Source organism: Allgaiera indica (genome assembly GCF_900106675.1).
GTDB classification, from domain to species: Bacteria; Pseudomonadota; Alphaproteobacteria; order Rhodobacterales; family Rhodobacteraceae; genus Acidimangrovimonas; species Acidimangrovimonas indica.
Genome location: NZ_FNOB01000017.1, coordinates 1 through 56,458 on the forward strand (window position 1 = coordinate 1; position 56,458 = coordinate 56,458).

General features: G+C 66.1%; 53 protein-coding genes and 1 pseudogene (1 of these 54 cut by a window edge). 20 read left to right on the forward strand and 34 right to left on the reverse strand.

The features are described from left to right. Window positions 1-380, reverse strand: a pseudogene (locus tag BLV97_RS14635) (IS5 family transposase); the annotation flags it as partial. Window positions 381-853: 473 nt separating this feature from the next. Here BLV97_RS14635 and BLV97_RS14640 point away from each other — a divergent pair. Next, entirely contained in the window at window positions 854-1,240 is a 387-nt protein-coding gene (locus BLV97_RS14640; RefSeq protein ID WP_035837776.1) for a DUF302 domain-containing protein, read from the forward strand. 42 nt (window positions 1,241-1,282) lie between these two features. Here the strand turns inward: BLV97_RS14640 and BLV97_RS14645 are convergent, their stop codons facing one another. Further along, window positions 1,283-2,209 (reverse strand): DMT family transporter, encoded by a 927-nt coding sequence (locus BLV97_RS14645; RefSeq protein WP_035837778.1) that lies wholly within the window; start codon window positions 2,207-2,209, stop codon window positions 1,283-1,285. 268 nt (window positions 2,210-2,477) lie between these two features. Here BLV97_RS14645 and eno point away from each other — a divergent pair, with 268 nt between their 5' ends. After that, complete coding sequence (gene eno / locus BLV97_RS14650; protein WP_035837780.1) at window positions 2,478-3,755, forward strand: phosphopyruvate hydratase; 1,278 nt, start codon at window positions 2,478-2,480, stop codon at window positions 3,753-3,755. A 222-nt stretch (window positions 3,756-3,977) separates the two neighbouring features. Further along, window positions 3,978-4,658: a haloacid dehalogenase type II gene (locus BLV97_RS14655; protein WP_035837781.1), complete on the forward strand. Its 681-nt coding sequence runs from the start codon at window positions 3,978-3,980 to the stop codon at window positions 4,656-4,658. Window positions 4,659-4,664: 6 nt separating this feature from the next. Here BLV97_RS14655 and BLV97_RS14660 read toward each other — a convergent pair whose 3' ends face one another. Further along, the gene (locus BLV97_RS14660; RefSeq protein WP_051645805.1) at window positions 4,665-5,081 is read right to left on the reverse strand and encodes a globin domain-containing protein; all 417 of its coding nucleotides are present in this window, start codon (window positions 5,079-5,081) and stop codon (window positions 4,665-4,667) included. Between the two features lie 97 nt (window positions 5,082-5,178). Between BLV97_RS14660 and BLV97_RS14665 the strand changes: the two genes are divergently transcribed. After that, a complete protein-coding gene (locus BLV97_RS14665; RefSeq protein WP_035837782.1) occupies window positions 5,179-5,604 on the forward strand; it encodes a cupin domain-containing protein in 426 nt (141 codons plus the stop codon). A gap of 50 nt (window positions 5,605-5,654) precedes the next feature. On the opposite strand, the gene BLV97_RS14670 is transcribed toward BLV97_RS14665, so the two are convergent. Then, window positions 5,655-6,758 carry an anhydro-N-acetylmuramic acid kinase gene (locus tag BLV97_RS14670; RefSeq protein ID WP_035837784.1) on the reverse strand — a complete coding sequence of 368 codons (1,104 nt, stop codon included), beginning with the start codon at window positions 6,756-6,758 and terminating at the stop codon, window positions 5,655-5,657. A 94-nt stretch (window positions 6,759-6,852) separates the two neighbouring features. On the opposite strand from BLV97_RS14670, the gene tyrS reads away from it, so the two are divergent. The 9 genes from tyrS to folD all read left to right on the forward strand — a co-directional run bounded on the left by tyrS (window position 6,853) and on the right by folD (window position 15,497). Next, window positions 6,853-8,106, forward strand: a complete 1,254-nt coding sequence (gene tyrS, locus BLV97_RS14675; RefSeq protein ID WP_035837792.1) for a tyrosine--tRNA ligase — start codon at window positions 6,853-6,855, stop codon at window positions 8,104-8,106. 295 nt (window positions 8,107-8,401) lie between these two features. Further along, the gene (locus BLV97_RS14680; protein WP_092164127.1) at window positions 8,402-9,106 is read left to right on the forward strand and encodes a CoA transferase subunit A; all 705 of its coding nucleotides are present in this window, start codon (window positions 8,402-8,404) and stop codon (window positions 9,104-9,106) included. Window positions 9,107-9,110: 4 nt separating this feature from the next. Further along, entirely contained in the window at window positions 9,111-10,133 is a 1,023-nt protein-coding gene (locus tag BLV97_RS14685) for a PAS domain-containing protein (protein WP_035837799.1), read from the forward strand. A 70-nt stretch (window positions 10,134-10,203) separates the two neighbouring features. Then, window positions 10,204-10,830, forward strand: a complete 627-nt coding sequence (locus tag BLV97_RS14690) for a CoA transferase subunit B (RefSeq protein ID WP_035837801.1) — start codon at window positions 10,204-10,206, stop codon at window positions 10,828-10,830. Window position 10,831: 1 nt separating this feature from the next. Then, entirely contained in the window at window positions 10,832-11,131 is a 300-nt protein-coding gene (locus BLV97_RS14695; protein WP_092164128.1) for a GNAT family N-acetyltransferase, read from the forward strand. Window positions 11,132-11,267: 136 nt separating this feature from the next. Beyond that, entirely contained in the window at window positions 11,268-12,044 is a 777-nt protein-coding gene (locus BLV97_RS14700) for a methyltransferase domain-containing protein (protein ID WP_035837805.1), read from the forward strand. Between the two features lie 2 nt (window positions 12,045-12,046). Continuing rightward, window positions 12,047-12,643, forward strand: coding sequence for an MOSC domain-containing protein (locus tag BLV97_RS14705; protein ID WP_035837807.1), 597 nt, complete (start codon window positions 12,047-12,049; stop codon window positions 12,641-12,643). Window positions 12,644-12,793: 150 nt separating this feature from the next. Next, a complete protein-coding gene (locus tag BLV97_RS14710; protein ID WP_035837810.1) occupies window positions 12,794-14,470 on the forward strand; it encodes a formate--tetrahydrofolate ligase in 1,677 nt (558 codons plus the stop codon). A 124-nt stretch (window positions 14,471-14,594) separates the two neighbouring features. Then, window positions 14,595-15,497 (forward strand): bifunctional methylenetetrahydrofolate dehydrogenase/methenyltetrahydrofolate cyclohydrolase FolD, encoded by a 903-nt coding sequence (folD, locus tag BLV97_RS14715; RefSeq protein ID WP_035837812.1) that lies wholly within the window; start codon window positions 14,595-14,597, stop codon window positions 15,495-15,497. 64 nt (window positions 15,498-15,561) lie between these two features. Here the strand turns inward: folD and BLV97_RS14720 are convergent, their stop codons facing one another. After that, window positions 15,562-15,990 carry a PaaI family thioesterase gene (locus BLV97_RS14720; protein WP_035837814.1) on the reverse strand — a complete coding sequence of 143 codons (429 nt, stop codon included), beginning with the start codon at window positions 15,988-15,990 and terminating at the stop codon, window positions 15,562-15,564. A 102-nt stretch (window positions 15,991-16,092) separates the two neighbouring features. Between BLV97_RS14720 and BLV97_RS14725 the strand changes: the two genes are divergently transcribed. Continuing rightward, window positions 16,093-16,860 carry a LytTR family DNA-binding domain-containing protein gene (locus BLV97_RS14725; protein ID WP_051645806.1) on the forward strand — a complete coding sequence of 256 codons (768 nt, stop codon included), beginning with the start codon at window positions 16,093-16,095 and terminating at the stop codon, window positions 16,858-16,860. On the opposite strand, the gene BLV97_RS14730 is transcribed toward BLV97_RS14725, so the two are convergent. The 12 genes from BLV97_RS14730 to BLV97_RS14785 all read right to left on the reverse strand — a co-directional run bounded on the left by BLV97_RS14730 (window position 16,850) and on the right by BLV97_RS14785 (window position 28,990). After that, on the reverse strand, window positions 16,850-18,163 hold the full coding sequence (locus BLV97_RS14730) for an ATPase (protein WP_035837885.1): 1,314 nt from the start codon (window positions 18,161-18,163) through the stop codon (window positions 16,850-16,852). The two genes, BLV97_RS14725 and BLV97_RS14730, sit on opposite strands and share 11 nt — an antisense overlap. 78 nt (window positions 18,164-18,241) lie before the next feature. After that, window positions 18,242-18,739 (reverse strand): prepilin peptidase, encoded by a 498-nt coding sequence (locus BLV97_RS14735; protein WP_035837816.1) that lies wholly within the window; start codon window positions 18,737-18,739, stop codon window positions 18,242-18,244. Window positions 18,740-18,743: 4 nt separating this feature from the next. Further along, on the reverse strand, window positions 18,744-19,598 hold the full coding sequence (locus tag BLV97_RS14740) for a tetratricopeptide repeat protein (protein WP_035837818.1): 855 nt from the start codon (window positions 19,596-19,598) through the stop codon (window positions 18,744-18,746). 11 nt (window positions 19,599-19,609) lie between these two features. Continuing rightward, on the reverse strand, window positions 19,610-20,167 hold the full coding sequence (locus BLV97_RS14745; protein WP_081824873.1) for a tetratricopeptide repeat protein: 558 nt from the start codon (window positions 20,165-20,167) through the stop codon (window positions 19,610-19,612). A gap of 88 nt (window positions 20,168-20,255) precedes the next feature. After that, on the reverse strand, window positions 20,256-21,257 hold the full coding sequence (locus BLV97_RS14750) for a type II secretion system F family protein (RefSeq protein WP_035837819.1): 1,002 nt from the start codon (window positions 21,255-21,257) through the stop codon (window positions 20,256-20,258). 10 nt (window positions 21,258-21,267) lie between these two features. Next, entirely contained in the window at window positions 21,268-22,236 is a 969-nt protein-coding gene (locus BLV97_RS14755; protein WP_035837820.1) for a type II secretion system F family protein, read from the reverse strand. Window positions 22,237-22,248: 12 nt separating this feature from the next. Beyond that, on the reverse strand, window positions 22,249-23,706 hold the full coding sequence (locus tag BLV97_RS14760; RefSeq protein ID WP_035837889.1) for a TadA family conjugal transfer-associated ATPase: 1,458 nt from the start codon (window positions 23,704-23,706) through the stop codon (window positions 22,249-22,251). 35 nt (window positions 23,707-23,741) lie between these two features. Beyond that, a complete protein-coding gene (locus tag BLV97_RS14765) occupies window positions 23,742-25,016 on the reverse strand; it encodes a CpaE/TadZ family protein (protein ID WP_035837822.1) in 1,275 nt (424 codons plus the stop codon). Window positions 25,017-25,263: 247 nt separating this feature from the next. Continuing rightward, window positions 25,264-25,923, reverse strand: a complete 660-nt coding sequence (locus tag BLV97_RS14770; RefSeq protein ID WP_035837824.1) for an OmpA family protein — start codon at window positions 25,921-25,923, stop codon at window positions 25,264-25,266. Between the two features lie 4 nt (window positions 25,924-25,927). Further along, a complete protein-coding gene (locus BLV97_RS14775) occupies window positions 25,928-27,349 on the reverse strand; it encodes a type II and III secretion system protein family protein (protein ID WP_035837825.1) in 1,422 nt (473 codons plus the stop codon). 234 nt (window positions 27,350-27,583) lie between these two features. After that, window positions 27,584-28,450, reverse strand: a complete 867-nt coding sequence (gene cpaB, locus BLV97_RS14780; RefSeq protein ID WP_035837827.1) for a Flp pilus assembly protein CpaB — start codon at window positions 28,448-28,450, stop codon at window positions 27,584-27,586. Window positions 28,451-28,765: 315 nt separating this feature from the next. Then, window positions 28,766-28,990, reverse strand: a complete 225-nt coding sequence (locus BLV97_RS14785; protein ID WP_035837829.1) for a Flp family type IVb pilin — start codon at window positions 28,988-28,990, stop codon at window positions 28,766-28,768. Between the two features lie 455 nt (window positions 28,991-29,445). On the opposite strand from BLV97_RS14785, the gene BLV97_RS14790 reads away from it, so the two are divergent. After that, complete coding sequence (locus tag BLV97_RS14790) at window positions 29,446-30,366, forward strand: lytic transglycosylase domain-containing protein (protein WP_051645811.1); 921 nt, start codon at window positions 29,446-29,448, stop codon at window positions 30,364-30,366. Window positions 30,367-30,615: 249 nt separating this feature from the next. On the opposite strand, the gene ftsH is transcribed toward BLV97_RS14790, so the two are convergent. From ftsH to BLV97_RS14860, 14 genes are all read right to left on the reverse strand, one after another. Next, a complete protein-coding gene (gene ftsH / locus BLV97_RS14795) occupies window positions 30,616-32,523 on the reverse strand; it encodes an ATP-dependent zinc metalloprotease FtsH (RefSeq protein ID WP_092164129.1) in 1,908 nt (635 codons plus the stop codon). 90 nt (window positions 32,524-32,613) lie between these two features. Then, window positions 32,614-33,855 (reverse strand): tRNA lysidine(34) synthetase TilS, encoded by a 1,242-nt coding sequence (gene tilS / locus BLV97_RS14800; protein ID WP_051645812.1) that lies wholly within the window; start codon window positions 33,853-33,855, stop codon window positions 32,614-32,616. Between the two features lie 28 nt (window positions 33,856-33,883). Beyond that, on the reverse strand, window positions 33,884-34,837 hold the full coding sequence (gene ybgF / locus BLV97_RS14805) for a tol-pal system protein YbgF (RefSeq protein WP_051645808.1): 954 nt from the start codon (window positions 34,835-34,837) through the stop codon (window positions 33,884-33,886). A 12-nt stretch (window positions 34,838-34,849) separates the two neighbouring features. Next, window positions 34,850-35,374, reverse strand: coding sequence for a peptidoglycan-associated lipoprotein Pal (gene pal, locus BLV97_RS14810; protein WP_035837833.1), 525 nt, complete (start codon window positions 35,372-35,374; stop codon window positions 34,850-34,852). A 96-nt stretch (window positions 35,375-35,470) separates the two neighbouring features. Then, window positions 35,471-36,799 carry a Tol-Pal system beta propeller repeat protein TolB gene (gene tolB, locus BLV97_RS14815; RefSeq protein WP_035837835.1) on the reverse strand — a complete coding sequence of 443 codons (1,329 nt, stop codon included), beginning with the start codon at window positions 36,797-36,799 and terminating at the stop codon, window positions 35,471-35,473. Between the two features lie 42 nt (window positions 36,800-36,841). Then, window positions 36,842-38,071, reverse strand: coding sequence for a hypothetical protein (locus BLV97_RS14820; RefSeq protein WP_035837836.1), 1,230 nt, complete (start codon window positions 38,069-38,071; stop codon window positions 36,842-36,844). Between the two features lie 10 nt (window positions 38,072-38,081). Then, entirely contained in the window at window positions 38,082-38,582 is a 501-nt protein-coding gene (gene tolR / locus BLV97_RS14825) for a protein TolR (RefSeq protein ID WP_035837838.1), read from the reverse strand. A gap of 1 nt (window position 38,583) precedes the next feature. Next, entirely contained in the window at window positions 38,584-39,285 is a 702-nt protein-coding gene (tolQ, locus tag BLV97_RS14830; protein ID WP_035837840.1) for a protein TolQ, read from the reverse strand. A 95-nt stretch (window positions 39,286-39,380) separates the two neighbouring features. Further along, a complete protein-coding gene (ybgC, locus tag BLV97_RS14835) occupies window positions 39,381-39,794 on the reverse strand; it encodes a tol-pal system-associated acyl-CoA thioesterase (protein WP_035837842.1) in 414 nt (137 codons plus the stop codon). Next, window positions 39,791-40,735: an N-acetyl-gamma-glutamyl-phosphate reductase gene (gene argC, locus BLV97_RS14840; RefSeq protein WP_035837844.1), complete on the reverse strand. Its 945-nt coding sequence runs from the start codon at window positions 40,733-40,735 to the stop codon at window positions 39,791-39,793. Before argC ends, ybgC begins: the two co-directional genes overlap by 4 nt. Window positions 40,736-40,774: 39 nt before the next feature. Further along, on the reverse strand, window positions 40,775-41,407 hold the full coding sequence (locus BLV97_RS14845) for a hypothetical protein (RefSeq protein WP_035837846.1): 633 nt from the start codon (window positions 41,405-41,407) through the stop codon (window positions 40,775-40,777). A 76-nt stretch (window positions 41,408-41,483) separates the two neighbouring features. Beyond that, the gene (ruvB, locus tag BLV97_RS14850) at window positions 41,484-42,509 is read right to left on the reverse strand and encodes a Holliday junction branch migration DNA helicase RuvB (protein WP_035837848.1); all 1,026 of its coding nucleotides are present in this window, start codon (window positions 42,507-42,509) and stop codon (window positions 41,484-41,486) included. A 275-nt stretch (window positions 42,510-42,784) separates the two neighbouring features. After that, entirely contained in the window at window positions 42,785-43,354 is a 570-nt protein-coding gene (locus tag BLV97_RS14855; RefSeq protein WP_035837850.1) for a hypothetical protein, read from the reverse strand. Between the two features lie 134 nt (window positions 43,355-43,488). Further along, window positions 43,489-45,387, reverse strand: coding sequence for an acyl-CoA synthetase (locus BLV97_RS14860; protein ID WP_035837852.1), 1,899 nt, complete (start codon window positions 45,385-45,387; stop codon window positions 43,489-43,491). Window positions 45,388-46,003: 616 nt separating this feature from the next. On the opposite strand from BLV97_RS14860, the gene BLV97_RS14865 reads away from it, so the two are divergent. Both BLV97_RS14865 and BLV97_RS14870 read left to right on the forward strand, forming a co-directional pair. Continuing rightward, window positions 46,004-46,420, forward strand: coding sequence for a VOC family protein (locus BLV97_RS14865; protein WP_035837854.1), 417 nt, complete (start codon window positions 46,004-46,006; stop codon window positions 46,418-46,420). A gap of 152 nt (window positions 46,421-46,572) precedes the next feature. Continuing rightward, the gene (locus tag BLV97_RS14870; protein WP_143037547.1) at window positions 46,573-46,974 is read left to right on the forward strand and encodes a methyltransferase family protein; all 402 of its coding nucleotides are present in this window, start codon (window positions 46,573-46,575) and stop codon (window positions 46,972-46,974) included. Between the two features lie 13 nt (window positions 46,975-46,987). Here BLV97_RS14870 and BLV97_RS14875 read toward each other — a convergent pair whose 3' ends face one another. After that, the gene (locus BLV97_RS14875) at window positions 46,988-48,781 is read right to left on the reverse strand and encodes an ABC transporter transmembrane domain-containing protein (RefSeq protein ID WP_035837856.1); all 1,794 of its coding nucleotides are present in this window, start codon (window positions 48,779-48,781) and stop codon (window positions 46,988-46,990) included. A gap of 368 nt (window positions 48,782-49,149) precedes the next feature. On the opposite strand from BLV97_RS14875, the gene ileS reads away from it, so the two are divergent. Both ileS and BLV97_RS20825 read left to right on the forward strand, forming a co-directional pair. Then, complete coding sequence (ileS, locus tag BLV97_RS14880; protein WP_035837858.1) at window positions 49,150-52,065, forward strand: isoleucine--tRNA ligase; 2,916 nt, start codon at window positions 49,150-49,152, stop codon at window positions 52,063-52,065. A gap of 360 nt (window positions 52,066-52,425) precedes the next feature. Beyond that, window positions 52,426-52,734 (forward strand): hypothetical protein, encoded by a 309-nt coding sequence (locus BLV97_RS20825; RefSeq protein WP_143037548.1) that lies wholly within the window; start codon window positions 52,426-52,428, stop codon window positions 52,732-52,734. Between the two features lie 425 nt (window positions 52,735-53,159). Here BLV97_RS20825 and BLV97_RS14890 read toward each other — a convergent pair whose 3' ends face one another. Beyond that, window positions 53,160-54,383: a DEAD/DEAH box helicase gene (locus tag BLV97_RS14890; RefSeq protein ID WP_035837861.1), complete on the reverse strand. Its 1,224-nt coding sequence runs from the start codon at window positions 54,381-54,383 to the stop codon at window positions 53,160-53,162. Window positions 54,384-54,744: 361 nt separating this feature from the next. Between BLV97_RS14890 and rnhA the strand changes: the two genes are divergently transcribed. Continuing rightward, complete coding sequence (rnhA, locus tag BLV97_RS14895; protein WP_035837863.1) at window positions 54,745-55,209, forward strand: ribonuclease HI; 465 nt, start codon at window positions 54,745-54,747, stop codon at window positions 55,207-55,209. A gap of 8 nt (window positions 55,210-55,217) precedes the next feature. Here the strand turns inward: rnhA and BLV97_RS14900 are convergent, their stop codons facing one another. Then, a protein-coding gene (locus BLV97_RS14900; protein WP_035837865.1) for an APC family permease crosses the window boundary here: on the reverse strand, window positions 55,218-56,458 show its 3' portion. The gene runs 379 nt beyond the window's last position; 1,241 of the gene's 1,620 nt are visible here — the last part of the coding sequence; its start codon lies off the right edge, out of view — the gene reads right to left on this strand; the stop codon is at window positions 55,218-55,220.

Below are 56,458 nucleotides of genomic sequence, written 5' to 3' on the forward strand. Positions count from 1 at the left end.
CTTGGTGTTCATGCCGCCCTTTGTCCGGCCAATCAGGCGTCCACGCCCCCCTTTTTCACGCCCATGCTGGTCGCTGTTCGGTGTGCCTTCAGGTAAGTGGCGTCGATCATCACAGTCTTCTTTTCGCCATGCTCGGCGGCCAGACCGGCCATCATCCGGGCGAAGATGCCCTTGTCACTCCACCGTTTCCAACGGTTGTACAGCGTCTTGTGCGGCCCATAGGCAGCAGGGGCATCGCGCCACCGTAAACCATTGCGATTGATAAAAATAATTCCACTCAACACGCGCCGATCATCAACGCGGGGTTTGCCGTGTGACTTGGGGAAGAAGGGCTCAAGACGCGCCATCTGCGCATCCGTCAGCCAGAAGAGATCAGACATGTTCACCGCTCGTTTTTCGAACTGTGAATCACGCGGCCAACCGGAAATCAATGGGTCCTGACCCTAATAGCGGGCCGACAACTGCTCCTCATCTTAATACCCGCACCTAACTCCCCCCCCTTCCCGCCCGGAGCGCGCCGCAGGCGCAGGGCGCGCGTCTGCCCGTCCCCACGGGCTGGCGCTTTGCTGCGCTCGATCCCGCCCGGGCCAAGGGAGATGCTGAACCATAAATGGCGCCGCGTGAACGCCGGGGCGCCACCCCACGGGCAGACGCGCGCCCTGCTCTGGCCCGGGGATCCGGTCTCGGCGGAACGATGCCCCCTCTCCGCCCATGCCGCAGTTGCGGCCTTGACCCGGGCCGCCACCGGCCCCAGATCAGCATGGCACATATGCGCGACCCACGATATGTTCACCGCGTCCGGCCCCGCGCCGGCCCGGCGACCAGGCCAACGCAACACGAGAGGGAGACCCCCATGTCCTATGTCCTGACCCGTCTTCTCGAAGACACCCAGATCGGCGAGGCCGAGGAACGTGCGCGCAAGGCGCTAGGCGATGCCGGCTTCGGCGTGCTGACCGAGATCGACGTCTCGGCCACCATGAAGAAAAAGATCGACAAGGACATGCCCGGCTACAAGATCCTTGGCGCCTGCAATCCGAACATGGCCTGGGAGGCCCTCCAGTTGGAGCCGAACATCGGTGCCATGTTGCCCTGCAACGTGATCCTGCGCAGCGTCGACGGCGGCACCGAGGTCAGCGCGGTGGATCCGGTCGCCTCGATGGCCGCGGTCCCGAACGACGAACTGCACGCCGTCGCGGGCCAGGTGCGCGACATGCTGTCGAAAGTGGTGCAGGCGGTCTAGGCCCGGCACCCGGGCCAGGGCGTCCTGCGCGGCGCCCGGCCCCTAGCCCTGCGCGCCCCGGCGCCTTGCCACCGGCCGGGTCCGCGCCTGGGCACGGTTGATCAGCACGATCCCCAGCGCCACCAGCGCGCCCGAGGCCACGATCTGCGGGCTGACTGGTTCCCCCAGCAAGAGCCAGCCAAAGCCGATCCCCAGAAGCGGCGTGAGGAACGAAAAACTTGCCACGATCGAAGGCGGGTATTCGGCCAGCAGCCAGAGCCAGAAGATGAAACCGAAGGAAGCGACGGCAACGATCTGGAACACCAGCCCCGCGATGTCGATCGGCGTCAGATCGCGGATGAAGGGGCCGAAGCCGAAGGCCGCCAGGATCAGCACCGGCCCCGAGACCGAGACCATCCAGAACAGCTGCATCTCGGCACGTTCCTCGCGCAGGCTGGTCCCGCGAGAGATCAGCGCGATCCCGGCCCACAGCACCGCGCCGGCCAGCGACAGCAGATCCCCCAGCAGGCTGGTCTCGCCGGTCTGGCCGCCGCGATGGGCCAGCGCCCAGGCCACACCGGCGAACGCCAGCGCCAGCCCCAGCGCCTTTGTCGGCGTGATGCGTTCGCCCGGCAGCAGGAAATGCGCGGCCAGCGCGAACCACACCGGCATCGAATAGAAGATGATCGAAGACCGCACCACCGTGGTGTGATCGAGCGCCAGGAAAAGGCACAGGAACTCGGCCGCGAAGGTCAGCCCCAGCAGCAGCCCCGCGGGCACGGTGCCAGGCCGGGGCCTCAGGCTGCGCCCACGCCACAGCACCCAGGCCAACACCACCAGCGTCGCCCCGACCGAGCGCAGCCCCGCGAAGAACACCGGCTGCAAACCGCCGTTCACCACCTTCACCACGACCTGATTGAGCCCCAGCAACAGTGACGAGCCGATCAGCCCCGCCACGCCCGCCGCATCCAGCCTGTCCTTGCGCGCCATGTTCCCCCCGCTTGCCCTTTCCTCTCGCCGCGATCGGCGGGGCGGTCAAGCCCCGCGCCGAATCTCTGGATCCGGCCGGGATCGGATCCGCTGACGCGCAGCCCCGGAAGGCACATTTGCGCCAACGCTCTTTTCCCGGCCCCGGAAACCCCATAGAACGGCGCCGAAGCCGCCGGGCACCCGCCCCCGGCCACAAGACACTTGGCCCCGAAATGTCCGGCCACCCTACGCCGCCTTGCGCGATGCCCCTGACCAGGAAGGACGACACATGAGCACCATCATCGACATCACCGCCCGCGAGATCCTCGACAGCCGCGGCAATCCGACGGTCGAGGTCGACGTCTATCTCGAGGACGGCGAGATGGGGCGCGCCGCGGTGCCCTCGGGCGCCTCGACGGGCGCGCACGAGGCGGTGGAAAAGCGCGACGGCGACGCATCGCGCTACGGCGGCAAGGGCGTGCTGGACGCGGTCGCCGCGGTGAACGGCGAGATCGCGGAAGAGATCGTGGGCTATGACGCGGACGAGCAGATCACCATCGACCGGCTGATGTGCGAACTGGACGGCACCCCCAACAAGGGCCGGCTGGGGGCCAACGCGATCCTGGGCGTCAGCCTGGCGGTCGCAAAGGCGGGCGCGCAGCTTTATGATCAGCACCTTTACCGCTATATCGGCGGCGTCGGCGCGCGGGTGCTGCCGGTGCCGATGATGAACATCATCAACGGCGGCGAACATGCCGACAACCCGATCGACATCCAGGAATTCATGATCATGCCGGTCGGCGCCGCCTCGATCCGCGAGGCCGTGCGCTGGGGCTCCGAAGTGTTTCACGCGCTGAAGAAGGAACTTTCCGCCGCCGGCATGAACACCGGGATCGGCGATGAGGGCGGTTTCGCCCCGAATCTTTCGTCGGCACGCGAAGCGCTCGATTTCATCCTGAAGTCGATCGAGAAGGCAGGCTACAAGCCGGGCGAGGACATCCACCTCGCGCTCGACTGCGCCTCGACCGAATATTTCAAGGATGGCAAGTACGTCATGGCGGGCGAGGGCAAGACCTTTACCTCGGCCGAGCACACCGAATACCTGGCCGCGTTGTGCAAGGACTATCCGATCATCTCGATCGAGGATGGCTGCGCCGAGGACGATTGGGACGGCTGGCGGCACCTGACCCAGACGCTGGGCGACAAGGTGCAACTGGTGGGCGACGATCTGTTCGTGACCAATCCGGTGCGCCTGAAGCGCGGGATCGACGCGGGCTGCGCCAATTCCCTGTTGGTGAAGGTGAACCAGATCGGCACCCTGACCGAGACGCTGGACGCCGTGCGCATGGCCGACCGCGCACGCTATACCAGCGTGATGAGCCACCGCTCCGGCGAGACCGAGGATTCGACCATCGCCGACCTCGCCGTGGCGACGAATTGCGGACAGATCAAGACCGGCAGCCTGTCGCGTTCCGACCGGCTGGCGAAATACAACCAGTTGATCCGCATCGAAGAGGCTCTTGGGCCGACCGCCGAATATGCGGGCCGCTCCGTCCTGCGGGCCTGACGCCGCCGAAAGCGCCCCTTGGTGCGCGGCCCCACGGCCGCGCCGGATAATGCCGCCGGTCGCGATGTCGTCTTTCTGGCAAAATCATCTCTCGGAGGCCCCCGGAGCGGGCGTGGCTCCGGGGGCCATGGCCCGCCGCCTCCCGTCCGCGGCCGTCCGCTTGGGCGCCGCCCCCTCGACTGCCGCCTTGCGTGCGGCCCGGTTCCCGCCCACGATCACCGGATGATCAAGGCCCTCATCTTCGATGTCTTCGGCACCTGCGTGGATTGGCGCGGCTCGGTCGCGCGGGCCGTCGCGGGCGCCCTGCCCGGGGTCGATGCCCCAGCCTTCGCCGACGCCTGGCGCGCGGAATACGACCCCGCCATGGCGCGCATCCGCGAGGGAGGGCGTGGCTATATCGCCCTCGATGATCTGCATCTGGAAAACCTTTTCCGGGTGTGCGACCGCTTTCACGCCACCTGCGCCGATCCCGAAACGCTCAACCGTGCGTGGGAGCGGCTCGATCCCTGGCCCGACGTGGCGCCGGGCCTGCGGGCATTGAAGACACACCGGATCATCGCACCCTGTTCGAATGGCTCGATCGCGCTGATGACGCGGCTTGCGCGCCATGCCGGCCTGCCCTGGGATTGCATCCTCGGCGCCGATATCGCGCGCGATTACAAGCCCAAGCCGGCGGTCTACCTGGCCTCCTGCGCGGCGCTGCGACTGCCGCCCGCCCAGGTGATGATGGTGGCCGCCCATAATGGCGACCTGCACGCGGCCCGCGCCGCCGGGCTCGGCACCGCCTTCGTGCCGCGCCCCACCGAACACGGCCCCGGACAAACCTCCGATCTGACGCAAGAGGCCGACTGGGACCTGATCGCGCCGGATTTCAACGTGCTCGCACGCCTGTTGAATGCATGACACCGGCTATCGGGCCGGTCGCGCCGCGATCATCCGTTCCACCATCTGGTCATAGGCCCGGTGCCAGGCGCCACGGGTCTCGGCATCCCACCCCCCGCCCAGATAGCCCGCCAGCACCTCGAACAGCGCCTCGCGCATCGGTTCGAAATGCGCGGGCCTCACCCCCAAGGCGGCATGGGACCGGCCCAGATCATGCAGCCGCCCGGCCGTCGCCTCGGGCGCCTCCAGGGTGTCGACGACCACCTGCAGGGTGGACATGAACTTCATCCCCTGCCCCTCCAGATCACCGCGAAACAAGCCGCGCAGATCCGGGCGTCGCCGGAACAGCGCCGCATAGAAATCGCGGGACGCGGGCTCGACCCGGTCGCGCACGGAACGGAAGCTGGCGCGGACCAGCGCGGCTTCGCGGGCGGTGAGGCTCATGGCATCCTCCTTTTCCGGTGGCAAAGGCCCAGACTTGCACCGCCCCCGGGCCCCAGCCATGATCTGCCTCAATTCGCCGCAACCCGCAGGAGGCCCCGTGGACGCCGACGACATCATCGCAAGGCTCGGCCTCGCCCCCCACCCCGAGGGCGGCTGGTACCGCCAGACCTGGGCGGCCGAGTCCGCGCCTGGCGCACGTCCGGCAGGCACCGCGATCCTGTTCCTGCTGAAAGCGGATGAGCGCAGCCACTGGCACCGCGTCGACGCCGCCGAGATCTGGCATTTCCACGCCGGCGCCCCGCTGATCCTGCGGATCGCCGCCACCGAGGCCGGCCCGGCCCGCGACCACCTTCTTGGTGCCGACCTGACGGCGGGACAGATCCCCCAGGCCATCGTGCCCGCGCACCACTGGCAGGCCGCCCGCCCCGCCGGTGGGTGGAGCCTGGTCGGCTGTACCGTCAGCCCCGGCTTCCGCTTCGAGGGGTTCGAGCTTGCCCCGCCCGGCTTCGACATCCCCGGCTGACCGCCCCTTCATCTTGGCGAAAATACTCCCGCCGGAGGCGCGCCGCCGCCTCAGCCCTCGGGGCGGCTCAGTTGCCCGCCACCCACCGCCGCTGCGACCCCGGTAGTCGTCGGGCAGGAGGTCGGCAATCCACGCAGCACCCGCACCGCCAGATGGGCGAAGGCCTGCGCCTCGATCATGTCGCCGTCGAACCCCGCCTCCTCGATCGCCACCACCGGGAAAGGCACCCGCTCGGCCAGCATCGCCATCAGCGTCATGTTGTGGCGCCCGCCGCCCGAAACCAGCATCACCTCGGGCACCAGGGGGAAATGTTCGCACCCCGCCGCCACCGCCGCCGCCGCCGCCGCGGTCAGCGTCGCGGCCGCATCCGCATCCGGCAGCGGCGCGACCGCACGCGACAGCGCCGCAAAGGCATCCCGGTCCAACGATTTCGGTGGGATCCGGTGGAAATAGGGATGCTTCAGAAAGGCATCGAGGATCGCCGCATCGGGCGTGCCCTGCGCCGCCAGCACCCCGCCCGCATCCTGCGCCGCGCCGCGTCGGGCCAGCATCAGATCGTTGATCGGCGCATTTGCCGGGCCGGTGTCGAAGGCCAGCAGCGCGCCCTCGGCCTCGGGGCGGGGTTTGCGCGGGTCGGCCCAGGTGACATTGCCCACCCCGCCAAGGTTAAGGAAAGCCACCGGCGAAGACAGCTCCATCCAGCGCGCCAGGGCGAAATGGTAGAACGGCGCCAGCGGCGCGCCCTGCCCGCCCAGTTCCACGTCGGAGCTGCGGAAATCCCACACCACGGGCAGGCCCAGAACGGCGGCCAGAACCACCCCGTCGCCCGCCTGATGCGTGCCGCGCCCGCCCGGATCATGGGCCAATGTCTGGCCGTGAAAACCCACCAGTTCCGCCTGATCCGTATAGCGCGACAGCAACTCGGCATGGGCGGTCTCGACGACCTCGGCCGCCGCCTGCACGCCGTCCTCGCCGGGCCACAGGCCGAGGCCCGCGCGCAGCGCCCCGCGCTCGGCCTCGGAATAGGGCCGGTAGCCGGTGTCGCCGAAGGCGTAGATAACTTCGCCATCGGTTTCCAGCAGCGCCGCATCCACCCCGTCCAGCGACGTGCCCGACATCGCCCCCAACGCCCAGATCGGCCCGCTCAGCGCCATTGCCCCCGCCCCGCTTCTTTGCCTTTTCCTCTGCCCCCCGCGCCGATATAGAGGGCGCCGGGCAGAGGTTGCCCGAAGCATGGACCAAAGCGCGATGACCTACCATCCGAAATCCGATTTCCTGGCCGTGATGATCGAGCGCGGCTTTCTGGCCGATTGCACCGATTACCAGGGCCTCGACGAGGCGCTGATAAAGGGCGGGATGCCGGGCTATATCGGGTTCGACGCGACGGCGGCCTCGCTGCATGTGGGCAGCCTGATCCAGATCATGATGTTGCGCTGGCTGCAAAAGACCGGCAACAAGCCGCTGGTGCTGATGGGCGGCGGCACGACGAAAGTGGGTGATCCCAGCTTTCGCGCCGATGAACGCCCGCTGCTGACGCCGGCGCAGATCGACGCCAACATCGCCGGGATCAAGCAGGTCTTCCAATCCTATGTCAGCTTCGGCGAAGGGCCGACCGACGCCTTGATGCTGAACAACGCCGAATGGCTGGACGGGCTGAAATACCTCGATTTCCTGCGCGATATCGGGCGGCATTTCAGCGTCAATCGGATGCTGTCGTTTGAATCGGTGAAGTCCCGGCTTGACCGCGAGCAATCGCTCAGCTTTCTCGAATTCAACTACATGATCCTGCAGGCCTATGATTTCCTGGAACTGAACCGCCGCTACGGCTGCCTGCTGCAGATGGGCGGATCGGATCAGTGGGGCAATATCGTCAACGGCATCGACCTGACGCGCCGGGTGCTGGATCATGAGATCTACGGGCTGACCTCGCCGCTGCTGACCACCTCGGACGGCAAGAAGATGGGCAAAAGCCAGTCGGGCGCGATCTGGCTGAACGCCGAGATGCTGAGCCCTTATGAATTCTGGCAGTTCTGGCGCAACACCACCGATGCCGATGTGGGCCGCTTCCTGAAGCTCTACACAGAATTGCCGGTGGCGGAATGCGACCGTCTGGGCGCGCTGGCGGGGTCCGAGATCAACGCGGCCAAGGTGCAGCTGGCCAATGAGGTCACCGCCCTGCTGCACGGGCCCGAGGCCGCCGCCGCGGCCGAAGCCACCGCGCGCGAAGTGTTCGAGAAGGGCGGCGTCGGTGGCGACCTGCCCACCCTGGTCCTGACCGCCGATCAGGTAGGTGAGGGCATCGCCAGCACCGCGCTGTTCGTGCAGGCGGGCCTGGCCGGGTCGGGCAAGGAGGCCAAACGGCTTTTCGCCGAGGGCGGCGCGCGGATCAACGACGAGGTCGTCACCGAGGCCCGGCTGATGTCGCGCGAAGAAATCGCCTCGGGCCTGAAGCTGACCGCCGGCAAGAAGCGCCACGCGCTGGTGCAGCTTTCCGACGGCTAGGAACGCCGGGTGGCGCCCGGCCCTGAAGGGGCGCTTTCGCAACGCCTGGCCCGGGCACGGCGCCCCCAGTCCGATGCCGCAGGTGCGCTGATCGGCATCGCCGTGCCGCCCCTGCCGGGGGGGGGGGAGGTCGGGCGCCGCCCTGCGCGGGGCGGCGGGCGACGCGCTGTCAGAGACGGCCCTGCGGCTGAAAATACCTGTTAGCGCTGACAGGTGCGCTGCGTTGCGGCATCGCCGTTGACTCTGCGCGTCGCCGGCGCGACAAATCCACGCGACGAAGACAAAGGGGGATCCCATGAAGAAGGTCTACGGCAGCGCGACCGAGGCGCTTGACGGACTTCTGTTCGACGGCATGCTGATCGCGGCGGGCGGCTTCGGCCTGTGCGGAATACCGGAACTTCTGATCGCGGCGATCCGCGACGCGGGCACCAAGGACCTGACGGTGGCCTCGAACAACGCCGGCGTCGACGGGTTCGGCCTGGGGCTGCTTCTGGAAACCAAGCAGGTGAAGAAGATGATCTCGTCCTATGTGGGCGAGAACGCGGAATTCATGCGCCAGTATCTGTCAGGAGAGCTGGAGCTGGAGTTCAACCCTCAGGGCACGCTGGCCGAGCGGATGCGGGCCGGTGGCGCGGGGATTCCCGGCTTCTACACCAAGACCGGCGTCGGCACGGTGATCGCCGAGGGCAAGGAGGTGAAGACTTTCGACGGCCATGATTACATCCTGGAACGCGGCATCGTCGCGGATCTGTCGATCGTGAAGGCCTGGAAGGCGGACGAGACCGGGAACCTGATGTTCCGCAAGACCGCGCGCAACTTCAACCCGCCGGCGGCAAGCTGCGGCAAGGTTTGCGTGGCCGAGGTCGAAGAGATCGTCCCCGCGGGCAGCCTCGATCCCGACAAGATCCACCTGCCGGGGATCTATGTGCATCGCCTGATCCAGGGCGAGCACGAGAAGCGCATCGAGCAGCGCACCACCCGCAAGCGTGAAAACGCCTAGGGTCATGGTGGAAGCGGATCCTTTCCAGGGCGGTCTGAGCGACCACGTCGCGTTGCAGTTCCTTGCCAGCGCGCCGTTCTCGCTGGTGCTGACCGACCCCTGGAAAGACGACAACCCGATCGTCTATGCCAACCGCGCGTTCCATGACACCACTGGCTATCCAAGAGAGGATGTCATCGGACGCAATTGCCGGTTTCTGCAGGGTCCGGGCACCGATCCAGCGGCGGTGGCCCGGATTCATCGCGCGCTGGAGCGCGAAGAAGAGGTGACGGTCGACATCCTGAACTACCGCAGCGACGGCACGCCTTTCTGGAACCGGTTGATGCTGGCGCCGTTGCGCGATTCCGACGGCAAGGTGCGGTTTTTCAGCGGCGTGCAGAAGATGCTGGCGCCGGAAGACGCGCCGGACCACGCCCATACCACGATCGACGAATTGCATCATCGGGTGAAGAACCACCTATCCATGGTGGTATCCTTGATGCGAATGCACAATCGTGAGGCCGCGACCAATCCGCGTGAGGTGCTGGACAAGGCAGCGCGGCGGATCGAAGGGCTGGCGATGCTCTACGAGCAGCTGACCTATACCGATGGCGAAAACAACCAAGCCGTCGTTCTGGGCGATTATCTGGGCCGGGTGGCGGACAGCGTCGGCCGGCTGGCGCCGCGCGATCAGATCAAGATCAAGCTTCGCGCCGACCGTTTCACCGTACCGGTGGAACGCGCGGTTCCAATGGGGCTCATCGTGTCGGAAGTCGTCACCAACGCCATGCAGCACGCCTTCGGCGAGGCGCCGGGAACCGTGACGATCAATATCGAAGAGGCCGATGACGGCGGCGTGCGCCTGAGCATAGACGACGACGGTCGCGGTTTTGCGGACGGGGTGGACTGGCCGCGCGAAGGATCCGTGGGCGGCAGGCTGGTGCTGCAATTGACCGCCTCGCTGGCGGGCAGCTTGTCGGTAAATTCCGGACCGCAAGGCACGCGCATCATGCTCGACGCGCCGCCCTCGGTCCGGCAGAGAAATTGACGCGGCCCGCGAAAGCGCGGCCGCAAGAGAAGCGCAGGGTGCGCCCTGCCAGAACGCAAAGGAAGATCAGATGGCTTGGGACCGCAACCAGATGGCCGCCCGCGCGGCGCAGGAATTGGAAGACGGCATGTATGTGAACCTCGGCATCGGAATCCCGACGCTGGTGGCGAATTATGTCGGCGACAAGGACATCACCCTTCAGTCGGAAAACGGGATGCTGGGCATGGGGCCGTTCCCCTATGAGGGCGAGGAAGACCCCGATCTGATCAACGCCGGCAAGCAGACGATCACCGAACTGCCGCGCACCGCCTATTTCGACAGCGCCATGTCCTTCGGCATGATCCGCGGCGGCAAGATCGCGGCGGCGATCCTGGGCGCGATGGAAGTGGCCGAGAACGGCGATCTGGCCAACTGGATGATCCCCGGAAAGCTGGTCAAGGGCATGGGCGGCGCGATGGATCTGGTGGCAGGTGTCGGCCGGGTGATCGTGGTGATGGACCACACCAACAAGCACGGCGACTCGAAGGTGTTGAAATCCTGCACCCTGCCGCTGACCGGCAAGGGCGTCGTGGACCGGATCATCACCAATCTCGGCGTGCTCGATGTGGCCGAGGGCGGGCTGCACATCGTCGAATGCGCCGAGGGCGTGACCGAGGATGAGCTGCGCGCCGCGACCGAGGCGACGATCGTTGACTGAGATGCCCGATATCCGCCTGGAACGCGGCGCGACCGAGGGCCGCTATGTGATGCCGCGCGGCGATGAGGAGGCCGAACTCACCTTCTCGATCGTCTCCCCGCAGCTAGTCAGCGCCGACCATACCCGGGTGCCCGAAAGCTTTCGCGGCATGGGCGCCGCGTTTGCCCTGGTGGAACGGCTGGTCGCGGACGCCCGCGCGCAGGGGTTCCGGATCGTGCCGAAATGTTCCTACGTCCAGGCCCAGCGCCGCAAGCATCCGGACTGGGCCGACGTGTTCGCGGACGGCGGCGATGAGGGCTGAGCAGACGTCGCAGCCGCGTCCGCTGCGCTGCCGGAGGAACAGCGCCGGTTGAATCCGCCCCGAAGCGCGGCAATGGATTGACCCATGGCGGGAATTGCGGTGCAGATGCGCCGGCGGACTCGGCAAGGAGGCGGGAATGCCCGTGAAGGATTGGAATCCGGCGCTTTACACCCGGTTCGAAGGGCTGCGGCTGCGGCCGGCGCTTGACCTGATCCAGCGGATCGGCCCCCTGCCCGGGGGTGACGTGATCGACCTGGGCTGCGGCGCGGGTTCGGTCGGCGCGGCACTGGCCAAGGCCTTTCCGGATCACCCCCTTCGCGGTGTCGATGCGTCGCCCGCGATGCTGGAAAAGGCGCGCGCAAGCGGCCATTATGCCGATCTGTCCCACGCCGATATCGCCGACTGGTCACCCAAGGCCCCGCCCGCGCTGATCTTTTCCAACGCCGCCCTGCACTGGCTGCCCGATCACGCAACGCTGCTGCCGCGCCTGGCCCGCGGGCTGGCGCCCGGCGGCACGCTGGCGGTGCAGATGCCGCGCCAGACCGGGGCGCCCTCGCACCGCTTCCTGCGCGATATCGCGATGCATCTCTTCGGCGACCGCTTCGATTTTGCCGACTGGACCCCGCCGGTCGCCCCGGCCGAGGCCTATTGGCGCATCCTCGCCCCCCTGGGACAGGTCCAGGCCTGGGAAACCGAATATATCCAGCACCTTTCCCCCTGCCCCGACGGCCATCCGGTGCGCCGCTTCACCGAAAGCACCGCCATGCGCCCCTTTCTGGAAAAGCTGACCCCGGCCGAGCGCGCCGATTTCATCGCCGCCTATGAAGAGGCCCTTTCCGTCGCCTACCCGCTGCTCGACGACGGCGGCGCGCTGTTTCCCTTCCGCCGCTGCTTCTTCGTCCTCACGCTCTAGCCATGGCCGCCCTCAGACCCACCGCCTTCACCGCCCGCATCACCTGGCTTGGCCGCGTCGCCGACCGCGCCGCGACGCTGGCCTCGCGGCCCCAAGACAGCCTGCCCCTGACCTTCGGCGGCCCCGAGGCAGAGGCCCATTCCGGTACCACGCGCCCATCCTGTTCACGGGTGCTGGATCAGCATCCGCGCGGCACCGAGATCGCCAATGTCCGGCAGTTGACGCTGATTTCGTCCGAGGAGATGGCCCAGATCGCCGCCGACATGGGGATCGCGGCGCTGCGGCCGGAATGGCTGGGCGTCTCGGCCGTGGTCGAGGGGATCGCGGATTTCTCGCAGCTGCCACCGTCATCTCGACTGCAGGGGCCCGACGGGGCGACATTGGTGATCGACATGGAGAACCGGCCCTGCAATCTGCCCGCCCGGGTAATCGAAGACGCCCTGCCCGGCGCGGGCCATACCTTCAAGACGGCGGCATGGGGGCGGCGGGGCGTGACCGCCTGGGTGGAACGCCCGGGCGTTCTGCGCCTGGGGGATGTGCTGCGCCTGCATGTCCCCGATCAGCCGGCCTGGCCGCATTTGGCTGCGGCGCGCGCCTGACCGCGATGCCGCCTTTGGGGGCGCCAAGCCCGGCGCCGGCGAATTTGTTCGGGGATCGGTCGCAATCGCGCCGCTCGCCGGGGGCCTGCTCCGCTATAGCGGGAGGCGGGCGCGCGAAACAAAGGGATAACAGCACGGGGAGAGGACCACATGGCCGTGAAGACCGATATCGAGATCGCCCGCGCCGCGCGCAAGCAGCCGATACAGGAGATCGGGCGCATGCTGGGCATACCAGAGGCGCATCTGCTGCCCTATGGCCATGACAAGGCGAAGGTTGATCAGGCCTTCATCGCCTCGCTCGGCGGGCGCAAGCGGGGCAAGCTGATCCTGGTCACGGCGATCAACCCGACGCCCGCCGGCGAGGGCAAGACCACCACCACGGTGGGTCTGGGCGACGGCCTGAACCGGATCGGCAAGCGCGCGATGATCTGCATCCGCGAGGCGAGCCTGGGCCCCAACTTCGGGATGAAGGGCGGCGCCGCCGGTGGTGGCATGGCCCAGGTCGTGCCGATGGAGGAGATGAACCTTCACTTCACCGGCGATTTCCACGCGATCACCAGCGCCCACAATCTGCTGTCGGCGATGATCGACAACCACATCTACTGGGGCAACGAGCTGGAGATCGACGAACGCCGCATCGTCTGGCGCCGGGTGATGGACATGAACGACCGGGCGCTGCGCGATATCGTGGTGGGCCTCGGCGGTGTCTCGAACGGTTTTCCGCGCCAGACCGGCTTTGACATCACCGTGGCGTCCGAGGTGATGGCGATCCTGTGCCTTGCGAACGACCTGGCGGATCTGCAGCGCCGGCTGGGCGACATCGTGGTGGCCTACCGCCGCGACAAGACACCGATCTACTGCCGAGACATCAAGGCCGACGGCGCGATGACGGTGCTTCTGAAGGACGCGATGCAGCCCAACCTGGTGCAGACGCTGGAAAACAACCCCGCCTTCGTGCATGGCGGTCCCTTCGCCAACATCGCCCACGGCTGCAATTCGGTGATCGCCACCGATACCGCGCTGCGGCTGACCGATTATGTGGTGACCGAGGCCGGCTTTGGCGCCGATCTGGGGGCCGAGAAATTCTTTGACATCAAATGCCGCAAGGCCGGGCTGAAACCCGACGCGGCGGTGATCGTGGCGACCGTGCGGGCAATGAAGATGAACGGCGGCGTGGCCAAGGCGGACCTCGGCGCCGAGAATGTCGCGGCGGTGCGCCAGGGCTGCCCCAACCTTGGCCGCCATATCGGCAATGTGCAGGGCTTCGGCGTGCCGGTGGTGGTGGCGATCAACCATTTCTCGGGCGATACCGAGGCCGAGATCCAGGCGGTGAAGGACTATGTCGCGGATCTGGGCGCCGAAGCGATCCTGTGCAAGCACTGGGCCGAGGGCAGCGCGGGCATCGTGGATCTGGCGCGGAAAGTGGCGGAACTGGCCGATAGCGGCGGCGCCGATTTCGCGCCGCTCTACCCCGATGAGATGGGTCTTTTCGACAAGATCGAAGCGGTGGCGAAGCGCATCTATCACGCCGAGGCGGTGACCGCCGACGATGCGGTGCGCGAGCAGTTGCGCGTGTGGGAAGCGGCCGGTTACGGCCACCTGCCGGTCTGCATGGCCAAGACGCCGTACAGCTTCTCGGCCGATCCGACGCTGCGCGGCGCGCCCACCGGCCACACGGTGCCGGTGCGCGAGGTGCGGCTGTCGGCGGGGGCGGGATTCATCGTCGCGATCTGCGGCGCGATCATGACCATGCCGGGCCTGCCGCGCCATCCCGCAGCCGAAGTGATCGGACTGGATGACGAAGGCTTCGTCGAGGGGTTGTTCTAGGGCCGCGGAAACGGCAAGGGGCCCTTGCGGAAAGCGGCCAGCGGGACGCGCGATGCCGCGCCGCTCCGGCCGGAGACGGAAGATGACAGACCGCGCCGCCAAGGCGCGGAAACAGGGGAGTGACATGAGCGCGGATATCATCGACGGCAAGGCCTTTGCGGCCAAGGTACGCGGCCAGATCGCGGGACAGGTGGCGCGGATGAAGGCCGATCACGGCATCACGCCCGGTCTGGCCGTGATCCTGGTGGGCGAGGATCCCGCAAGCCAGGTCTATGTGCGCAACAAGGGCACCCAGACGCTGGAAGTGGGGATGCATTCCTACGAGCACAAGCTGCCGGCCGAGACCCGGGCCGAGGATCTCTATGCCTTGATCGACCGGCTGAATGCCGATCCGGCCGTGCACGGGATCCTGTGCCAGTTTCCGGTGCCCGCCCATCTGAGCGAAACCGAGATCGTCGCGCGGATCGACCCGTCCAAGGATGTGGACGGGCTGCATGTGGTCAACGCGGGCCTTCTGGCCAGCGGGCAACGGGCGATGGTTTCATGCACGCCGCTAGGCTGCCTGATGCTGCTGCGCGACCGGCTGGGCAGCCTGTCGGGGCTGAACGCGGTGGTGGTGGGGCGCTCGAACCTGGTAGGCAAGCCGATGGCGCAACTTCTGCTGCGCGACAGCTGCACGGTGACGATCGCGCACAGCCGGACCAAGGATATCGCCGCTGTCTGCCGCGGTGCCGATATTCTGGTGGCGGCGGTGGGGCGGCCGCGGATGATCCCCGGCGACTGGATCAAGCCCGGCGCGACGGTGATTGACGTCGGCATCAACCGCGTCGACGCGCCCGAGCGTGGCCCGGGCAAGACCCGGCTGGTAGGCGATGTGGATTTCGACAGCGCGAAAGAGGTGGCCGGCGCGATCACCCCGGTGCCGGGCGGCGTCGGGCCGATGACCATCGCCTGCCTGCTGGCCAACACGCTGACCGCCTGCTGCCGCATCCACGGCCTGCCCGAACCCGACGGGCTGACCGCATGAGGCCCGCGCCGGGGGTTTCACACCCCCGGACCCCCGTGGAGTATTTTCACCAAGATGAAAAAGGTTAGGGGCCGGCTGGCACCGGGATCATGGTGCCCTGGAGCAGGGCGATCAACTTTTCAGCACCATCCGTTTCGGCAAACACTTCGGCGCGCACGACACTGAGGCGGCGGCCGGTCTTCACGGCCTCGCCGCGGGCGATCAGCCGGTCGCCGGCGGCGGGCGCCAGCAGGTTGATCTTGATCTCGGCGGTCATCACCTCATTGCCGGGCGGCAGCAGCGTCAGCGCGGCATAGCCCGCCGCCGTATCCCCCAGTGCGAAGGTCAGCGCCGCATGGCCCACCCCATGATGCTGGCGCGCGCCGGGCAGGATCGGCGCGGCGATCTCGCACCGCCCCGGCGCGACCGAGACGACCCGCGCGCCCAGGGTTTGCATCATGGTCTGACGGGCGAAACTTTCTTGCACCCGCCTGGCGAAATCGTGTGTCTGCATTCCCTGCATTCCTGCCTTGCGACGTGTTTTCCCGCCTTGTCGGCATGCGCGCCGCCGGGTAACACGAAAATCCATTCACTTTCGAGTTGCATAAGACATGCCATGCGCCTGACCCTGGGTGAACTGGTTCGACGCATTTTACCCCCGCGCCTTGTGGCGTCGTGGTTCCTGATCACCGTCGTCGTGACGGCAATCGGACCTTTCGCGACATATCAGCAATTTGGTACGCTGGGGCGGCTCGGCTATTGGGCGCTGGTCCTCGGAGTCGCGATCCTGTTCTGCGCGCTGGCATTCCGTGCCGCCTGGCGCTTGTGCGCGGCCCATCCCTTCTGGCTTCGGCTGCTGCTTGCCAGCGCATTGTTCACCGCGGTATTCCTGCCGGTCCAGTGGTTCATCATGCTGACCTTGCGCGGCCCGGCGGTGGGGCTTGAACACCTGGTGCTGGTGGTTGCCACGGCGCCGTTGGCCGTGGGGATGATGAAATACCTCTGGCTTGACCCCAACATGCCCGGGCCTCCCGAAACCGCACCGCAGCCGCGGATTCTGGATCGGGTGACGCCGGAAAAGCGCGGCACCTTGCTGCACGTTTCGGTTGACGATCACTATGTCGAGCTGCTGACCGACCGCGGAAAAAGCCAGATCCTGATGCGGTTTTCGGATGCGATGTCCGAACTGGACGGCGTCGAGGGAATGCAAGTGCATCGGTCGCACTGGGTGGCGCGGGGTGCGGTGCGAGATAGCCGCCGCCGGAACGGCAAGCTGTTTCTCATGCTGGTCGACGGGTCGGAGGTGCCGGTCAGCCGCGGCTTCCAGAAGGCCGTGACCGAGCGCGGCTACCTCCACGCGAGCCACCGCGCGCCTAATGGATGATCTCGGAAGCCTCGACGAACATGTTCGACCAGGCCCTGTCGATCAGTTCGGGGCTCATCTGATAGGGGATGCCCTCGAACTCGCAGATCGCGATCATCTGGTCGATCAGGAAGATCGGCTGATAATTGGCGTATTCGTTGCCGATCTCGGGGTATTTCACCTTCAGCAGATGCACCAGGGAGGCCTCGTCCAGCGGCATCTTGCGCTTGCGGGCGACCATGGCGAAGATCTTCAGGAAATCCTCCTGCGTGGGGCCGTCAATCTTGATCTTGAAAAAGATCCGGCGCAGCGCGGCGCGGTCGAATATCTCGTTCGGGTGAAAGTTGGTCGAGAAGATCACCAGCGTGTCGAAGGGCACCTCGAACTTCTCGCCCGATTGCAGCGCCAGGATGTCGCGATGTTCCTCAAGCGGAACGATCCAACGGTTGACCAGCTTCTGCGGCGGATCGGCCTGACGCCCAAGGTCGTCGACGATGAACACGCCGCCGGCCGATTTCAACTGCAGTGGCGCCTGATAGGTGCGCGCGGTGGGGTTGTATGTCAGATCCAGCATATCAAGCGAAAGCTCGCCCCCGGTGATCACCGTGGGACGTTCGCAATAGACATACCGGTTGTCGAAGCGGTTCCCAGTGCGCCGCAGCGAGGCCGGATCGTCCAACGCCATCTCGGCCTTGGTGTGGATGACCGGGTCGAAGACCGTGATCACCTGGCCTGAATATTCAAGGGCGCGTGGGATATAGATCTTGTCCCCCAGCGCGTCGCGGATTCCGTTCGAGATCGAGCTTTTGCCGTTGCCCGGCGGGCCGTACATCAGGATCGAGCGCCCCGAGGTGACGGCGGGCCCCAGATTGGCCAGCAGATCTGGTGGCAAGACCAGGTGCCCCATCGCCGAAGTCAGCTGTTCGCGCGAGATCTGGATGTTTCGGATCGACTGGCGTTTGACCTGTTCGTCGTAATCGGACAGCGGGATCGGCATGGCGCCGTAATATTCCGACTGGCTGAGCGCATCCAGCGCCCGGGCCTTGCCGGCCTCGGCCAGCTGATAGCCCATCTCGTTGCCGGAATTGGCGTGCAGCGTGCCGGTTGCCTCGATCAGCTTCAGGGTACGCGCCTCGTCGACCAGTTCCTGCGTCACCGGAACGGGCAGGCAGATCACCCTCGAGATTTCGCTGATGACCTCCAGATTCATCCGAAACATGGTTTTCAGCAGGATATCGCGCATCATGACCATCGACAGCCCGGTATCGGCCATCGAGCGGGGCGGTGGTGGGGCAAGTACGGAACTTGAGGTCTTCGCGTCCATCAGAATCATCCAGCGGGTGTTGTCAGGTCTCGGGCCGCGGGCAGCATCACGGCGCGAGCTTCAGGAAAGATTAAGCATCTAGATCCCATAGCAGGCTGCAAGCGCAAGATAGAAGATCAGCACCCCCGCCAGCGCAAGGCCCATGGGGAAATCGCGGCGCTGCCAGCTTTGCCAATCCGGGGTGGCGCGGCGAAACGCCGGGATCAGGCCCAGCAGCCGATGCGCGGCAAAGGCGGCCAACAAGATCGCCGCGGCCAGCGCCAGTACCAGCCGCAGATCGGCAACCGCGAAGAAAGGCGCCATCGCGGCGGCGAATTTCGCGTCCCCCGCCCCGATCGCCCGGGCCAGGTTCAGCACGAACCCCACCACCAGCACCAGCGGCAGATGCGCCAGTTGCCACAGATAACGGTCAATGGGCATCAGGAACGGGCCGAGCAGCGCGAAGACCAGCGTCAGCGCCAGCACCGCCTGGTTCGGGATCTTCATGAACTTCATGTCGCTCCAGGCGACCCAGACGCCGATCGGCACGACCGGTATCAGGAACCACATCGCGGCATGAGAGGTCAGATGCAGCATCGGCCTAACCGTTGGGGTTGTTTTCCAGCGCGTCCAGCGCGCGCTGGGCATCGGGGAAGTAGCGTGGATTGGTGTCGATCGCGTCTTTCAGCAGGCTCTTGCCGGTGGCCACGTCGCCCTGCTTCACCGCCGTCAGCGCCAGGGTGTACAACAGCTTGGCACGTTCGACCTGAGTCATGGGGATCACCGGCAGGTCGTATTTGCGCTGCGCGCCGCGGGCCAGCACCAGGTTGTTCTTGGCGGTGAACAGGTTCGGATCATAGCTGAGCGCCTTGTAGAACAGCTTCTCGGCGCCGGCGTAATCGCCGCGCGTCAGCTTGGAAAAGCCCCAGTTGTTGTATATCCCCGCAGGCTGCGTGGTCATGCCGGCGGCGGTGGCGTAGAAGCTGTCGGCCTTCTTCCACTGCTTGCGGCTGTCGGCCACCATCGCTTCCAGCCGATAGCGATCGAAGGTCTCGTAGGTCGGGTTGATCGCGTTCAGGACCTGCTCGGCTTTCTTCCACTTGTTGGCGCGGATCAGCGCGTCGGCCTGGGCCACCCGATCCTCGTTGGTGGCGCCGGGCATCGAGACGATATGCGCCCAGACCTCGGCGCCCTGCTCTGGCTCTTGCGCGCGCACCAGCGATTTCGCCAGGCCGCGCAACATCGACATGTCGTTGGGCTTGGCGGCGGCGCCCTTCTGGAAATAGGCCACTGCCTCGCGTGGATCGGCCACGGTCAGCATGATCTCGTTGAGGCTTTGCTCGTCGCTGGCCTTGACGCTTTGCACGGCTTTCTGGACGCGTGCCGTCTGGTCGGTACAGGCCGAAAGGGCGAATGCGCCCATCAGGCACAGGCCCGGTAGGAAGAAGTGGCGCATTTCGCGTCCTTTTACTGCTCTTGCCCCAGTTTTGACCCTGGTGACCCGGCCGGTTTCTCATTGGGCAACAGCTGATATTTACCGTGCCCCTGCCTGACCAGGGAATATTTGTTGTCATTCCGCGGTGGATGATACGCGGATTTTTCCGATTTTGCGATAGCCAGGCGTAGATTTTCGCGAATCTCGTTCGACTTACCCGAATCCAGTGCAAAGGCTTTGCGAAACACCAGCCGCGCTTCGGGATATTTGCCCTGGGCCATCAGCACGACACCCAGATTGTTCAGCGCCGGAATGAAGTTCGGATCCATCTTCAATGCCTGGCGCAGCACCAGCTCGGCCTGGTTCAGCCGGCCCAGCCGAATGTTGGCCGCCCCCATCGCCGACAGCAGTTCGGGCGAAAGCCCGTCTTCCGACGCGGCACGGTAATAGGCGCGCAACGCCAGGTCATACTGTCCCGCCGCCATCAGCCGCCGCCCAACCACCAGACCATCGACGGCCTTGTGCACCCGAGGCGTGCCGGCGGGCGGCTTGACGCCGCGATACAACGGCTGAAGACCGCCCTGATCCATCTGGCAGGCGGTCAACAACAGGGGCAGGCAGGCAAGAAGAAGCGCGCGTCCGGGGTGGTATGGGGGCATGATGTCCTGGGTCGAGGCGTCAATGGGTCCCGAAACCGCCGCTCAGCGCCTTCACGATGCCCAGGATCGAGGGCCCGATCAGGATCAGCATCAACGGCGGAACCGTGAACAGCATTGTGCCCAGCGTCAGCTTGGTCGGCAACTTGTTTGCCTTCTCTTCCGCCCGCATCACCCGTTTGTCACGCATCTCGGCCGAGAACACCCGCAGCGCCTCGGCGATCGAGGTACCGAAGGTCGCCGACTGGATCATCACCGTGACGAAAGAGGACACATCCGGCACGCCGGCGCGCTCGGACATGTCGCGCAGCACCGTCACCCGTTCCTTGCCGGCCTTGATCTCATGCGCGACCATCTCGAATTCCTCGGCCAGGATGGGATAGCCGGCGCGGATTTCCTTGGCGACGCGCACGATCGACTGGTCGAGCGACTGCCCCGCCTCGACGCAGACCAGCATCATGTCAAGCGCATCGGGAAAGCCATCTAGGATTTCCTGCTGCCGGGTCGCGATCCGGCGGGTGATCCAGTACTTGGGCAGCATGTAGCCTGCCGCGCCGGGGATGATGGTGTAGAGAATCTGCGCCTGGGTCGAGACCGGCGCCTGATGCGAGAGGTAGAGCGTATAGAGCAGGCCGATCACCAGAAAACCGATGCCCAGCACGAATTGCGCCGCATGAAAGGCGCGCACCGCATCGGGCGACCGGTAGCCCGCGCGCAGCATCTTCAGGCGCGCGGCGCTCATCTCTTCCGCGTCCTGCGGCTCGAGGAAATTGGCGAACTTGTCGAGCTTGTCGATCTTGCCGCTGTTGCGCAGCGCTTTGACTTCCTCGCCATTCTTGCGGCGCGAGGCCTGGGCCTCGCGGGTCGCGGCACGCAGCTTGTCCAGCGGGTCGGCCGGCTTCACCAGGATGGTCGGCAGCGTCAGCACGACCAACAGCAGCCCCAGCCCGCCGATCGCGAACAGCGGCCCCATCGGGCCCATCTTGTCGACCAGCAACTGGTTGATCGTGTTCAGAATTTCCATCGTGGCGGCCTCATACCTTGATGTTGACCATCATCTTCATGAAGATGACGTTCACGATCAGGAACACGCCGACCACAAGGCAGGCGGGAATGAAATAGGGGGTCTGCATCGCCTCGTCATAGTAATGCGGTTGCAGCACGTTGATCATGACGATCGCGGCGATCGGGAAACCGGACAGGAACATGCCCGACCATTTCGCCTCGGCGGTGATCGCGCGCACCCGGCGAAACAGCTTGAAGCGCGCGCGGATCACCTTCGACAGACCTTCCAGGATCTCGGCCAGGTTGCCGCCCGATTGCTGCTGGATCGTCACCGCCACGGCCAGGAAGCGCAGATCCTGCATATCCATCCGCTCGGCCAGTTCCTTCAGCGAATCCGAGATGTCGCGGCCATAGGCGGCCTCGTCCGAGATCATCCCCATCTCGGTGCCCAGCGGATCGGGCACCTCCTTGGCGACGATGCTGACCGCAGCGCTGAACGGATGGCCGACGCGCAGGCTGCGTACCATCAGTTCGACCGCATCGGGAAGCTGCTCTTCCAGCAGCGAGATGCGCTTCTTGGCCTTGTTCGCGACCCACAGATAGACGCCGCCGAACCCCATCGCGACCGCGACGACCGCGCGGATCGGCGTCGCGGCCGAGGTGCCGATCGTCAGGCCGACATAGGCAAAGCCCGACAACGCCACCATCAGCATGACCAACTGGCGCGGCGTGAAGGCGATATTGGCCTTTTGCGCCTTCTCGGCCAGCAGGGAATATAGCGGGATGCCCTTCACCGCCATATGCTGGCCCATCTCCTTGCGGAGTTGTTCCAGCACCTTTTCGCGGCTTTCGCCCTTCTCCATCAGCGCCAGGCGCCGGTTGACCCGGTTGTTGAGACTGATCGACTTTCCGAAGACCGTCAGATAGACGCCCTCGACCAGCAGAAGGACCGCGAAGAAGATCAGGCCGTAGATGATGGGGGCCGCAGAGATCTGCATTATTTCAGGTCCTTATGCGATGGGTTCGTAGATTTCGGCGGGCAGGTCGTAGCCCCACTGACGGAAACGTTCGGCATAGTAGGAACGCACGCCCGTGGCATTGAAGCGGCCGATGATCTTGCCGTTGGGTTCCAGCCCGAGGCGTTCGTAGCGAAACACCTCCTGCATCGAGATGACATCGCCTTCCATCCCGGTGATCTCGGTGATCGAGACCATCCGGCGGCTGCCGTCCTGCAGTCGGCTGGCCTGGACGATCAGGTTGACGGCGCTGGCGATCTGGCTGCGTACCGCCTTCAGCGGCATCTCGATCCCGGCCATGGCGATCATGTTTTCCAGTCGGCTGATCCCGTCGCGGGCAGAGTTGGCGTGGATCGTGGTCATCGAACCGTCATGGCCGGTGTTCATGGCCTGCAGCATGTCGATCACTTCCTCGCCCCGGGTTTCGCCCACGATGATCCGGTCGGGGCGCATCCGTAGCGCGTTGCGCAGACAATCGCGCTGGCTGACGGCGCCCTTGCCCTCGACGTTGGGGGGGCGGCTTTCCATCCGGCCCACGTGCGTCTGCTGCAGTTGAAGTTCGGCCGTGTCCTCGATCGTCAGGATGCGTTCGGAATTGTCGATGAAGCTGGACAGCGCGTTCAGCGTGGTCGTCTTGCCCGAGCCGGTACCGCCCGAGACGATCACATTCAGCCGGCAGGCGACCGCGGCCTGCAGATAGGCGGCCATCTCCTCGGTGAAGGCGCCGAAGCGGACCAGATCGTCGACACCCAGCTTTTCCTTCTTGAACTTGCGGATCGAAACCAGCGATCCATCCACCGCGATCGGCGGCACCATCGCGTTGAACCGCGACCCATCCGAAAGGCGCGCGTCGACATAGGGGTTCGACTCGTCGACCCGGCGCCCCACGGCAGAGACGATCTTGTCGATGATCCGCAGCAGATGACGTTCGTCCTTGAAGGTGATGTCGGTCAGTTCCAGCCGTCCATCGCGCTCGACGAAGATCTGCTGGGGGCCGTTGACCAGGATGTCATTGACGGAATCGTCCTTCAGCAGCGGCTCCAGCGGGCCAAGGCCCATCACCTCGTCATAGAGTTCCTGGTTGATGGTCGAGCGATCCTCCTTGTTGAGGACGATCGACATCTGTTCCAGCGCCTCGCCGGCGATCGCGGCGATCTCGGCGCGCAGGTTTGCCTCGGGCGCGGTTTCCAGGGCCGACAGGTTCAGGTTCTCAAGCAGCCGCTTGTGCAGCTCTACCTTGATCTCGCCCAGCCGTTCCTTGCGCTTCTTTTCCTTGTCCTGCGCGACCGCCTGGGCGGCGGGCTTGTGCTGCACGGCCTGTTTCACCCGCGGCGCGGTAACCGCGGCGCGAGTGACGGTCGGCTTGGCGGCCGGGGCCTTCAATGGCTCCGCAACGGGCGCCGTCGCGGGGCGCGGCTGGCCATCTTCGGACTTCTTGAAACGGGAAAACATCGCCATGCATCAACCTCTTACGATCTGGGCGCGCGTTACGAGCGCCCGGCTTCGGCGGATTTGTTGTGTTCGTGCAGCGATTTCGCCAGCTTCTGGATTTCCTTGCGCAGCGGATTCTTCGCAGAGCTTTCGGCCAGCGGAAGACCGTGATCGTTGGCCTGCAGGATCTGCTTGCCACCATCGGGAAGGAGAAGCTCGATATCGATATCGAGGCTTTCCGCCAGGCGTTTGACGCGGGATTTCCCGGTCAGGTCGGTGAATTTCGGCGCCCGGTTCAGCGCGAAGCGCAGCTTCTCGAACGGCAGTTCCTCGGCCTTCAGCGCGCGCAGCAGGCGCAGCGCGTTCTGCGCCGAGCGCATGTCCAGCTCCATCATCGCGAAATAGACATGGGCGTGGTGCAGGACGGTCTCTGTCCATTGCACGACCGTCTTGGGCATGTCGATCAACACGAAATCGAAATTCGTCCGCGCCATCTGCAACAGCCGGTCAATATCGTCGGAACCGACGATCTCGAGGGGCAGCATCTCGGAGGGGGCGGTGAAGACGCTGAGCTTGTCGTTGAAGGTCAGCATCGCCTGCAGGAACGCGTCGCTGTCGGTATGCGCGGTGTCCGAGAGCACGTCGAAGATCACGTCGCGGCGCGGCAGGTCGAGATAGGTCGAGACCGAGCCGCTCTGGAAATCGAGATCCATGATGCAGACGCGCGGTGCGTTCTTCTTCTCGACGGTCGCCAGTTCCCAGGCGAGGTTGGTCACGAAGGTGGTCGCGCCGCAGCCACCCGCCAGGCCATGCACCGGCAGCACCACGCCGTCGCGGTCGCCCGTCGCCTTGAAGCTGGGCGCCGAGGCCTGCGCGGCGGCGCCTTCGGCGGCATCGGGACGCGGGTGGACGGTGGCCGAAGACGGCTGGCGCACCCTTTCGATGGCCTCATGCAGGGCGCCTTCGGGCAGCGGATAGGGAACGAAATCATCCGCGCCCAGACGCAGAAGTTGATGCAGGGCGATCGGGCTGACTTCCTCGGCGATGAGGATGACCTTCAGGTCCATCTCCTTCGCCTGTTTGATCAGCGCGCTGATCTGCGTCAGGTTGTGCTCGTCCTGATTGTCCACCGCAAGCGCGACGAATTCAAGCTTGGCGGCCTCGGGTTGGCCAAGGAAAAGACTGGCATCGGCAAAACTCAGGTCGCCCCAGGTCTCTCCGAGTTCGGCTTCCATGTCCTCGATCAGCAGATCGAAATTCTGGACATCCCGCGAGATCGTGCATGCCACGATCGGGGCCGGTTCCGGCTGAAGCGCCGCCACATTCGTCATTGCCTCACGTCCTTCGGTTATCGAACTGCAGAGCCGGCGCGCAAGAGTATTCTACTGCTGGGACACCCCGATCCGCAGCCCGGGCGACTTCTCGCCGCCACAACTGCTTCCTGACCCTGAAACTGGTCGACAATCTTGGCAACATTGGGGCTAAAAAAACGTTATTATTCGGTCTTTTCAGGCCAATGCCGACCCTAGGGGCCGGCATTGTCTTTCGAATGGGGATAGTGGCTGGCGCGCGCGGCGCCTAACCGCCCGTTCCGCCAGAGGTCCCGCCCGTTGCCGCGCTGTTGGTGGTGGTCTGCAGGTTGTCCCCGGGCACGGCGCTGGCGACATATTCCCGGAAGATGACGGCGGCGTATTTGCCGTTCAGCACCAGCGGTGAATTCTGCACGAAGCCAGACACATGGGTGACCGCGCGCCGGTTGGCACGCTCGGGCGCCGGGGTATCGATCAGCGGCCGGGTTTCGCCGTAGGAAATCACCGCCTGCAGCCTGCGGCGCGAAATTCCCTGGCTGACCAGATAGTTCACCACCGCTTCGGCGCGGCGCATCCCCAGCGCCTTGTTGTAGCGCTCGCTGCCGACCTTGTCGGTGTAGCCGAAGACACGGAACCGCACCTCGGGGAACTCGCGAATCCAGCTGGCCTGGCGGCGCAGCACGGCCCTTGCGCCCTCATCCAGGGTGGCGCGGTTGAAGGCGAAGTTCACCGTGTTGGGCACCTGGGCGGCAAAGCGCTTGTCCAGCGCGACCGCATAGGGCCGCTGCCCCGACATCAGCTGGGCATTGTTCGCCGTCGCGTCGCCGAAGGTATCGTGATCGAGCGCGCCGCCGATCGTCTGGCCAGAGCAGCCGGCCAGCACCGCCAGCGCCGCGGCGGTCAAGATCCCGCGAATAGGATGCATCATCGCCTTACTCCATCACATAGCCGTAGGAGCCCGAAAAGTCCTGCCGGGCGACCTCGCCGGCGGGGCCTTTCAGCTTCCGCGTCCGCGCGGTCTTGCCGTAGAGGAAGAAATTCTTCTCGGAGGGCGGGGCAATCCGGTCAGTGGGAAGGGCGAGCGCCTGCCCCATGGTGGGGCTGACCAGATGCGGGGTGACGATGATCACCAATTCGCTTTGCTTGCGCTCGTAAGAAGCCGATCTGAACAGCGCCCCCAGCACCGGAATATCGCCAAGCCAGGGCACCTGCCCGATCAGATCGGTGAAATCGTCCTGCAACAGGCCCGCGATGGCAAAGCTCTGGCCGTCGCGCAGTTCGACCGTGGTCGAGGTGTCGCGGCGCTTGAAGCCGCTGATCGTGATGCCGCCGTTGGTGAAGCTGACGCTGGGGTCGATGCCGCTGACGGCGGCGTTGATCTTGAGGTTAATGATGTTCTGGTCCACCACCGTCGGGGTGAAGTTCAGCTCAACCCCGAAGGGCTTGTACTGGACCGACACGTTTCCGGTCTTGTCCAGTACCGGGATCGGATATTCGCCACCGGCCAGGAACTTGGCCTCCTGCCCCGACAGCGCGGTCAAGTTCGGTTCGGCCAGCGTGCGCACCATGCCCTTGCTTTCCAGCGCCTCCAGCAGCATTGCGAATTGCAGGCTGCCGGCGGAAAAACCGATGGTCACCGCGCCCTGACCGTCCGCCTTGGGCGCGAAGCTCTTGTTGGCGAAGACGCTGTTGAAGTTCGGCGTGTTCGTGACGGGGTTGTTGGACAGCATCGTGCCGGTGCCGCCCGAAACCCCAGGGCCGCTGATCGCAAGGCTCGACGACAGGTTCTTGGCGACCGAGCGCTGCATTTCCGCAAAGCGCACCTTCAGCATCACTTGCTGGGTCCCGCCCACCGTCATCAGGTTCGACACCCGCTTGGGCGCATAACGTTCGGCGAGATCAAGCGCGCGGTCCATCCGCGCGGTCGAAGACACGGTCCCCGACAGCACGATGCCATCATTGGCGGTGCGCACGTCGATCTTCTCGCCCGGCAGGATCTGTTCCAGCCGCTCCTTGAATTCCGCTATATCGGGGGTGACACGCACCTCGACATTGGTGATCAGCTTGCCGTCGGCGCCCAGCAGCGTCAGCGTGGTGCGGCCCGGCGCCTTACCCAGCACATAGATCGACTTGTCCGAAAGGGTCGAGATATCGGCGATACCCGGATTGGCGATCGACAACTCCGAAAACGGCTGATCGCTGCGGACCACGACGGCACGGTTCATCGGAACGCTTAGCGGCCGGCTGGTCGCGCCGCGCATCACATGCAGGGTTTCGGCGGGCGCGATCTGCGCCTGCCCGATAGCGAAGGCAGTCCCGATCAGAGCGGCCTGCCACAATGCTTTCAGTCTCATGTGATGCTGCCTCTCCGACACATGCCCGATACGGGGGCTTTGCGCCCCTCATTTGCCCCACCATGCGGGAAACCGTGATTTTTTGCAAGAATCAAACGTTTGGCGGGCCAAGCGGATGTGGATAACCCGCAACATCCCGCAAGAGATAGGCCCCAACGCGAAGGGGCACCCAAGATCGGGTGCCCCGCGGCGAAGCCAGAACCGAAACCTGCGCAACAAGCCTTTTCAGGCGGATCAGTTGGTGCAGGGGATCTCCACCTCGACAACATTGCTGCCATTGCGCTGCTTCACAGTGCAGACCTTCTTCTTCGCGACCGGCGCCGGCGCCGGGGCATCCTCGATACCCAGAAGGGCACTGCGGTCGACCTCGATCGGACGCGATTTGCTATCATCGCGGGTGCCAACCAGCGACAGCGCCAGACGCCCCGTCGCCTGGGCCTGGGCCAGGACGGCGACCTGTTGCTGCGTGGCCTCGACCGTCACGGTACGGGCGATGATCGCGCCTGGACCAATGTCGCCGCCCGCCTTCTGATCGACCGCGATGATCTTGACCCCGGCCTCGATCAGCCGCGTCAGATCGCCCGAACGGTTGGAGCTTTGCCCAGTCCAGTAGACATCGACCCGGTCATTGGGCCGCAGGAAGCCCGACACCCCCGAGGCCACGTCGACCTTGATCGCGAAGGCACGCATGCCCGGCGTCAGCCGAGAGGTAATCCCCGGATCCTGCCCCGGCAGGGTGATGTTGCTGTGCAGAAGCGGCTCGAACTTGCCGATCAGGCGCGAGACATAGCGCGGGCGTAGGTCGTCGGGGTTGAACAGCGCCTTACCGGGATCCTGGCCCTCAAGTTCGGTGAAGGCCTTCGGCGGCACGAAACGCGCGGGCCACTGGATCGCCACCACTTCGTCCTTGGTCAGCTTGGTGCCATAGTCGAGCTTTTCCTTGGCGACATAGACGGTCACCGTCGGCTCTGGCGGCTTGCGCGCGGCCCGCTCCCGGGCAAGTTCGATCTGGGTCCTGTTGATGTAGCCCTGTGCCATGTAGACGGCGAACCCGGCAAGCCCTAGACCGACGATCAGGACCAATCCGAATACCATGCGCATTGCGTCACCTCTTTTCATGAGGGAAGGGCAGATATGGGCCACCCTTCGAAAATAACATCTGCCCAGGCTATGACGCTCAATTGCGGCGAAAGCGTGGAAATTCTTCGCCTGCAGGGGGGAAATGTCGCCATTTCAGAAACGCAGGCAATGATGCCGGCACCTTCAGGCATGCCACTCCGTCCCCGGTACCGGCCCCGCAAGCGGCGCGCGTGGGGGACCCGGAACTGAAGAAAGCCACGCCCTGGGGGGCGTGGCTTTCGCATCACGAACGCGGCGTGGTTCGGCCTAGGCCGGCCGCGAGGGCTGTGACGAGGATCAGTAGCCGCCAGCTTTGCCCGCGCTGCCGGAAGTGGTGGCGGTGCCGACGTTCTTGTCCAGGTTCGTGGTCAGCGTGGTGGCCGACTTGGTGATGCCCGTGCCCACGGTGTTCATCACGACAATGCCCAGGCCGACGATGGCGGCGGTCAGCACGACCCAGTCAACGGTCACGGCGCCGTCTTCGTCGTTGCGGAAGGTCTTGATCAGGTTGAAGAGTTTCATGGTTGGTCCCTCGATGAGTTGTCACTACAATGCACCGCCTCGGGGTGACGGGCCGTCCTCTGCTTGGCCTTCCCGCTTCGGTATGAAGCTATAAGGCCCCTAAATCGTGACCAGATTTGGGCGTGAGTCGTACTTTTTCGAGAGAGATCATTTTGGTGCGAATATCCGCATATACCATTGTAATCAATCAATAATATCTTCAGGGATCACGAACTTAGGCAGCTGCTTCGGCACCCATTTAGCAACGAATCTAAGGATTTCGTCCGCGGGAATCGGGGACGCGGTAGTCTTTCGCACAAAATTCTGCGATCCTTTCGGGAAGAAGAAATCCGGCGCAACAACAGCCGGAACGACGGCGCCACTGGACGAAATCGGGCAGAATGGGGCGAGGCCGTATGAGGGCATGCAAAGCAACGGCCGCGATCGTGGCGCTGGGGCTGGGGCTGGGCCCCGGCATGCCTTCGTGGGCGGGGCCGCTGTCGATTGCGGCGCCCGGGCCGTCCAAGGCGAACGCCCGCCCGCCTGGTGGGTTCACCTTTCACATGGTCAAGCCGCCAAGCGCGGGAACGACACGCTTCATCAAGGTGCAGATCGACCCAGAGGTACAGAAGCGCTGGATCGAGGATGCCCCCGCGGTGACGGACCACCACACGCCCGACCCCGCGGACAAGCCCGTGACCGCCCCCGCGCCGGGAGAGGTGGCGGACGACGCCCCCTGGGCGGCGCCTGCCCCGGAAGCCAGATCACGCAAACCTGCCTACGCCTGGTACTGGAAGGCGATCTCGCCCGCGCGTAACGACCGCCCGGGCCGGTTCCAGGCCGCGCTGGCCGAGCTGTCGCTGGGGCCGGGAGGCACCAGGGTGCGCGCGCCACGCCTGACCCATCTGCGCGCGCTGAGCCAGACCTGGGGCACGGATATCCTGAAGGCGACGGTCGGAACCCAGGTGTCGCCTGCGCTGGTGCTGGCGGTGATGAGCGTTGAATCGGCTGGCAAGGCCGACGCGCTCAGCCCCAAGGGCGCCCGCGGGCTGATGCAGCTGATCCCCGCGACCGCCGGGCGCTTTGGCGTCGATGCCAGCGATCCGGCGCAGAACATTCAGGGGGCGGTGGCCTATCTTGACTGGCTGATGGGCACCTTCAAGGGTGATCCGCTGATGGTTCTTGCGGCCTACAACGCCGGCGAGAACGCGGTGAAAGCCGCAGGCGGCGTGCCCGATTTCGCCGAAACCAGGGATTACGTGCCCAAGGTCCTGGCTGCCTGGCAGGTCGCGCAGCATCTGTGCGTCACGCCGCCACAGACCATCCGCGACGGATGCGTCTTCAAGGAACCTGCGACAGCATCCAACGCCACCGCGGTCGCACGCAGCGACGGCTAGGTGGCGGACGCGGCGGCAAGGCCTGTGCGTCGCCTCGCGGATCCATCTTACCCGGGGCGTTCCGCCACAGGTCGCGCCGCCGCCACAGCCTCGGGATGACGGCCTGCCCCTGGGCTGCCCGCCGCCCGCGGGTACGCGACTGCCCTGGCCAGCCGCAAGATCGGCACCTTCCAGCCCGCCACGCGCCCCCCTGCCCCAAAGCAAAAGGGCCGGATCAATCCGGCCCCTTCACATGCGATCCCACACGCCTCAGGTGGTCTTCGGCTCCAGCGGCGTCGCGGGTTTCTTCGGTTTGGTCTTCGGAATGGACGCCACCGAAACCGAGGCCCCGCCACCGTCGTCATCCTCATCCGCGCCCGGATGCGGCGGTTCGCCCCGCATCACGCGCTTGATCTCTTCGCCGGTCAGCGTCTCGTATTCCAGAAGACCCTCGGCCAGGCGCTCCCATTCGTCCTTCTTCTCGGTCAGGATCGCCATGGCGCGGTCATAGCCTTCGCGGATCAGGCGCTTCACCTCTTCCTCGATCAGCTCCTTGGTATGGGCCGAGACAGAGAACCCGCCGGCATTGCCCTGATAGCCCTCATGCGCCTCGGCATAATCGATATCGCCGACCTTTTCCGACATGCCCCAACGCAGCACCATCGCGCGGGCCAGCGCCGAGGCCTGCTGAATATCGCCCGCGGGCCCGTTCGACACCTCGTCCGAGCCGTATTTCAGGATCTCGGCGGCCTTGCCGGCCATGGTCATGGCCAGCTTCTGCTCGCATTCGGACTTGTGCCAGTTCAGACGGTCGATCTCGGGCAAGCTGACGACCATGCCCAGCGCGCCGCCGCGCGGGATGATCGTGGCCTTGTAGACCGGGTCGCATTTCGGCAGCGTCAGGCCGACCACAGCGTGACCGGCCTCGTGATAGGCGGTCTTTTCCTTCTGGTCGGCGGTCAGCACCATAGACCGCCGCTCGGCCCCCATCATGACCTTGTCCTTGGCGCTCTCGAAATCCTCCATGGTCACGAAACGCCGGCCGACACGGGCGGCCATCAGCGCCGCCTCGTTCACCAGGTTGGCGAGATCGGCGCCGGAAAAGCCCGGCGTGCCGCGCGCGATGATGCGCATGTCCGCGTCGGGGCCCAGCGGCACCTTGCGGGCATGGACGGTCAGGATCTTCTCGCGGCCCTTGATGTCGGGGTTGGGCACCGTAACCTGGCGGTCGAAACGGCCCGGACGCAAGAGCGCGGGATCCAGCACGTCGCGGCGGTTGGTGGCGGCAAGGATGATGACGCCCTCGTTGGCCTCGAAACCGTCCATCTCGACCAGCAGCTGGTTCAGCGTCTGCTCGCGCTCGTCGTTGCCGCCGCCGTAGCCGGCACCGCGGTGGCGGCCGACCGCGTCGATTTCATCGATGAAGACAATGCAGGGGGCGTTCTTCTTGGCCTGTTCGAACATGTCGCGCACGCGGCTGGCGCCGACGCCCACGAACATCTCGACGAAGTCGGACCCCGAGATGGTGAAGAACGGCACCCCGGCCTCACCCGCGATGGCGCGGGCCAGCAGCGTCTTGCCGGTGCCCGGCGGGCCGACCAGCAGCGCGCCCTTGGGGATCTTGCCGCCGAGGCGGGAAAACTTCTGCGGGTTGCGCAGGAATTCGACGATCTCCTCGAGTTCCTCCTTGGCCTCGTCGATGCCGGCCACGTCGTCGAAGGTCACGCGACCCTGCTTTTCCGTCAGCAGCTTGGCGCGCGACTTGCCAAAGCCCATGGCGCCGCCTTTGCCGCCACCCTGCATCCGGTTCATGAAGAAGATCCAGATGCCGATCAGGATGATGAACGGCAGATAGAGCGACAGCATCGAAAGGAAGCCCGACTGCTGCTGCGGCGACACCTCGACGGCGACGTTCTTGGCCAGCAGCTTGTCGGCCACATCGGCGCCCTGCGGCCGGATCGTGTAATAGCTGTGGTTGTCCTTGCCGGTGATATAAACTTTCTCGCCGTCGATGCGGGCCGACGCCACGCTGCCGCTATCGACCCGGTGGATGAAGTCGGAATAGCTGATCTGGCGCGAGGCCGCAGACTGTTGTCCGTTGCTGAACAGATTGAAAAGCGCAAGGATCAAGACGAACAGGACGACCCAGAATGCGATATTTCGCGCGTTGTTGCCCACGGAGGACCTCCTCTAGGGCAGGAGGGCACATGTCATGTGCCGGCTCCCGCCGGAAACTTTCCCCATAAGATAGAGATTAGCCACCGGGGTTCAATGCGATAAAAGCGCCGAAAGGAAGTCTTGCCTGCCCTTTTCGGGCCAAAGCCGCCATCCCTGGGGCGATGTCGCATCTACACAGGCCAGTGGCGCGGCCACCAGCTCGGGCCCGCGCCAGAGTGCGGGCGCGGCGATCAGGCTGTCGCGCGGAAGGCCCGCGTCGCGCCAGCCGGGAAGACGCGCCAGGCCCTCGGGCCCAAGGGCGCGCAGGGTCAGCCCGTTGGAATCCGGCCCGGAAAGGCGCCAGCGCCCGTCCCAAAGCACGTCGGGCCGGGTTTCGAGCGTGGCGACGGCGCGGTATTCGCGCGTGATGCGCAGGCTGCGCGCCCGGGGCCGGATCAGACAGCCTGCCAGCGTGCGCCGCCGTCCGCCAAGCGCCGCACCCAGCGCGGCCTGCAACGACGCCAGGCGCGGGCGGTATTCCGCCGACCCCACGAAGCCCAGCGCATGGGCCATCAGACGCAGGCGGGTTTCCTCGGGGGCGGCCTCGAAAAGCGGGCGGTCGATCACCACGTCGCCGGCCTCGATGCTCACGCAATCTTGTGCCAGGGCATGGGCTGCATGCGCCAGCGCCGCGCGGGCCGTCGCCATGCGGCCGGCGGTGGCGGCCAGGCCCGCCGCGTCGATGCCCAGGGGCGCCAGCGCGGCCAGCGCGCGGCGCGCCTTCACCCGGTCGAAGGCGGGATCGTCATTGCTGGGATCTTCGGCCCAACCAACGCCCCGCGCGCGCAGCAGGTCGCGCAGCGTGCCCCGGCGCACCCCAAGCAGCGGTCGCAGCCAGACCATCCCCCCCGCTTCGCGCCGCGCCGCCATCGCCGACAGCCCATCGACGCCCGAGCCCCGCGCCAGCCGCATCAGCAGCGTTTCGGCCTGATCGTCCAGCGTATGCCCCAGCGCCACCGCGGCCAGCCCCTGCCCCCGCGCCCAATCGCCCAGCAGGCGATAGCGCGCCCGCCGCGCCGCGTCCGGCAGGTTGCCGCGCCCCTCCCAGCCGCGCCAGCGCAGCACCGCGTGGGGCAGGCCCAACCCGGCACAGACATCGGCGACCATGGCAGCCTCGGCCGCGGCCGCCGCGCGCAGGCCGTGATCGACGGTGGCTGCGCTTAGCGCCACGCCGTTCGCGGCGGCCCAATCGTGCAGCAGATGTAGAAGGGCAAGGGAATCCCCCCCGCCCGACACCGCCACCCCAAGCCGCGCAGGCGGGGTGGCGCTGGCCTCGGCCAAGGCCGCCGCCAGCGCCTCGGCGGCGGATCCGTCGGGCTGCCTACTTGCAGCCAAGGCTTTGACGCGCGGCCTTGGCATCCTGCACGGCCGAAGAGGCCGGATAGCGCACCTTCACCTGGCCCAGCGTCACGCAGGCATCCTGCGTCTGGCCCAGCTTGCCCAGCGAAATCCCCAGCTGGGTCAGCGCATCGGGTGCGCGCGGCCCGTCGGGAGACCCCGAGAAGCTGTTGAGATAGGCCCGCGCCGCATTCGCCGTCTGGCCCATGGCCGCCAGCGCCTGGCCACGGTAGAAATGCGCCTGCCCGGTCAGGGGGCCGGCGGTGTAGGTCTGGGCGAACTTGCGAAACAGATTGGCCGCATCCTGGTATTTCTTGGCCTGAAGCGCCGCCTCGGCGCGATCGAAATCGGATTGTTCGCCCACCGCCAGATCCGGCGCGGCCGATACCGTCCCCATCTCGTTCGGGGCGGTCCCGTTGGCGGCGCCGGCCGCGGCCAGGCCTTGGTCCTGGCCTTGATCGCCGCCACCGCTACCCGCCTGCGTCGGAATCGCGACGCCCAACAGCGGGGTCTTCTTCAGCTTGCCGATGTCACAGCCCTTTTCCAACTCGCACAGCCGGAAGTTCAGATCGCCGATGCGCCGCGTGCCGTCCTGAACCACGGAACTGACCCGGTGCTGCAATTCCTCGGTCTGGTTGGTCAGTTGCTGAAGCTGCGCGGTGATCGCGTCCAGCCGCTCCTGCACGCTGCCACTCAGCTGCGGCGCGGTCGAGCCGCCGCCCGCGCCTGGCGCCAGTTCTTGCTTGAGGCCGTGGACCTGGGCGTAGAGGCCGTCCAGTTCCTTGCGGATATCGGCCAGGGTCTGGGTCCGTTCGGGCCCCGACATGGTAGCCGAGGCGCCGACGTTCTGCGCGAACACCGGCGCCGCCGCGCCCAGCCCGAAGGTCAGCGCGGCCGCCAAGAGAACTTGCGGGGGCATCAGCCGGATACCGGTCATCGCGGCGCGCCCCTAGCTGTTGCCGGGCTGGGTCAGCACCGTCACGGCACGGCGGTTGGCCGCGTAGCATTGCGGCGCCGAGCACAGGGCGATCGGGCGCTCTTTGCCGTAGCTGATGGTGCGCATCCGGGTGGCCGGAATACCGTGTGCGGCCAGGAATTCCTTCACCGCGCTGGCCCGGCGGGCACCCAGCGCAAGGTTGTATTCGCGGGTACCGCGCTCATCGGCATGGCCTTCGACGATGACGCCGTAATCGGAATTGCGCGCCAGCCAGGTCGCCTGCGCCGCCAGGATCTGCTGCGCCTGCGGGTCCAGCGTCGACTGGTCCTCGGCGAAATGCACGGTGTCACCGACGGTCTGGTTGAAATAGGCGATCGACTTGGGATCGTTCGGATCGCCCAGGGGCGAGCTGCTGATCCCGTTGGCGGCGTTCGCCCCGGTCCCGCCGGCGCCGTTGGCGTAGCGGTCGGGGTTGTTACAGGCCGCGACGCCGAGCACGGCGATCAGCATCAGGGCCTTCGTCAGATGGCGCGTCATTTGGGGTGTCCCTCTGTCTGTTCGTGCCTCAATGGCACTGTGATACCAAATCCGCCGGTCCTTGGGAACGCGCCCCGGCAGGCGCGGTGACCTACGTCACGGCAAGAGCGGCCCCCAGGACGGATCCGATGCATCGTTCGGCGTCGGCACCTTGCGCAGGTTGCGCCCCGAAACATCCACCGTGTAAAGCGACGGCGCGCCGTTCACACCGGAGGTTTCGCGCGTGAACATCAGCACCCGCCCATTGGGCGCCCAAGTCGGGCCTTCGTCAAGGAACGAGGCCGTCAGCAGCCGCTCGTCCGAGCCATCGGTGCGCATCACCCCGATGTGAAAGCGCCCCTCGTATTGCTTGGTGAAGGCGATCAGGTCACCGCGCGGCGACCAGACCGGCGTGGAATAGCGCCCGGCGCCGAAACTGATCCGCGTCACGGGGCCGCCGGTGGCGGGCATGATATAGATCTGCTGCGTGCCGGAACGGTCGCTCTCGAACACGATCCGCTTGCCGTCGGGGGAATAGGAGGGCCCGGTGTCGATCGAGGGCGTGTTGGTCAGCTGGGTGCGCTGCCCGGTGGCCAGGTCCAGCGAGTAGAGATCGGTATTGCCACCACGTTCGAGCGAGAACACCACCGTGTTGCCGTCCGGCGAAAAGCGCGGTGCGAAGGTCATCGTGCCCTGCTGGTCGTCCAGGATCCGGGTCTGCCGCGTCGCCAGATCCATCACATAGATCCGCGGCTCGCCGCTCTTGTAGGAGGTGTAGAGGATCCGCTTGCCATCGGGCGAGAAGCGCGGCGCCAGCACCAGCGTGCCGCCCGAGGTCAGGTATTGGACGTTGGCGCCGTCATAATCCATGATCGCCAGCCGCTTCTTGCGCGCGTTCTTGGGCCCGGTCTCGGAAACGAAGACCACGCGGCTGTCGAAATAGCCGCCCTCGCCGGTGATCCGGCTGTAGACGGCATCGGCCACCTTGTGCGCCATCCGCCGCCAGGTATCGACCGATCCCGCGAATTGCAGCCCCTGCCCCAGCGGCTGACCCGAGAACACGTCGAACAGGCGGAACTTCACCACGATCTGGTTGCCCTGGATGCTGACCGCCCCGGTGATCAGCGCCTGGGCGTTGATCGCCTTCCAGTCGCCGTATTGCACCGGCGCGTCGAAGCTGGTGATGCGGCTGATATAGGCACTTTGCGGGATTTCGCGAAACAGGCCGGTGCCGGTCAGGTCGGCGCTGATCACCTGGTCGATCCGCTGCACATACTGCTGGGCGCTGGCATCCTCGGCCACGAAGGCCGGCAGCGCGAAGGGGATCGGCTCAATTACACCCTGGTTGATCTCGATCTTCAGCGGTCCGCGCGACTGCGCCCAGGCGGGAACCAGGGCAAGCCCCAGAAGGGCGATGGCGATGGCGAGCGGTCGGAACAGGCGCATGTTGACCTCATCTTCTTCGGGGGACGGGGCAAGGCCGGCGCATCAGCGGGACCTCATCTGAGCGGGATTGAAGGTGACCTCGACATTCTTCCACTGGGCGTATTTCGCCGCCGGCAGCTTATACCCATCGGCGCCGCAGACCAGCACCGCGCGGCGCGCGGCGTCATAGGCGGCGCGCTGCGCGTCCGGGCTGCCCTTGGTGGCCGAGATCTGATGGACGGAGCCCGACACCACGGTGCCGTCGGGATTGAGCGAGAAGCCCAGCGTGACGGTGACATCCGCCGCGGCCGACCCCACATCGACATACCAGCACTTCTGAACCGCAAGGGTCAGCCCCTCCTTCTCCGCCGAGGTCAACGGCGGGCCCTCGGCTGCGGTTCCATTGCCCAGCTTGCCCTGGGTCTTGCCCTGGCCCTGGCTGTCGGCCACGGCGCTGGCCAGCGCGGCGGCAACCGCGTCGTTGACGGCGCTTTCCTGGGCCTTGGCGGGCTTTTCGGACTTCGGTTTCTCTGGCTTGGGCGTCTCGGGCTTAGGTTTCTCGGGCTTAGGTTTCTCGGGCTTCTGTTCGGGCGCGGGCTTGGCCGGCGGCACCGGCGCGGCCGAGGCCATGCGTTGCGGGCGATGCATCGGGCGCGGGCTGGCGGCGGGTGCCAGGCTTAGCGGGGCCGCGTTCTCCTTGGCGGTGTTCTCTTCGGTCGCGATGCGGGTAGCGGCCTCCTTCGGCGCGGCGGCCTCCTTGGGCTTTTCCGGCACCGGCGTCTTCTCGGCCAGCTTGGGCGTCACCGCCTCTTGCTTCTTGGGGGCGGCCTTGGCCTCGGATTTCGGCGCGGGCGTGGGGGCCACGCGGTCGATCTTGCGCGTCTGGGGCTTCTCGCTCAGCTTCGGCGCCGGCGGCGACGGCGGCGGCGCGGGCGCCACGTCGGGCTGGGGCCGGGCATCCTGCGCCTCGGGCTTGGGCTGCGGCTTCGGCGCCAGTTCGGGCGGCGTGGCGGCCGGCGGCGTGGGTTCGGGTTTCGGCGCCGGCTGCGGCCTCGGCGCGGGCGAGGTTTCGGGCGCGGCGGGCTTGGGCGGCGCGATCTTGGTTTGCGGCGCCTTCGGCGGTGCCGAGGCGGCGGCGTCGAGCGCCTGGAACTGCTTGGGGCTGATCAGCGACACGTTGGCGACGCTGACCGCGGGGTTCTGATGCGACTGCCAGAACCAGCCGCCGAACAGCACCCAGAGGATCAGGCCAACATGCCCGATACCGGAGATGATGTAGCCCCTGTTTTCCATGCCAGCCGGCCTAGTTGCCGTTTCCGCCGCCAGAATTCGGTCCGCCGCCGAAGCTGGGGCCGTTGGAATCCGTCACCAGGCCGATGTCGTGGAAGCCCGCGGCATTGAGCGCCCCCATCACCTGGGCGACCTTGTCATAGGTGACCTTACCGTCCGCGCGCAGATACAGCTTGTCGTCCTTGCGCTCGGCCGCGATCGCCTTGAGCTTGGGGATCAGCTGATCATCCGGCACGATGGTCTTCTGGATCGCGACCTTGCCGTCCGCGGTCAGCGTCACCGTCAGCGGCGCCTGTTTCTCGGTCGGCAATGTGGTGGCCGCGGTCTTGGGCAGTTTCACCGGCACGCCCACGGTCAGAAGCGGTGCGGCGACCATGAAGATCACCAGAAGCACCAGCATCACGTCGACCATCGGCGTGACATTGATTTCAGACATCGCGTGCGACCGCCCGGTGCGCCGCCTGCGCCCGCGCCGCCCCGTTCCGCCCCCGTGATTTGCGACTCCTGCGGCCATCTTATGCCGCCCCGTCCAGCTGACGCGAGAGGATCGTCGCGAATTCGTCCGCGAAGGCCTCGTAGCCGCCGATGATACGGTCGCTGTCGGCGGAAAGCTTGTTGTAGAAGATCACCGCCGGGATCGCCGCCACCAGGCCCAGCGCGGTGGCGACCAGCGCCTCCGCGATCCCGGGCGCCACCACCGCCAGGTTGGTGTTCTGGCTCATCGCGATCTGCTCGAAGGCATGTTTGATCCCCCAGACCGTGCCGAAAAGCCCCACGAAGGGCGCGGTCGAGCCGACCGTCGCCAGGAACGACAGCCCGCGGTTCAGCACCTCGGCCTCCTTGGCGATCGCCACGTCCATCGACCGGTCGATCCGCGCCTGGGCACCGGCGATCAGCTTGCCGTCCTTGCGGTGGCTGCGGCGCCATTCCAGCATCCCGACCGAGAAGATCCGCTCTGACGCGCCCTCGGGCTCGGCGCCGATCTGCTCGTAAAGCTCATCCAACGGCTCGCCCGACCAGAAGGCCTCGTCGAAGCCCGAGGAATGCGCCCGGGCGCGACGAAAGTTCAGATGCTTCTGGATGATGATCGCCCAGGACCAGAACGAGGCGACGATTAGCAGGATCATCACCAGCTTGACGGTGATGGTGGCCCGCATGAACAGCGCCAGCATCGAGAAATCGACCGCGTGTGCCGCAGCTAGGGTTTGGGTATCCATGTGCCTGCTCGTATCCTTTACCGACCGTTCTTGCCGACGGCCCGATTACACGGCGATTCTACCCGGTTTCGAGGCGATTTGCCAACACATGGCCGTCAACGGCGGGAAGTTTCCACAGCAGCGCTCAGAACCCGGCGAATATCCGCCGGAATGCGCACGGGCGCACCCTTTTCCGTGAGGCAGACCAGCGTGACCGCCGCCGTGAACAGCCGATCGGTGCCGCGCAGCACCTCCTGGCACAGCGCGATGCGCGCGCCGCTCAGCGCCTGAAGGCTGGTGTCGACCTCCAGCAGGTCATCGAAGCGCGCGGGCGACAGGTAATCGGCCTCGACCCGGCGCACGGCGAAGACGATCCCGTGATCGGCCTTGAGCGCGACCTGATCGACACCCAGCGCGCGCACCCATTCGCTGCGCGCGCGCTCGATGAACTTCAGATAATTCGCGTAATAGACGATGCCGGCAAGATCGGTGTCCTCGTAATAGACCCGAAGGCCGAAGCGGTGGCTCAAGACGCCGCCTCCTCCAGCGCCGCCTCGTGAAGGCCCGCACCCTCGTCGAGGCCGAACATCACGTTGAGGTTCTGCACCGCCGCGCCCGAGGCCCCCTTGCCCAGGTTGTCGAGCACCGCGACCGCCGCGGCGCCGCCGGTCGCGGGATTGCCATGCACCGACAGCTCCAGCCGGTTGGTGCCGTTCAGGCGCTGCGGCATCACGCGCGGCGCGTGCGCCGAGGCCGGAACGACCTGGACGAAACGCTCGCCAGCATAGGCATCGCTCAGCGCCGCTTCGGCGCGGGCGATGCCGTCGGCGCCCATGTGCAGATGCAGCGCTAGCGCCATGCCCTGCGCGTAATCGCCCACCGAGGGCACGAAGACCGGAGCGGCCCGCAGCCCGCCATGCAGGGTGATCTCGGGCAGGTGCTTGTGGCCCTGCCCCGCGCCATAGAGGAAGGATCCCTGCACCGCGCCGCTCTCGTATTCCGCGATCATCGCCTTGCCGCCGCCGGTATAGCCCGACACGCCCGAGATCGCGGGCGCGGTTGCCGGGTCGATCAGTCCCGCCGCCACCAGCGGCCGGATCAGCGCGATGGCGCAGGTCGCCCAACAGCCGGGGTTCGAGACATAGCGCGCCGCGGCAATCTTCGCGCGCTGGTCCTTCGTCATCTCGGGGAAGCCATAGGCCCAATCGGGATGCACCCGGTGCGCGGTCGAGGCGTCGATGATCCGGGTCTTCAGATCCTTCGCCTGGGCCACGATTTCGCGCGCGGCGTCGTCGGGCAGGCACAGGATCGCGGCGTCGGCCTCGGCATAGGCCTCCAGCCGCGCGGCCGGGTCCTTGCGCCGCTCCGGGTCGACACTGACCAGCGCGATGTCATCGCGCGTGGCCAGACGCTCGCGGATCTGAAGCCCCGTCGTCCCTGCCTCGCCGTCGATGAACACCTTGACCGGCATCGTCCCGTTCCTTTCGTTGCCGTGGAATCGCGCCGGACCTTACCCTGATCCGAGCCGCGCCGCCAGCCGCAGCGCATGACTGGGATCCTGTGCCACCGCCGGCATCGCCGGATCATAGGCCGCGCGGATCAGCCCGGCGATCTCGGGGCGCAGGATCACCGTGGCCTGCGCGCCCGTGCCCGCCCGCGCCAGGGGCGAGCGGTTGGCGAAGGCCTGTTCCGACCACAGCAGGATCACCTGCGCGGCCTGGGCCAGCGCCAGTTCCTCGGCCGGCAGGACGGAAAGCGCGGCATCCATGCGCAGGAAGACGAAGGCCGCGCGGATCGCCCCATCCGCGTCGAAGCGGAAGGCGCGGTACTGGTTCGCGCCCTGAGCCTGCAGCCGCGCGAGCAGCGGGGGGAGGTCCGGGATCAGCCGGTCGAGATTGGGCACGCCGCCGAGTTCCGCCCAATCGCGGAAGAAGAAGATCATCAGATTGGCGCCCAATTCCGGGTCGGTCTCGGCCATCTGGTGGCCGGCCAGCGCCACCACCGCCTCGATCGCGCCCTTGACGGAGGAAAGCGTGGCGTCCTCGACCCCGAAGACCACCGGCACGATCGGACGGCCCCAGCGGGCGCAGAGGTACCTGCCGTCGGCGCGGGTGAAGAGCGGGGCGATATCTTCGGGGGTCATCGGGGCCTCTGGGGCGTGCGTGGGCATGGGATTGCAGGCGCCGCATGCGTATTTCGGGAACGATGAAAGGGCAAGATCAGCCCTCGAACAGTTCGCCCTGACCGGGAAGTTTGGGGGCCTCGAGGCCGAGATGGCGCCAGGAGCGCTGGGTCAGCATCCGGCCGCGCGGGGTGCGGGCGAGGAGGCCCTGCTGCAGTAGATAGGGTTCGATGACTTCCTCGATCGCGTCGCGGCTTTCGGACAGCGCAGCCGAGAGGGTTTCCACCCCCACCGGCCCGCCGCCGTAATGTTCGGCCATCAGGCCCAGATAGCGCCGGTCCGCCCCGTCGAGGCCCAGATGATCGACGCCGAGGCGCGTCAGGGCGCTGTCGGCGATCTCGCGGGTGAGCGTGCCGTCGCCTTCGACCAGCGCGAAATCGACCACGCGGCGCAGCAGGCGCCCGGCGATGCGCGGGGTGCCGCGGGCGCGGCACGCGATCTCGGCGCAGCCTTCGGGGGCGGAGGGCACGCCCAAGAGGCGCGCGCCGCGGGTGACGATCTCGTGGAGTTCGGCCTCGGTATAGAACTGCAGCCGCGTGGGAATGCCGAAGCGGTCGCGCAGCGGTGTCGTCAAGAGGCCCAGCCGCGTGGTGGCGCCGACCAGGGTGAAAGGCTGCAGGTCGATCCGCACGGTGCGCGCGGCCGGCCCTTCCCCGATCACCAGATCGAGGGCGAAATCCTCCATCGCGGGGTAGAGCACTTCCTCGACCGCGGGGTTCAGGCGGTGGATCTCGTCTATGAACAGGACGTCGCGGGGTTCGAGATTGGTCAGGATCGCGGCCAGATCGCCGGCCTTGGCCAGGACCGGGCCGGAAGTCATGCGAAACCCCACCCCCAGTTCGCGCGCGATGATCTGGGCCAGCGTCGTCTTGCCCAGGCCCGGGGGGCCGTGAAACAGCGTGTGGTCCATCGCCTCGCCGCGCATCCGGGCGCTTTCGATGAAGACCCGCAGATTGGCGCGCGCCTCGGCCTGGCCGATGAATTCCTCAAGCTGCTGCGGCCGCAGCGCCCGGTCGGCATCCTCGGGCAAACGGTCCGGGCGAAGGGTCGGGTCAGAGGTCATGGGCGGCCTGGATTGGAATGCCCGACCATCGCCGGTTTGCCGCGCCGGTTCAAGCCCTGTCCCCCCTTTGTTCCGCGCAATGCGGGTAAAAGGCGCGGCTTGGCCGGCGAGGTGGAAGACGCTTTGCCGGCGCGGCAAACTGGCGGGGACGCTGCCGCCTCGGAGGGCTTGTGCCAAGATGAGGAGATGAGCGAACGCCAGCTGCGCTCCCCTCTTTGAAACATTCTTGCGGCGGCACAATCCGGGCCAGTGGCGCGCGGAAGACGCCTGGCCGTTCAGTCGAACGGGTTGGAGCCACCGCCTCCGCCGCCGCCCGCGCTGCCGTTGCCACCACGCAAGGCCTTCACGCAGCGGATCAGCGCCGACATCGAGGCGCGAGAGCCGGCCAGCGTGTAGGAGCGCACATGTTTGCCGCGGCTGTTGTAGAGACGCAAAGTGCTGCCTCGTGCGACCTCCAGCAGGAATTTCGTGCCCTTGCTGGAGCTGGGCAGGTTGAACAGCACCGAGTGCTTGTAAAGTTCGGCATTCGTCATCCGCCACGAGGGATAGCCGTCGATCCGGACCCTCAGGTCGCCCCGGTGGCGCGCACCGAAGGCCCAGTCGCGCGAATAGAACTGCAACCGTACCCGGCTGGTCGGGCTGGCCCAGATCGAAAAGATGTTCCCCGAGCGCGTAACCTGCGCGACACAGCGCAAGCGCTTGTCGCCGTAATTCACCACCCGCACCTGCCAGCTTTGATGCTTGTAGATCGTGCGCGAGGTGACCTCGGCCGCAGCGGGGCGGGGCGCGCCCCCAAGCGAAACGGCCAGCGCAAGCGCGGCGGCAAGGATGGCGGTGGACTTCATCGATCCCTCCCGAGGTAGCATGGGCAACACCCCCGAGTGTGGGCCAAGGGCGCGAGGCGATCAAGTCTTCGTGATGTCAGATGCCGTCTTCGGCCACGCAGGGCCGAAGATTCACGCCATTTCCGGGGCTCATGTCACTCGGCGTCCCATTCCCAGGGGCGCGTCAACTCGCCCAGCGTGTGGGCGACCCTCTGGGGATCAACCTCGCCGGTCTTGCGCAGGCGGGCCACAAGCCCGCGTTTCTTGTCCTCGACCACCTCGGCGACCTCGGCGGCAAGGCCGGCCTCGGCCAGGGCGGCATCATAGACCCGCTTGATCGCGCGTTTGCGCAGTTCAGGCTTGAAGACCTTGCCGACCGCCGTCTTGGGCAGTTCGGGCAGGATCTCGATATGGCGCGGGATCGCGGCGCGTTCATGGATATTGGCGCGGGCGTAGTCCAGCAATTCCTCGACCGTGACGTCGGCGCCCGCCACCAGTTCCACATAGGCGCAGGGCAATTCGCCCGAATGGGCATCGGGTTGGCCGATCGCACCGGCGAAGGCCACCGCCTCATGACCCGCGAGCGCCTCTTCGATCTCGGCCGGGTCGATGTTGTGGCCGCCGCGGATGATCAGATCCTTGGCGCGGCCGGTGATGAACAGATAGCCGTCCGGGTCGATCCGCCCCAGATCGCCGGTGCGCAGGTGGGTTCCCCCGGCATAGAGGTTCGTGTTCTTGCTGTCGTCGGTATAGGTCTGGCCGGTCACCACGCCGGGATTGGCGACGCAGATCTCGCCCACCTCGTCGGGGCCGCATTCGCGGGTGATGTTGCCGGCCTCGTCGCACATCAGGATGCGCACGTCCGTATGGGGAAACGGCAGCCCGACCGAGCCGATCTTCTTTTCGCCGTCGGGCGGGTTGATCGACACAAGGCAGGTGGCCTCGGTCAGACCGTAGCCTTCGCAGATGGTCACGCCGGTCGCGGCCTCGAAGCGCTTGTACAATTCCACCGGCAGCGGGGCAGAGCCCGAGAAGGCGAAACGCAGGGTCGAGACATCGGCGTCGATCTTGCGCTGCATCAGCGCCGAGATCGCCGTCGGCACCGCGATCACATAGGTGATCTTCCAACGCTCGACCAGCTTCCAGAAATTGTCGACCACGCCCTCGCCGCGATAGCCGGCGGGGGTGGGGAAGATCACATGCGCGCCGGAGGCGATCGCCGACATCAGGACGGGATAGGCCGCGAAGACATGAAACAGCGGCAGCGGACAGATCACCCGGTCGGTCTTGCGAAACAGCAGCCGTTCGCCGAGCCAGCCGTTATAGATCATCCCCGACACCTTGTGCTGCGCGACCTTGGGCATTCCGGTGGTGCCGCCGGTGTGGAAATAAGCGGCGAAACGGTCTTCGAGCGGGTCTTCGAAGGTCAGCCGGTCGGCGGGGTGGCGGTTGCATTCGCGGTTGAAGTCAAGCACGCGGGCCTTGTGGGTGACCTGGATCTTTGGCCGGACCAGCGGCACCAGCAGGCGCTTGACGCCGGTGAGATAGCGGTTGAGATCGACCTCCAGCACGGTTTCGACCTTCGGCGCCAGGACCACCGCCTGCGCCACTTTCTGGCCGACATCGGTCTTGGGGAAGCCCTTGAGCGTGACCACCACCTTGGCGCCGGTCTCACGCAGGATGGCGCCGATCTGTTCGGCATCGAGCAGCGGGTTGATCGGGTTGACGATCCCCGCGACGGCGCCGCCCAGCAGCGTCACCACGGTTTCATTGGCGTTGGGCATCACAAAGGCGACCACCGTGTCGGGCCCGATACCAAGGCTGCGAAACAGGTTCGCAGCCTGGGTAACGCGGGCGCGCAGTTCCGCCCAGCTAAGGGTCTCGGCGGGGTCGGCGGGGCCCGACAGGATCTGGAAGGACACCGCGGGCTGGTCGGGATGCCGGTCCGCGGTTTCCGAAAGGAAACGATACATCGTGCGCGACAGATCGCGGCCCTCCCAGGCTGCCTCGGCCTCGATCGCGTTGCGATCCGCCAGTGTCGCGTACTTTCCCATGTCTACCTCCCATCGGCGCCCCTTAAACGGGGCCTTCGTTGTCCTCCAAGAGTGGGAAGAATTTCGCCTCAGCGCAAGGGTTACGCAGCGCGACCGGGGTGCGGGATGCGATATCCACCGTATCGGATGCCGTTTCGCCCCGCCCCTCGGGCGCCTGCCCGCCCCGCCGCGCCTGTCGGCGGGATTGCCGCGCGGGGATTGACTTGCCCACCGCGCCGCCGATGCTGGGGTGGCGCGGCCGGTTGCCGGGACCGGCGCAAGCGGGAGGGACCAATTGATCGAAACTGCGCAGAAGACCGGGATACGCCTGATCCAGCCCTTTGCAATAAATGGTGCATGTTGAGGCCAAACTTCTTGTGGGTACAAGGTCATGTCGAACAACGGCTCCCGAAGATTTCTTCGGGAGCTTTTTGTGAGGAATGTCGGCTGAGCGGGGCTTATTTGCCGTTCGCCAAGACTACTTGAGCGTCGACCTGATTGGACAGAAGTGGACGGCTACGTCCATTGCCGCTTTCAGTCGTGGGGTGCTACGCAATAGATAAGGGCATGTCTCAGTCGGCTCTTTTTCGCGGCTATCCCATTACCATCGCCGAAACACTTGGAGAAACTCCGCAGCATGATTGCCTACTTCACCGTCGGAGCAGATGATCTTGCAAAGGCCGAATGCTTCTATTCGGCATTCCTCCCAGCGCTTGGCTACAGGCTTGAACGGTATCATGGGGACTTGAGCTACATCTTGCCCGTAGAAGCCGGTCAGTCCACCGTTCAGCCAGATTTCTACGTCAAATCGCCCTTTAATGGGCAATCTGCATCGGCTGGGAATGGCGTCATGGTCGCGTTTCAGGCGCGGTCGCAGAAACAGGTCCGTGACCTTCATAGGGCTGCATTGGCCGCAGGCGGCTCTGACGAGGGTCAGCCTGGCTTCCGGGCTTCGTATGGCCCGCAATTTTATGTCGGCTACCTTCGGGACCCGCATGGTAACAAGATCGCGCTATTTTCCAATGACCCAAACGAACCCGGGCGCGACGAGTAACCCCGGGGACCTGATATTCTTGCGAAACACTGCATCGGCCGCACCGGGTTCGAAGCCGCCGTTACGCTCCGCGTTTTCGTGGTTCTCACCTACACCATTTATTGCAAAGGGCTGGACGCCTGATCCCCCCGTTTCTTTATATCGCGGCCGTGGTGCTGGGCCTCGTGGCCGAATGGCTGTGGCCGGTCGCCCTGTTGCCCATGTGGGTCAGGCTCAGCCTCGGGCCAGCGCTGATTGTCATCGCCGTGGTGCTGGTACGCCCGGCGATGAAGGCGTTTCGCGCGCGCGGGGTGGCCTTTGACGTGCGGCAGGCGCCGGGCACATTGGTCACCACGGGCCCCTACCGCATTTCGCGCAACCCCGGCTATCTGGCGCTGATCCTGATCAGCCTTGGCATCGCGGTGATCACCGACGACATCTGGATCGTCGGCTTTGCCGCGCTGGCCACGCTGGTCACCCGCCAGCGTGTCGTGCTGCCCGAAGAGCGCATTCTCGCCGCCCAGTTCGGCGACGCGTACGAGGCCTACAAGGCCCGCGTGCGGCGCTGGATCTGACGCGGCGCGCCGATCACTCGGCCGCCAGCCCTTCGGTGAACTGCAGCCGCGCCAGGCGCGCGTAAAGGCCGCCCTCGGCCACCAGCGCGTCATGGGTGCCGGTCGCGACGATGCGGCCCTCGTCGAACACCACGATCCGGTCGGCCTTCTTCACGGTGGCCAGCCGATGCGCGACGATCAGCGTGGTACGATCCTTCGACAGCTTTTCCACCGCCTGCTGCACCAGGCGTTCGCTTTCGGCATCAAGCGCCGAGGTGGCCTCGTCCAGAAGCAGCACCGGCGCGTCGCGCAGGATCGCGCGGGCGATCGCGATGCGCTGCTTCTGGCCGCCCGACAGCATCACCCCGCGCTCGCCGACATAGGCGTCGTAGCCTTCGGGAAGCGCGGCGATGAAGTCATGCGCGGCGGCGGCGCGGGCGGCGGCCTCGACCTCGGCATCCGAGGCATCGGGGCGGCCGAAGCGGATGTTTTCGCGCGCGGTGGCGGCGAAGATCACCGGATCTTGCGGCACCAGCGCGATCGCGCGGCGGAAATCGGCGCGGTTCATGGCACGCAGATCCACCCCGTCGATGCGGATCGTGCCCGCGGCCGGGTCGTAGAAGCGCAGCAGCAGCTGGATCACCGTGGTCTTGCCCGCGCCCGAGGGGCCCACCAGGGCTACCGTCTCGCCTGGGCGCACGGCCAGGTCGATCCCCTCCAGTGCCGAGCGTTCGGGCCGGGTGGGATAGTGGAAGGTGACGCCCTCGAAGGCGATCGCGCCGGCGGCGGGGCGCGGCAGCGGCTGCGGCGTGGCCGGATCGGCGACCGCATCGGTGGCGTTCAGAAGCTCCACCAGCCGTTCGGTGGCGCCGGCGGCGCGCAGCAGTTCCCCCCAGATCTCGGACAGCGCGGCAACCGCGCCCGACACCAGCACCGCGTAGATCACGAACTGGATCAGAGCACCCACGCTCATCCCGCCCGAGCGCACGTCGCGCGCGCCGATCCACAGGACGCCGACGATGCCCGCGAAAACCAGGAAGATCACGATCACCGTCAGGGCCGCGCGCACCCCGATGCGGCGCTTGGCGGACAGGTAGCTTTCCTCGGTCACGCGGGCGAATTCGGCGCGGCTTTGCGCTTCGTGGGTGAAGGCCTGCACCGTCTGCGCGGCCTGCAGCGCCTCGGACGCGTTGCCCGAAGACTTGGCGATCCAGTCCTGGTTCTCACGGCTCAGGCCCCGCAGACGGCGGCCCAGCAGGATGATCGGCACGATCACTACCGGCACGATCAACAGCACCAGCCCGGTCAGCTTGGCGCTGGTGTACAGCATCAGGGCAAGACCGCCGATCAGCAGCAGCACGTTGCGCAGCGCGACCGAGACGGACGAGCCGATCACCGACAGGATCAGCGTGGTGTCGGTGGTCAGGCGGCTGATCACCTCGCCGGTCATGATCTTCTCGTAGAAGGCCGGCGAAAGGCCCACCACCTTGTCGAACAGCGCGCGGCGAATGTCGGCCACCACGCGCTCTCCCAGCCGGGTGACGAGGTAATAGCGCGCGCCGGTTCCCAGCGCGAGCGCGGTGGCGATGCCCAGCGCCGCCAGGAAGTATTTGTCGAGCAGCGCCGACGAGGACGTGCTGAAGCCGTCGATCACCCGGCGCACGGCGATCGGCAGTATCAGCGAGATGCCCGAGGTAAAGACCAGCGCGGCCAGCACCATCGCGACCATGCCGCGATAGGGCTTCAGGAACGGCCCCAATCCCTTGAGCCCGCCCACCCGCTTCGCTTTCCCGCGGTCTTCCAGCTTCGCGTCCGGTCGTCTGGCCATGGATCATTCCTTTTCGGTTCGACCTTGGCCTTAGACCCGTCGCCGCCGTCGGGCAAGCGCCCCGGGTGCGTCCTTTCGGCCGAAAAACCCCACAAAACCATCACAGGGGCGAGAGGCTGCGCATTCGGGCCGGGGGGCGCGCGGCCCGGGTGCCTTCGCGCCCCCCGCAGCGCGCCGGCATGCCCTCGCGGCCTCTGGACCCCTGCGGGGCGCGCGCGTATAAGCCCCTTGATGACCTGCGCATTCGCGATCCTCATTCGAATTACCGGCCCGGCGTGCTGATCCTTCAGTCGCCGGGACAAGGCGCCTGAGCTTTTCGCGCCGCCCTCCTCAGAACCGATCCTACCCCTGCCCGGAGAGCCTTTCCGATGTGCGCCGACACGCCCGACTACCGTTCGACCGTCTTCCTTCCCGAAACCGAATTCCCGATGCGCGCGGGCCTGCCTGCGCGTGAGCCGGAATGGCTGGCCCGGTGGGAAAGGATCGGCATCTACGACCGCCTGCGCGAGACCGCCGCCGACCGCAAGCCGTTCATCCTGCATGATGGCCCGCCCTATGCGAACGGGCATCTGCACATCGGCCATGCGCTGAACAAGACGATCAAGGACATGATCGTGCGCTCGCACCAGATGATGGGGCGCGACGCGCGCTATGTGCCGGGCTGGGATTGCCACGGCCTGCCGATCGAATGGAAGATCGAAGAGCAATACCGCGCCAAGGGCCTGAACAAGGACGAGGTCGACGTGGTCGCCTTCCGCCAGGAATGCCGCAAGTTCGCCGAGGGCTGGATCGACATCCAGCGCGAGGAATTCAAGCGCCTGGGCATCACCGGCAAGTGGGACGATCCCTATGTGACGATGGATTACCACGCCGAGGCGGTGATCGCGGCCGAATTCCAGAAATTCCTGATGAACGGCACGCTCTACCAGGGCTCGAAGCCGGTGATGTGGAGCCCGGTCGAGAAGACCGCGCTGGCCGAGGCCGAGGTCGAATACCACGACAAGGAAAGCTTCACGATCTGGGTGAAGTTCAAGGTGGCCGAGCCCGCCGACAGCGCGCTTGCCGGCGCCCATGTGGTGATCTGGACCACCACGCCCTGGACCATGCCGTCGAACAAGGCGGTGGTCTACGGCAAGGACATCTCCTACGGCCTTTACGAGGTCACCGACACGCCCGAACAATGCTGGGCCGCGAAGGGCGACCGCTACCTGCTGGCCGACAACCTGGCCGCCGACGTGATGAGCCGCGCGCGGCTGGAGGAAGGCATGTACCGTCGCATCCGCGACGTGCCCGTGTCGGAACTGGAGGGGATCAAGCTGTCCCATCCGCTGGCCGGCGCCGAAGGCGCGAACGGTGAATGGGACGACCTGCGCGATTTCCGCGCGGCCGACTTCGTCACCGATACCGAAGGCACCGGCTTTGTTCATTGCGCGCCCTCGCACGGGATGGAGGAATACGAGCTTTACCGCGATCTCGGGATGCTGACCCAGGTCATCACCTACAACGTGATGGACGACGGCAGTTTCCGCACCGATCTGCCGTTCTTCGGCGGCAAGATGATCCTCAAGCCGAACGGCAAGGAGGGCGACGCCAACAAGGCGGTGATCGACAAGCTGGCCGAGGTCGGCGGCCTTCTGGCGCGTGGCAAGATCAAGCACTCCTATCCGCATTCCTGGCGTTCCAAGGCACCGGTGATCTACCGCAACACCCCGCAATGGTTCGCCGCGATCGACGTGAAGCTTGACGACGGCATGGGCCAGTACGGCGACACGATCCGCAGCCGCGCCCTGACCTCGATCGACGAGCTGGTGACCTTCACCCCGCAATCGGGCCGCAACCGCCTATTTTCGATGATCGAGGCGCGCCCGGACTGGGTGCTTTCGCGCCAACGCGCCTGGGGCGTGCCGCTGACCTGTTTCGTGAAGAAGGGGGCGAAGCCCACCGACGAGGGCTTTCTGTTGCGCGACGATGAGGTCAATGCCCGCATCATCGCCGCCTTCGAGAAGAACGGCGCGGACGTGTGGTACACCGAGGGCTTCAAGGAAGAGATGCTGAAGGGTCGTGCCGACCCCGAGGCTTATGTCCAGGTCTTCGACGTGCTCGACGTGTGGTTCGACAGCGGCTCGACCCATGCCTTCGTGCTGCGCGACCGCGCCGACGGGACGCCCGACAGCATCGCCGATGTCTACATGGAAGGCACCGACCAGCACCGCGGCTGGTTCCATTCCTCGATGCTGCAGGGCTGCGCGACGCTGGGGCGGGCGCCCTATCGCCAGGTGGTGACCCACGGGTTCACCCTGGACGAGAAGGGCCTCAAGATGTCGAAGTCACTGGGCAACACCATTGTCCCCGAGGAGGTGGTGAAGCAATACGGCGCCGATATCCTGCGGCTTTGGGTGGCGCAGACCGATTTCACCGTCGATCAGCGCATCGGCCCCGAGATCCTGAAGGGCGTGGCCGACAGCTACCGCCGCCTGCGCAACACGCTGCGCTTCATGCTGGGCAACCTCAGCGGCTGGTCCGAGGCCGAGGCGGTGGCGCCCCACGAGATGCCAGAGCTGGAGCGCTGGGTGCTGCACCGGCTGGCCGAGCTGGACGGCCAGGTGCGGGCGGGCTATGCGGCCTATGATTTCCAGGGCGTGTTCCAGAAACTGTTCCAGTTCTGCACCGTCGACCTTTCGGCCTTCTATTTCGACATCCGCAAGGACGCGCTTTACTGCGACGGCGCCGACAGCCCGCGCCGCCGCGCCGCGCGCACGGTGCTGGATATGCTGTTCCACCGCCTGACCACCTGGCTTGCCCCGATTCTGGTGTTCACGATGGAGGACGTGTGGCTTTCGCGCTTCCCGTCCGAGGACGATTCGGTGCATCTGCAGGACATGCCGGCAACGCCCGAGGGCTGGCTCGATGCGGATCTGGCGGCGAAATGGGCGCGGATCCGCAGTGTGCGGCGCGCAGTAACCGCGGCGCTGGAGGTGCAGCGCACGGCGAAGGTGATCGGCGCCAGCCTCGAGGCCGCGCCGGTGGTCCATGTGGCGGATGCCGAGGTGGCAAGGCTGCTGCACGGGGTCGATTTCGCGGATCTGTGCATCACCTCGGCGATCGCGGTGACGACGGATCCCGCCCCGCAGGAGGCCTTCCGCCTGCCCGAAGTGCCGGGCGTGGGCGTGGTCTTCGAGACCGCCGAGGGCGAGAAATGCGAACGCTGCTGGCGGATCTTGCCGGATGTGGGAGCGCACAAGCATCCGGGCACCTGTGGGCGCTGCAACGCGGTACTGGGCTAACGTCGAGCGCCGCGGGCGTATTTGGGGAACAATGAAAAGGGCGGCCCTGGCCGGGGCCGGCCGCTTGCAGTAAATGGTGCAGCATGAGGCTGAACGCCTTGTAGGCACAACACGGTGTCGAACAACGGCGCCCGAAGATTTCGGCAGTGGGTCAGTTTGAAATCAGAAAGTTCGCGCTCTCGCGAGGCGGCGTTTACGCGTAGCGTGGTCAGGCACTATCTTGAGTGTATGACCGACACGCCCAGGCGAACGGCTCGCAGGGCACGTAGCGGCTGAGCAGTCCCTCAACGGTGGCATCGGTCATCTCGATCTTCTCCCGCACCGGAAGATGCTGCAGACGTCTGGCGACTGCAGCGCCGTTTGACGGACGCTGTACCTGTCGTCGAAAAGGTGCCCGCAGGGCACGTACCCTTAGCAAAAGCGGCGGAGAAAATTCGGGTTCAGCTTTCGAACATCATGGAGATTCTCTTTGAAGGACGATTACGCCGGAGCTGCCGAGTTCCGACCGCGAAGGGCTTCAGTGCGACCATGGTCGATCCGGTAGAGATCAAGCGCCTGCTTCTGACGCCGCGCCCGGGCATGCCGGCCTCTCTTGCCTTCATGATCTCGGGGATAAAACCGAAGCCGGCAGGAGGTTGCTTGAACCCGACGATGGTGGCCAGTTTCTAACCTCCGTGGGGAGGGGAAGGGGGTCCGCCCCAAGGATTAGCCCGAATTCGATGGCCGACTTCCGTCGGCGGTATGTCACGAAGAAACGGCTTCCACTTGAGACAGGTTTGAAACTTCACGCAGTCGAGAGGGTGCCGGCGGACAATGGCATAGTCCCGATATTCGAGCCGATCAGAATCGTGTTCACTCTTTATCGGCGTTCGGATCTGCCGAAGATCTGGCGCATCTAGCCTTCCCTGAAATTTCCAGAGCTGCCGCCTTAGGGCGGCATTTTCTCGGAAAAATCGATGGTCAACAATCATGTGCAAATGGTCATTCAGGTCGCTGATCTCACAAATAGACCAAATTAAATCAACGACTTATTGGGCCAAATGGACATTACTTGGTGGTCCCATCAACTGCTCGGCACCGGTGGACTTGAGCAATCAGGCGGCGGCGCGATTGCCGCCACGTCGTCCGCGGTTGGGCGGGCGGCGGCCCTTTTGCCCTGCGGACCGGGGCTTGGACGCCGGTTCCTGCGCGGCGGCGGGAGCATCGCCCACCGTCGGGATGCGCCGGCCCATCACCTTCTCGATCGCGCGCAACTCGGCCAGTTCGGCCGGGGCGCAGAACGCCACCGCCGTGCCCTCGCGCCCGGCGCGGGCGGTGCGGCCGATACGATGGACGTAATTGTCGGGCACGTTCGGCAGATCGAAATTGTAGACGTGGCGCACCGCTGGAATATCGAGGCCGCGCGCCGCCACGTCGGTCGCCACCAGGATCCGCAACTTCTCGTCCCGGAAGGCCTGCAGGGCGCGGGTCCGCTGGCCCTGGCTCTTGTTGCCGTGGATCGCGGCCACCGCGAAGCCCTGCTTTTCCAGGCCCCGCGCCAGGCGGTCGGCACCGTGCTTGGTGCGGGTGAACACCAGCGCCAGCTCGTCGCGGTGGCCGTCCAGCATCTCGGCCAGCAGTGGCGCCTTGGCGGCCTGATCGACATGGTGGACGCGCTGGTCGATCTTGTCGACGGGCTTACCGGGAGGCGAAACCTCGATGCGCACCGGATCGGTCAGATAGGCGCCGGCGATCTCGGCCATCTGCTTGGGCATGGTGGCCGAGAACAACAGCGTCTGGCGTTCCTTGGGCAGCAGCTTGGCGATCTGGCGCAGCGCATGGATGAACCCCAGATCAAGCATCTGGTCGGCCTCGTCGAGCACCAGATAGCGCGTCCGGTCGAGCCGCACCGCGCGCCGTTCGATCAGGTCGAGCAGACGGCCCGGCGTTGCCACCAGAAGATCGACGCCACGCGACAGCCGGTTGACCTGCGCGTTGATCGAGCCGCCGCCGACCACGACCGCCACCCGCAGATGGGTGCCGGCCAGGTAGGTGGCCAGGTTTTCCTGGATCTGGTTCGCCAGTTCGCGCGTCGGCGCCAGGATCAACCCATTCACCGATTTCGGATCGGGCGCCTTGCCCGCGCCCAGCAGGGCATTGGCGATCGGCAGGCCGAAGGCCGCGGTCTTGCCGGTGCCGGTCTGCGCGAGGCCCATCACGTCGCGGCCGTCCAGCGCGGCGGGAATCGCGCGGGTCTGGATCGGGGTCGGTTCGGTGATGCCGGCCTTCTTGAGGTTCTCAACGAGGTTGGGGCGCAGCCCCATCAGTTCGAAAGTCATGTATATGTCCTGTCGGGCGGCGCCCCGCAGGGCGGCCGCCGGAAATGCATGCGCCGCCGCCCGGGATGGGCGCGGTCGCGATTGGGGGCGCGACACGCTGACCTTGGGCCGTATTGCCCGGTGGCCGGCGTCGCGGCGGCCCCTTGCGTGTGGGGGAACCTGTAGCGGACAGAACCCGTGTGTCGGGCACAATGCGCCCGCGCCTGCTCACGCGGCAGGGATCCTGTCGCGGCACACATGGGCCAGGGCGCGGCGAAAGTCAATAGGTTAGGCACGCCGCCCCTCCGACGCGCACGCCGCGTTGACCTGTGCGGCGCGCCCGCCTACACCCCCCGGACCAGAAGCGAAGCGCGGAGGCCTCATGCCCGATCTCATCGCCTATACGGACGGAGCTTGTTCCGGCAATCCCGGCCCCGGCGGCTGGGGCGTTCTGATGCAAGCCGTGACCGACGGCGCCGTGGTGAAGGAACGCGAGCTTTGCGGCGGCGAACCGGACACGACCAACAATCGGATGGAATTGTTGGCCGCGATCAACGCGCTAGAGGCGCTTAGCCGGGCCTCGGACGTCACCATCATCACCGACAGCGCCTATGTGAAGAACGGTATCACCGAATGGCTGGCGGGCTGGAAGCGCCGGGGCTGGAAGATCGCCTCGGGCAAGCCGGTCAAGAATGCCGATCTGTGGCAGCGGCTGGATGCGGCGCGCAGCCGTCACAGGGTGCGCTGGGAATGGGTCAAGGGCCATGCGGGTCACCCCGAGAACGAGCGCGCCGACGCCCTGGCGCGGCAGGGGATGGCCCCCTACCGCAAGGCCCCGAAGGGCTAGGGCCGGGACTAGAGGCTCAGCCCGTCCTCCGCGCCCGCCGAGGCGGTGATGCGGCTGAGATAGCCGTCAGTCTCTTCCTTCGACAGGCCGGTGTTCAGCGCAAGCCACAGGATCAGCAGGCTGAAGACCGCGCCGACCACCAACGAGGTGTAGAAGCTCATCGCGTCGATGCCGCCCATCGCCTTGGGGCCGAAGTAGTCCAGCAGCCAGAGCCCGCCGAAATAGGGGATCAACCACCAGCCCGTGGCCCAGCCGAAAGGCGCCTTCTGTGCGCCGCCGGTAGCATAGTAGATCGCCACATAGACCGCGAACAGCACCGCGATCGCGCCGAACAGGAAATTGCCGGTCTCAAGCCCCGTCCACTGGATGATCCAGGTCGAGACGATGAACGACAGCGGCGCCAGGATCCAGGCCCCGGCCAGCTTGAAAGGCCGCGTGGCCTCGGGCGAGGTACGGCGCAGGTGCAGCAGCACCACGGCGCCGATGCCATAGGTCAGCACGGTGATCGAGGTGATATAGCCCACCAGCTTCTGCCAGGCCGGGAAGGGGAAGAAGAACACCACCCCCACGACATAGGTCAGGATCAGCGCCGCCACCGGTACGCCGTTCTTGTTGACCCGCGCGAAGATCGACGGGAAGGACATCATCTCGCCCGCCGCCATGGTGATGCGCGAGGTCGCGGTCGAGTAGATGAACCCGGTCGCCCCCGGCGAGATGATCGCGTCGACGTATAGGACCGCGCCCCACCAGGCCGCGCCCACGGTGATCGAGATCGCGGCCAGCGGCCCGGTGATCCCCGAGAAGTGCAGATTGCCCCAACCCTTGGCGATATCGGCCGGGTTCAGCGCCGTGATGAAGGCGAATTGCAGCGCGATGTAGATCACTGACGAAAGGATGACCGAGCCGATCACCGCCAGCGGGATATTGCGCGACGGGTTGGCGGTTTCGCCCGCCATGTCGATCGCCTGCCGGAAACCCAGCAGCGAGAACACCACGCCCGCCGTCGCTACCGCCGAAAAGATCCCGGTGATGCCGCCGTCGCCCTTGGTGATCGTCATGTTGCCCGGATGATAGGACAGGCTGATCAGGATCACCACGGTCAAGACCGGGATCGCGATCTTCCACCAGGTGGCGACGGTGTTCACCATCAGCACATAGCGCACGATCATCATGTTCAGCCCGACGAAGATCGCCAGGATCACCATAGCCGAGACAAAGCCCATCGCAGTCAGCACACCCGACTGGGGAT

What these genes read in the sequence shown, in the direction of transcription:
- BLV97_RS14640 (WP_035837776.1), top strand. Translation starts at nt 854, where the DNA reads ATGTCCTATGTCCTGACCCGTCTTCTCGAAGACACCCAGATCGGCGAG.
- BLV97_RS14645 (WP_035837778.1), bottom strand. Translation starts at nt 2,209, where the DNA reads ATGGCGCGCAAGGACAGGCTGGATGCGGCGGGCGTGGCGGGGCTGATC.
- eno (WP_035837780.1), top strand. Translation starts at nt 2,478, where the DNA reads ATGAGCACCATCATCGACATCACCGCCCGCGAGATCCTCGACAGCCGC.
- BLV97_RS14655 (WP_035837781.1), top strand. Translation starts at nt 3,978, where the DNA reads ATGATCAAGGCCCTCATCTTCGATGTCTTCGGCACCTGCGTGGATTGG.
- BLV97_RS14660 (WP_051645805.1), bottom strand. Translation starts at nt 5,081, where the DNA reads ATGAGCCTCACCGCCCGCGAAGCCGCGCTGGTCCGCGCCAGCTTCCGT.
- BLV97_RS14670 (WP_035837784.1), bottom strand. Translation starts at nt 6,758, where the DNA reads ATGGCGCTGAGCGGGCCGATCTGGGCGTTGGGGGCGATGTCGGGCACG.
- tyrS (WP_035837792.1), top strand. Translation starts at nt 6,853, where the DNA reads ATGACCTACCATCCGAAATCCGATTTCCTGGCCGTGATGATCGAGCGC.
- BLV97_RS14680 (WP_092164127.1), top strand. Translation starts at nt 8,402, where the DNA reads ATGAAGAAGGTCTACGGCAGCGCGACCGAGGCGCTTGACGGACTTCTG.
- BLV97_RS14685 (WP_035837799.1), top strand. Translation starts at nt 9,111, where the DNA reads ATGGTGGAAGCGGATCCTTTCCAGGGCGGTCTGAGCGACCACGTCGCG.
- BLV97_RS14690 (WP_035837801.1), top strand. Translation starts at nt 10,204, where the DNA reads ATGGCTTGGGACCGCAACCAGATGGCCGCCCGCGCGGCGCAGGAATTG.
- BLV97_RS14695 (WP_092164128.1), top strand. Translation starts at nt 10,832, where the DNA reads ATGCCCGATATCCGCCTGGAACGCGGCGCGACCGAGGGCCGCTATGTG.
- BLV97_RS14700 (WP_035837805.1), top strand. Translation starts at nt 11,268, where the DNA reads ATGCCCGTGAAGGATTGGAATCCGGCGCTTTACACCCGGTTCGAAGGG.
- BLV97_RS14705 (WP_035837807.1), top strand. Translation starts at nt 12,047, where the DNA reads ATGGCCGCCCTCAGACCCACCGCCTTCACCGCCCGCATCACCTGGCTT.
- BLV97_RS14710 (WP_035837810.1), top strand. Translation starts at nt 12,794, where the DNA reads ATGGCCGTGAAGACCGATATCGAGATCGCCCGCGCCGCGCGCAAGCAG.
- folD (WP_035837812.1), top strand. Translation starts at nt 14,595, where the DNA reads ATGAGCGCGGATATCATCGACGGCAAGGCCTTTGCGGCCAAGGTACGC.
- BLV97_RS14720 (WP_035837814.1), bottom strand. Translation starts at nt 15,990, where the DNA reads ATGCAGACACACGATTTCGCCAGGCGGGTGCAAGAAAGTTTCGCCCGT.
- BLV97_RS14725 (WP_051645806.1), top strand. Translation starts at nt 16,093, where the DNA reads ATGCGCCTGACCCTGGGTGAACTGGTTCGACGCATTTTACCCCCGCGC.
- BLV97_RS14730 (WP_035837885.1), bottom strand. Translation starts at nt 18,163, where the DNA reads ATGGACGCGAAGACCTCAAGTTCCGTACTTGCCCCACCACCGCCCCGC.
- BLV97_RS14735 (WP_035837816.1), bottom strand. Translation starts at nt 18,739, where the DNA reads ATGCTGCATCTGACCTCTCATGCCGCGATGTGGTTCCTGATACCGGTC.
- BLV97_RS14740 (WP_035837818.1), bottom strand. Translation starts at nt 19,598, where the DNA reads ATGCGCCACTTCTTCCTACCGGGCCTGTGCCTGATGGGCGCATTCGCC.
- BLV97_RS14745 (WP_081824873.1), bottom strand. Translation starts at nt 20,167, where the DNA reads ATGGATCAGGGCGGTCTTCAGCCGTTGTATCGCGGCGTCAAGCCGCCC.
- BLV97_RS14750 (WP_035837819.1), bottom strand. Translation starts at nt 21,257, where the DNA reads ATGGAAATTCTGAACACGATCAACCAGTTGCTGGTCGACAAGATGGGC.
- BLV97_RS14755 (WP_035837820.1), bottom strand. Translation starts at nt 22,236, where the DNA reads ATGCAGATCTCTGCGGCCCCCATCATCTACGGCCTGATCTTCTTCGCG.
- BLV97_RS14760 (WP_035837889.1), bottom strand. Translation starts at nt 23,706, where the DNA reads ATGTTTTCCCGTTTCAAGAAGTCCGAAGATGGCCAGCCGCGCCCCGCG.
- BLV97_RS14765 (WP_035837822.1), bottom strand. Translation starts at nt 25,016, where the DNA reads ATGACGAATGTGGCGGCGCTTCAGCCGGAACCGGCCCCGATCGTGGCA.
- BLV97_RS14770 (WP_035837824.1), bottom strand. Translation starts at nt 25,923, where the DNA reads ATGATGCATCCTATTCGCGGGATCTTGACCGCCGCGGCGCTGGCGGTG.
- BLV97_RS14775 (WP_035837825.1), bottom strand. Translation starts at nt 27,349, where the DNA reads ATGAGACTGAAAGCATTGTGGCAGGCCGCTCTGATCGGGACTGCCTTC.
- cpaB (WP_035837827.1), bottom strand. Translation starts at nt 28,450, where the DNA reads ATGCGCATGGTATTCGGATTGGTCCTGATCGTCGGTCTAGGGCTTGCC.
- BLV97_RS14785 (WP_035837829.1), bottom strand. Translation starts at nt 28,990, where the DNA reads ATGAAACTCTTCAACCTGATCAAGACCTTCCGCAACGACGAAGACGGC.
- BLV97_RS14790 (WP_051645811.1), top strand. Translation starts at nt 29,446, where the DNA reads ATGCCTTCGTGGGCGGGGCCGCTGTCGATTGCGGCGCCCGGGCCGTCC.
- ybgF (WP_051645808.1), bottom strand. Translation starts at nt 34,837, where the DNA reads ATGACCGGTATCCGGCTGATGCCCCCGCAAGTTCTCTTGGCGGCCGCG.
- pal (WP_035837833.1), bottom strand. Translation starts at nt 35,374, where the DNA reads ATGACGCGCCATCTGACGAAGGCCCTGATGCTGATCGCCGTGCTCGGC.
- tolB (WP_035837835.1), bottom strand. Translation starts at nt 36,799, where the DNA reads ATGCGCCTGTTCCGACCGCTCGCCATCGCCATCGCCCTTCTGGGGCTT.
- BLV97_RS14820 (WP_035837836.1), bottom strand. Translation starts at nt 38,071, where the DNA reads ATGGAAAACAGGGGCTACATCATCTCCGGTATCGGGCATGTTGGCCTG.
- tolR (WP_035837838.1), bottom strand. Translation starts at nt 38,582, where the DNA reads ATGGCCGCAGGAGTCGCAAATCACGGGGGCGGAACGGGGCGGCGCGGG.
- tolQ (WP_035837840.1), bottom strand. Translation starts at nt 39,285, where the DNA reads ATGGATACCCAAACCCTAGCTGCGGCACACGCGGTCGATTTCTCGATG.
- argC (WP_035837844.1), bottom strand. Translation starts at nt 40,735, where the DNA reads ATGCCGGTCAAGGTGTTCATCGACGGCGAGGCAGGGACGACGGGGCTT.
- BLV97_RS14845 (WP_035837846.1), bottom strand. Translation starts at nt 41,407, where the DNA reads ATGACCCCCGAAGATATCGCCCCGCTCTTCACCCGCGCCGACGGCAGG.
- ruvB (WP_035837848.1), bottom strand. Translation starts at nt 42,509, where the DNA reads ATGACCTCTGACCCGACCCTTCGCCCGGACCGTTTGCCCGAGGATGCC.
- BLV97_RS14855 (WP_035837850.1), bottom strand. Translation starts at nt 43,354, where the DNA reads ATGAAGTCCACCGCCATCCTTGCCGCCGCGCTTGCGCTGGCCGTTTCG.
- BLV97_RS14860 (WP_035837852.1), bottom strand. Translation starts at nt 45,387, where the DNA reads ATGGGAAAGTACGCGACACTGGCGGATCGCAACGCGATCGAGGCCGAG.
- BLV97_RS14865 (WP_035837854.1), top strand. Translation starts at nt 46,004, where the DNA reads ATGATTGCCTACTTCACCGTCGGAGCAGATGATCTTGCAAAGGCCGAA.
- BLV97_RS14875 (WP_035837856.1), bottom strand. Translation starts at nt 48,781, where the DNA reads ATGGCCAGACGACCGGACGCGAAGCTGGAAGACCGCGGGAAAGCGAAG.
- ileS (WP_035837858.1), top strand. Translation starts at nt 49,150, where the DNA reads ATGTGCGCCGACACGCCCGACTACCGTTCGACCGTCTTCCTTCCCGAA.
- BLV97_RS14890 (WP_035837861.1), bottom strand. Translation starts at nt 54,383, where the DNA reads ATGACTTTCGAACTGATGGGGCTGCGCCCCAACCTCGTTGAGAACCTC.
- rnhA (WP_035837863.1), top strand. Translation starts at nt 54,745, where the DNA reads ATGCCCGATCTCATCGCCTATACGGACGGAGCTTGTTCCGGCAATCCC.